Genomic DNA, 55,291 nt, shown 5'->3' with positions numbered 1-55,291 from the left:
AGCGGACCGGGCACGCCGCCGGCGATGTCCAGGATCAGCCGCGTCGCATACTCCACTGCAATGCGCGGCAGCTCCAGATCCACGCCACGCTCGAAGCGGTGGCCGGCGTCGGTATGCAGGCCGAGGCGGCGGCTGCGACCGATGATCGCCGACGGGACCCAGTGCGCGGCCTCGAGGAATACGTTGCGGGTGGCCTCGGTGACCTTGGTCGCCTCGCCGCCCATGATCCCGCCCAGCGCGACCGCACGCGCGGCGCGGCCGCCGTGGCTGTCGGCGACGACCAGGAAGTCGTCGTCCAGGGCCGCCTCGCGCCCGTCCAGCAGCCTGAGCTGCTCGCCCGCGCGCGCCTGGCGCACCACGACCGGGCCGGTCAGCGCGTCGCGGTCGAAGGCATGCATCGGCTGGCCCAGCTCCAGCATCACGTACTGGGTGACGTCGACCAGGAAACTGATCGGGCGCACGCCGGCACGGCGCAGGCGCTCGGCCATCCACACCGGGGTCGGCGCGGTGGCGTCCACGTTCTCGACCACGCGGCCGGCGAAGCGCGGCACTCGCCCGCCCGCTTCGAGCACGACGTCCATGGCGGCGTCGCCCTGCGCCGGCACCGGCGCCATGTCCAGCGGTGCGACCTCGCTGGCCAGCGCTGCGGCCACGTCATAGGCGATGCCGCGCACGCTGAAGCAGTCGGCGCGGTTGGGGGTCAGCTTGATCTCGATGCTGGCGTCGGGCAGGCCGAGGTAGTCGGCCAGCGGCGCGCCCACCGGCGCATCGGACGGCAGCTCGAGCAGGCCGGAGGCGTCGGCGTCCAGGCCCAGCTCCCTGGCCGAGCAGAGCATGCCGTTGGATTCCACCCCGCGCAGCCTGGCCGCCTTGATCGCGATGCCGCCCACGTTCGCGCCGACCGTGGCCAGCGGCGCGACCAGGCCCGCCCGCGCGTTCGGCGCGCCGCAGACGACCTGCAATGGCGCCTCGCCGCCGATGTCGACCTGGCAGACCTGCAGGCGGTCGGCTTCCGGGTGCTTCACCGCCTCGACGATGCGCGCCACCACCACGCCGGCCAGCCCATCGCCCAGCGCGGTCACTTCCTCGACCTCGAGCCCGATCGCGGTGAGCGTGGCGGCCAGCCCGTCGCGGTTGGCCGAGGTGGGCACGTGGCTGCGCAGCCAGTTCTCGGAGAATTTCATCTTGATCGCGTTCCGTGGGGCGGGCCTGGCCCGCCGTGAATGTCGAAGGGTCCGTCGTCGTAGCGGTCAGGCGAACTGCCGCAGGAACCGCACGTCGTTCTCGAAGAACGCGCGCAGGTCGTTGACCCCGTAGCGCAGCATCGCGAAACGCTCCACGCCCAGGCCGAAGGCGAAACCGGTGTAGCGCTCCGGGTCGATGCCGCAGTTGCGCAGCACGTTGGGGTGGACCATGCCGCAGCCGAGCACTTCCAGCCAGCGCACGCTGCCGTCCGGCTGCTGCCAGGCGATGTCGACTTCGGCGCCCGGCTCCACGAACGGGAAATAGCTCGGGCGGAAGCGCATCTGGAAGTCGCGCTCGAAGAAGGCGCGCACGAACTCGGCCAGGGTGCCCTTGAGGTCGGCGAAGGTCGCGTGCTCGTCGACCAGCAGGCCCTCGACCTGGTGGAACATCGGCGAGTGGGTCTGGTCGCTGTCGCTGCGGTAGACCTTGCCGGCGGCGATCATCCTCAGCGGCGGCGAATGCTCGCCCATGTAGCGCACCTGCACACCGGAGGTGTGCGTGCGCAGCAGGCGGCCGTCACCGAAGTAGAAGGTGTCGTGCATGGCGCGCGCCGGATGGTGCGGCGGGAAGTTCAATGCCTCGAAGTTGTGCCAGTCGTCCTCGATCTCCGGGCCGTCGGCCAGCTCGTAGCCGAGCCTGCCGAAGATTTCGGCGATCCGCTCCAGCGTGCGCGACACCGGGTGGATGCCGCCGCGTTGCCCGTCGCGGCCCGGCAGGGTCACGTCGATGGCCTCACCGGCCAGGCGCGCGTCGAGCGCGGCTTCCTCCAGCACCGCCCTGCGCGCGGACAGCGCCTGCCCGACCTCGTCGCGGATCCGGTTGATGGCTTCGCCGGCGGCCTTGCGCTGGTCGGCAGGCAGGGTGCCCAGCTGCTTGAGCTGGGCGGTGATGCTGCCCTGCTTGCCCAGCAGTCCCACGCGCAGGGCTTCCAGTGCGTCGGGCGACTGCGCGGCGGCGATGTCGGCCAGCGCGCGCGCGGCCAGGGATTCGATTTCGCTCATGGGGTTCCGGGTTCCGGCGTTCGGAAAAACAAATGGGGAAGGACTCGCGCCCTTCCCCACGTGTCGGACGGCGAGCCGTCCAGTGCCACTTTTACGGTGGAGAGGCGGCTCAGGCCGCCAGGGCACTCTTCGCCTTCTCGGCCAGCGCCGTAAACCCGGTCGCGTCGTGCACGGCGATGTCCGCCAGCACCTTGCGGTCCAGGGTGATGCCGGCCTTGAGCAGGCCGTTCATGAAGCGGCTGTAGCTCAGGCCGTTGCTGCGGGCAGCCGCGTTGATGCGGGTGATCCACAGCGAGCGGAAGTTGCGCTTCTTCTGCTTGCGGCCGATGTAGGCGTACTGCTGCGCCTTGATGACCGCCTGCTTGGCGACGCGGAAGACCTTGCGGCGGGCGTTGTAGTAGCCCTTGGCGAGGTCGAGGACCTTCTTGTGACGGCGGCGCGCCTGGACGCCACGCTTGACTCGTGCCATTGGTCAGTCCTCCTCAGAGATACGGCAGCATGCGGGTCAGGCGGCCGGCATCCTCGGCGCGGACGTGGTTCGTCTGCCGCAGGTTGCGCTTCCGCTTGGTCGCTTTCTTGGTGAGGATGTGGCTACGGTTGGCGTGGCCGGCCTTGAACTTGCCGGACGCGGTCTTGCGGAAACGCTTGGCCGCCGCCCGGTTGGTCTTGATCTTGGGCATTGCTGTGTCCTTGATGGGAACTGTCACTGGCGCGGGCGGTGGCGTGCCGGGGCACTGACCACGCTTTCCATCCATGCCCACACCGGTCGGTAAGTCGTTGATTCCCGAGGGGAATACGACGGGTCCTAGGGTCGTTGCCAACCCTCTCCGGCGAACCGGAGCCGCGCATTATGCCGGCCGCCGGATTTCTTTGCAAATCAGGAGGTTCCGCGAGGAGCCGCTCGGCGCAGGGCGGCACCGGAACGCCAGGGAAAAGTGCGCGCGCCGGGCTCCCGGGTGGGTGCGTAAGCGCAGGCCTCAACGCCTGACCGCCTGCCGGGTGCTGCGCGGACCAGGGCGACACGCCATCCCTGCTTGCGCTGCCCCGGAACGCGCATCGTGGCGCGCCGGCTCCTGGCGACCTTGCAGGCAAACTCCGAAACGGGAAGGGGCGCCCTCGGCGCCCCTTCTTCCGCTGCCATGGCGCCGGCGCGGTTACTTCTTCTTGGGCGCGATCATCATGACCATCTGCCGCCCTTCCAGGCGCGGGCGGGATTCGATGACGATATCGTCGCCCAGGTCGGCTTCGATCCGCGCGGCCATCTGCCGGCCCAGTTCCTGGTGGCTCATCTCGCGGCCACGGAAGCGGATGTTGACCTTGACCTTGTCGCCCTCCTCCAGGAAGCGGCGCATGTTGCGCAGCTTGATCTGGTAGTCGCCCTCGTCCGTGACCGGACGGAACTTGAGCTCCTTGATCTCGACCTGCTTGGTCTTCTTCTTGGCCTCGTTGGCCTTCTTCTGCAGTTCGAACTTGAACTTGCCGAAGTCCATGATCTTGCAGACCGGCGGATCGGCGTTGGGCTGGATCTCGACGAGGTCGAGCTCCTCGTCTTCGGCCATGCGCAGCGCTTCGTCGCGCGACAGCACGCCTATCATCTCGCCGTCGGACCCGATCACGCGCACGCGCGGGACGCGGATTTCGCCGTTCTTCCGGTTTTGTTTCTCTGGGGTACTGATGTTTCGGTCTCCAGGGGTGGAATGTGGGGAGGCCGGCGGCGGCCGGCCACTCCCTGTCTGGTATTACGCCAACTCTTGCGAACGCAGCGTCTCGGCGAACGCGGACACCGACATTGTGCCCAAATCTTCCCCGGAACGCGTGCGCACCGCCACGGCGCCGTTCTCCTTCTCGCGGTCCCCGACCACCAGCAGGTACGGCACCCGCTGCAGCGTGTGCTCGCGGATCTTAAAGCCGATCTTCTCGTTGCGCAAATCGGCCTCGACCCGGAAGCCTTGATTCGCAAGGGTTTTCTGGACTTCCGCCACGTATTCAGCCTGGGCGTCGGTGATGTTGGCCACGACCGCCTGGACCGGGGCCAGCCAGGCCGGGAAGGAACCGGCGTGGTGCTCGATCAGGATCCCGATGAAGCGCTCCATCGAACCGACGATGGCCCGGTGCAGCATGACCGGGTGCCGGCGCTGGCTGTTCTCGTCCACGTATTCGGCGCCGAGCCGGCCGGGCATCATGAAATCCACCTGCATGGTGCCCAGCTGCCAGGTCCGGCCGATGGCGTCCTTGAGGTGGTACTCGATCTTGGGCCCGTAGAAGGCGCCCTCGCCCGGCAGCTCCTGCCACTCCACGCCCGAGGCGCGCAGGGCCGAGCGCAGCGAATCCTCGGCCTTGTCCCAGGTCGCGTCGTCGCCCAGGCGCGAATCCGGGCGCAGGGCGATCTTGATCTGGATCTCCTGGAAGCCGAAATCGGCGTAGACCTTCAGCGCCTGCTCGTGGAAGGCGCGAACCTCGGCCTCGACCTGGTCCGGGGTGCAGAAGATGTGGCCGTCGTCCTGGGTGAAGCCGCGCACGCGCAGGATGCCGTGCAGCGCGCCCGAGGGCTCGTTGCGGTGGCAGGCGCCGAACTCGCCGTAGCGGATCGGCAGGTCGCGGTAGCTGTGCAGGCCCTGGTTGAACACCTGGACGTGGCCCGGGCAGTTCATCGGCTTGATCGCGTAGGTGCGCTTCTCCGATTCGGTGAAGAACATGTTGTCCTTGTAGTTGTCCCAGTGGCCGGACTTCTGCCACAGCGACACGTCCAGGATCTGCGGGCAACGCACCTCGCCGTAGCCGGTCTGGCGGTACACGCGGCGCATGTACTGCTCCACCACCTGCCACACCGACCAGCCCTTGGGATGCCAGAACACCAGGCCCGGCGCCTCCTCCTGCAGGTGGAACAGGTTCTGCTGCTTGCCGATGCGCCGGTGGTCGCGCTTCTCGGCCTCCTCGATCCGCTGGATGTAGGCCTTGAGCTGCTTCTCGTCGGCCCAGGCGGTGCCGTAGATGCGCTGCAGCTGCTCGTTCTTCGCATCGCCGCGCCAGTAGGCGCCGGAGATGCGGGTCAGCTTGAACGCCTTGAGGAAGCGCGTGTTGGGCACGTGCGGGCCGCGGCACATGTCCACGTACTCCTGGTGGTAGTACAGGCCCATCGCGGTCACGTCCTCCGGCATGTCCTCGATCAGGCGCAGCTTGTAGTCCTCGCCGCGCGCCTTGAAGACGTCCACGACCTCGGCGCGCGGGGTCATCTTCTTGATGACGTCGTAATCCTGCGCGATCAGCTCGCGCATGCGCGCTTCGATGGCGGCCATGTCGTCGGGGGTGAACGGCCGCTCGGAATAGATGTCGTAATAGAAGCCCTCGGCGATCACCGGGCCGATGACCATCTTGACGTCCGGGTACAGCTGCTTGACCGCGTGGCCGACCAGATGGGCGCAGGAGTGGCGGATGATCTCCACGCCCTCCTCGTCCTTGGGCGTGATGATGCGCAGGGTGGCGTCGCGGTCGATGAGGTCGCTGGCGTCGACCAGGCGGCCGTCGACCTGGCCGGCAACGGTGGCCTTGGCCAGGCCGGCGCCGATCGACTGGGCGACCTGCATGACGGAGACGGGGGCTTCGAATTCGCGGCGGCTGCCGTCGGGAAGGGTGATCGTGATCATGGGAGCGGGGAAAGTCTCTGTCGCGCCCGGCCGGAGCCGGCGCTGTTGCACTGGAAAGTCCGTCCATGGATGGCCGGGCTCTTGCCCATGGACGGGCATAAAAAAACGCCCACGAGGGCGCCGGCTGGAATCGCGGGGCCTCGGCGGCGAGCTAGTGGTGGGCGGTGGTAGTGCTCATGTCGCACGCTCGGCCGGCGTTTCCGCGGGCCACCCTGCAGTCCTGGCCTCCGGCACCGTGCCGGCGGCGATGCGGGGATTCTAGCCCAGCGACCGGCCGCCGGGGCAAACCCGGTCCGTGCGCATGGCATCATGGCCGCCTGCACCTCGCATTCCGGCCCGGAGGGGGCCCGGCATGACCATCAAGGGCAAGGCGACCTCGCTGGACATCGCCCACCTGGCCGGGGTTTCCCAGCCGACCGTATCGCGTGCGCTGCGCGGCAGCCCCTCCGTCAACCCGGAGACGCGCGATCGGATCCTGGCCATCGCCCGCGAGCTGAACTACAAGGTCGACAAGAACGCCTCCAACCTGCGCGCCCAGCAGTCCGGCACCCTGGCGCTGCTGTTCTTCGAGGACCCGACTCCGGACGACTCGCTGATCAACCCGTTCTTCCACTCGATGCTCGGCTCGATCACCCGCGCCTGCGCGCTGCGTGGATACGACCTGCTGGTGTCCTTCCAGCAGCTGTCGAACAACTGGCATGCCGACTTCGAGGACAGCCACAAGGCCGACGGCCTGATCCTGCTCGGCTACGGCGACTACCTGGAAGCCGAGTCCAAGCTGCAGCGGCTGGTCGCCCAGGGCACGCACTTCGTCCGCTGGGGCGCTGCCCTGCCCGGCGAACCCGGGATCTCGATCGGCTGCGACAACTTCCAGGGCGGGCATGACATCACCGCGCACCTGCTGGCCCGTGGCCGGCGCAGGATCGCCTTCCTGGGCCATGCCTCGGACCACTACCCGGAGTTCTTCGAACGCTGGCGCGGTTATGCGGCGGCACTGGCCGCGGCGGGCCTGGCCCCCGACCCCGCCCTGCAGGTCGACGCGATCACGACCGAGCAGTCCGGCCACGAGGCCGTGCGCGCGCTGCTGGCCTCGGGCGCACGCTTCGACGCGCTGTTCGCGGCCAGCGACCTGATCGCGCTCGGCGCGATGAACGGCCTGCGCGAACAAGGCCTGCACATGCCACAGGACGTGGCCGTGGCCGGCTTCGACGACATCGCCATGGCCAGCTTCGTGCAGCCGGGCCTGTCGACGGTGCAGCAGGACACCAAGCAGGCCGGCGAAGTGCTGGTGGACAGCCTGATCCGGCTGATCCAGGGCGAGGCGGTCGAAAGCCGGACCTTGCCGGTGAAGCTGGTCCTGCGCGGCTCCAGCTCCACCACCGCAGACTGACGCGCCGGCCCGTAGGGCGGGGCTTGCCCCGCTGCTCTGCGCCACGCGGGAAAGAGCAGCGGGGCAAGCCCCCCTCTACGCCACGGCGCGTCAGTCCGTCGCCATCCGTTTCGCCAGCTCGGCGCGCAGGTCCTTGCGGGTCAGCGGCTGGTCCAGGAAGAACACCCGCACGCCATGCGCCGGCACTTCGGCGCGCAGCTTGCGCCCGACGGTCACCGTCTCGCCGCTGAACCCATCGCGCCAGGTGCCCGGCTGCAGGTAGCGGGACACGGTGAACGACTGCGGCGCGTCGCCCTTGTTGAGCAGCACCAGCGCGGTCTGCGCCGTGCCGTCGTGCTGGTAGACGCGATAGAACGCGGCCCGGTCGCCGGCCAGCTCCACCGGCAGCTGCAGGCCGCGCTGCAGTGCCGGGGACTCGCGGCGCAGGGTCGCGATCCGCTTCAGCTCGCGGTGGATCGCGCTGGCCGGGGCGGCGTCGATCCGGTCCTGGCCAAAGTAGGCACGGTTGCCGCCATGCTCGGCCTGGCCGCGCATGAAGCCCGTTTCCGAACCGTAGTAGACCACCGGGATGCCGCGCGCGGTGAACAGCCAGTTGTGAGCGTCGATGAAGCCCGCGTCGGAGGCGTCGAGGCGGCGCATGTCGTGGTTGTCGTAGAAGGTCGCCAGGTCGTAGACGTTGGCGTACGGCCCATCCTCCAGCTGCAATGCGGGAACCATGCGCTCGAAGCCGGCGCCGGTGCGGCCGAACACCTCGTCCATCGCCTGCTTCATCGGGAAATCGAGCACGCTGATGCCGCCGTTCTCCGCCAGCGTGAACGGGGCGATCTTGGCCGCGTCGTAGTCGAAGGCCTCGCCGAACATGTACATGCCGGGGTGCCTGGCACGGATGCGGTCCGAGAATTCCTTCCAGAAGGACAGCGGCTGGTGGCGGATGGTGTCGATGCGCAGCGCGTCCACGCCCTGTCCGATCCACTGCAGGTAGGCGCCTACCAGGTAGTCCATCACCGCCGGGTTGCCGGCATCGAGATCGGACAGCTGGGCCAGGTCCGGCTTGTCGTTGTAGAACGCGTGCAAGGGATTGCGGGCCGGGTCGAGCCGGTCCGGCGGCAGGTTCTGGTGGTCGGCCACGAGCCTGCCGCCGGCATCGAACAGCTGGCCGAACTGCGGCTGGGCCACCGGCATGGTCCAGGCCGGCGAGCCGTGGTTGCCGACGATGTCCAGCACGGTCTTCAGGCCCTGCGCGCGCAGGCCGGCGGTCAACCCGGAAAAATCCAGGCCGGCGCTGGGCAGGTGCTCGTCCAGCCGGTAGAAGTTCACGCCCCAGTAGCCGTGGAAGCCGGTCTTGCCGCGGTCGGTCAGGAAGCCGTCGCAGGTGACCTCGTCGCCGCCGGTGAAGGCCTGGTCGGGGTTGTCGACGATCGGCGTGAGCCAGACCGCGGTGAAGCCCAGGTCGCGGATGTAGCCGGCGTTGTCGAGCAGGCCGCGGAAATCGCCGCCGAGGTAGCCGATGTTGCCGACCTGGCCGTCGCAGGGCGCCAGCGGAATATCGAAGGTCTTGTGCTCGCCGCCCTGGTCGCGCTGGTCATTGGACGGATCGCCGTTGACGAAGCGATCGGTCATCACGAAGTAGACCGCTTCCTGCGCGAACGGCTCCAGCGTGCCGTAGAACTCTTCCGCCGACGCAGGGCCGGCCAGCGCCAGGCCCAGGGTTATCGATGCCAGGACGGACGGACGGATCATGCGCGGGCCTCCTGTGCGGCCAATCGGGGGACGGCCAGCACGCACAGGCCGGCCAGTGCCAGGCTGGCCCCGCCCAGCACCAGCGCCCACAGCGGCTGGCCGCCGAACAGCGACTTGAGCAGGAAGCCGAGCAGGCTAGCGGCGACCAGCTGCGGGATGACGATGAAGAAATTGAAGATGCCCATGTACACGCCCATCTTGGTCGCCGGCACGCTGTCGGAGAGCATCGCGTAGGGCAGCGACAGGATCGAAGCCCAGGCGAAACCCACGCCGACCATCGACAGCAGCAGCCACTGCGGGTCGCGCACCAGCAGGAACGAGAGCAGGCCGGCGGCGCCCAGCCACAGGTTGACCAGGTGGGTCAGGCGCAGCCCCAGGGCGCGCACCATCCACGGGATCGCGATGGCCGCCAGGGCGGCGAACCCGTTGTAGGCGGCGAACAGGACGCCGACCCAGTTGGCGCCTTCGTTGTAGGCGGCCGAAGTCGGGTCGCTGCTGCCGAAGTGCGTGCCGGCCACCGCCGCGGTGGTGTAGATCCACATCGCGAACAACGCGAACCACGAGAAGAACTGCACGATCGCCAGCCGGCGCATGGTCCGCGGCATCGTCCGCAGGTCGCCGATGATCGCCGGCACCATGCTGCCCGGTCGCAGCACCCGCGAAACGAACAGCAGCACGCCGTAGGCGGCCGCCATGCCCGCCAGCACGTACAACATCCGGTCCCAGCCGCGGTGGGCGATCAGCGCGGCCAGCGCCAGCCCGGCCAGCAGCCAGGCGCTAGCTACTGTGGTCGGCGCCCTGGCCGCGGCATTGGGGGCAATGGGATCGGTCGCCGGCGTGTCGTCGAACGAGGCCAGCACCTCCGGCGGGTACTCGCGCGTGCGCAGCACGGTCCAGCCGATCGCGGCGAACAGCACCACGCCGCCGAAGTAGAAGGCGTAGCGAACGGTGTCGGGCACCTCGCCGGGACCGGCGGTGTTGGCGACGCCGGCCTTGGCCAGCAGCCACGGAAGCAGGCTGGCCACGATCGCGCCCACTCCGATGAAGAAGCTCTGCATCGCGTAGCCGCTGGCGCGCTGCGACGGCGGCAACTGGTCGCCGACGAAGGCGCGGAAAGGCTCCATCGAGATGTTGATCGACGCGTCCAGGATCCACAGGGTGCCGGCGGCGATCCACAGCGCCGGCGAGTTGGGCATCACGAAGAGCGCCAGCGTGGCCAGGATGGCACCGGCGAGGAAGTACGGGCGGCGCCGGCCCAGGCGGGTCCAGGTGCGGTCGGAGAAGTAGCCCACTACCGGCTGCACGAGGAGGCCGGTCAGCGGCGCGGCGATCCACAGGCCGGGCACCTGCTCCATGTCCGCGCCCAGGGTCTGGAAGATGCGGCTGACGTTGGCGTTCTGCAGGGCGAATCCGAACTGGATGCCGAGGAAGCCGAAACACATGTTCCAGATCTGCCAGAACGACAGGCGCGGTCTGCTTTCCATCAAGCGGTTCCCCCCTCCGGGAATCACGGATGCGATGTCATGCCACGCGCGGGATCACGCAACGGCGCGGCCATGGTAGAGGCGCGGCGGCGACGGCGCCCAGCCGGTGCATACGTATTCATGCCTTGGAGGGTGGCCGTGGCGCTGGCTCTGCGTGAATAGTGGACGACCGCGCGACGCGCGGCCCGCGCTGGCCGTGGGAAGAAACATGATGCCTGGGAGGGCAGGATGCGGCATCGGACACGCAACGGCGCAGGCCGTCGCGTTTCAGATCACGTCGGGCAGTTCGCACGGCGCTGGCTGGTGGCCCTGTGGCTGCCGGCGGGCGGCGTGGCCGCCGCCCCCGCCGCGCTGCCCCTGGCCGATTGCGATGCCGGCTTCCAGTCCGTCCTGGTCGCCGACCGCGATGCGCCGGTCGAAGCGCGGGGCATCTGGCTCGACCGGCGCACCCTGCGCTGGCCCGGCCCCGCTCCGGCCGGAACGGCAGTGGACAGGCCGGCCGGCGCCGGCGCTTCCACGCCGCGTTACGCCCTGTACTACGCCGACGGTGGCGGCATCCGTGCCGTCGGCGGGCGCGAAGTCGAAGGTGCCGACGGTGCGATTCCGCTGCACATCCTGGCCGACGACCGGTCGCTGCCGGACGGCGTCCGCCGGCGTTTCGCCCACCTCGCGCCCGGCCCGACGCTCACCCTGGACCTGGACGACGTCCGCCTGCGCGGCCTGCTTCGCCAGTCGCTGGTGCTCGTGCAACACGACCAGGCCGGTCGCGTGCTGCGCGCCACCGGGCTGCAGCTGCCCGGTGCGCTCGATGACCTGTACGCGGCGGCGGCCGACGAACCGGGGCTGGGCGCCCATCCCACCGCGACGGCGACGAGCTTCGCCCTGTGGGCCCCGACCGCCACGGCGGCCTCGGTATGCGTGTACGCGGACGACTCGCGGCAGGCGTGGAAGCGGGAACCGCTGCGCCTGGATCCTGCGACCGGGGTGTGGGCGGCGACGGTTCCGGCCGACCTGCGCGGCCGCTACTACACCTACCTGGTCGACGTGCACGTCCGCGGGACCGGGCTGGTCCGCAACCGGGTCACCGACCCGTACTCGGTGAGCCTGGGCACCGACTCGCGGCGCAGCTTCATCGCCGACCTGGACGATCCGGCGCTCAAGCCCGCCGGCTGGGACGCAGCCCCGCGCCCCGCGACGCTGCGCGCGCAGACGGACATGTCGATCTACGAGCTGCATGTGCGCGACTTCTCCATCGCCGATGCCACCGTGGAGCCCGCGCACCGCGGCAAGTACCTGGCCTTCACCGACGGCGGCAGCGCCGGGATGGCGCACCTGCACGCACTGGCGAAGGCCGGACTGACCGACCTGCACCTGCTGCCGGTGTACGACTTCGGCAGCGTGCCCGAAGCCGGCTGCGTCACCCCGCAGGTACCGCAGGCCGCGGCAGACAGCCCCTCGCAGCAGGCGACAGTGATGGCGCATGCGGCACAGGACTGCTTCAACTGGGGCTACGACCCGTTCCACTTCAACGCGCCGGAAGGCAGCTATGCGACCGACCCGGCCGACGGCGCCGCGCGCGTCCGCGAGTTCCGTGCGATGGTGATGGCGCTGCATGCGCTGGGCCTGCGCGTGGGCATGGACGTGGTCTACAACCACACCTTCGCCGCCGGGCAGGACGAACGCTCGGTGCTGGACCGGATCGTGCCCGGCTACTACCACCGCCTCGATGCGGACGGCCGGATCGAACGCAGCACGTGCTGCGAGAACACCGCCACCGAACACCGGATGATGGCGCGGCTGATGGTCGATTCGGCCGAACTGTGGGTGCGCCACTACCGGATCGATTCGTTCCGCTTCGACCTGATGGGCCACCAGCCGCGGGCGGCGATGGAAGCGCTGCAGCGCCGCGTCGACGCCGCGGCCGGGCGCCACGTGCAGCTGATCGGCGAAGGCTGGAACTTCGGCGAGGTCGCCGACGGCGCGCGCTTCGTCCAGGCCTCGCAGCTGTCCCTGGGCGGCAGCGGCATCGGCACGTTCTCCGACCGCGCCCGCGACGCGCTGCGCGGCGGTGGCCCGGGCGACAGCGGCGCCGACAAGGTCGCCCGCCAGGGCTACCTCAACGGCCTGGTCTACGCGCCCAACGAGCTGGCCGATCCCGCGCTCGGCCGCGCCGAGCTGCTGCGCAGCGCCGACCTGGTGCGCGTCGGCCTGGCCGGCACCCTGCGCGACTACGTGCTCACCACCGCCGACGGCAGCGCGCGCGCGCTCCACGAGATCGACTACAACGGCCAGCCGGCCGGCTATTCACATGCGCCCGGCGAAGTCGTCAACTACGTCGAGAACCACGACAACGAAACCCTGTTCGACCTCAACGCGTTCCGCCTTCCGCGCGATACCACCGCGCACGATCGCGCGCGGGTGCAGGTGCTGGGAATGGCGTTCACCGCGTTCAGCCAGGGCGTCGCCTACTTCCACGCGGGCATCGACACGCTGCGCTCCAAGTCGATGGACCGCAACAGCTTCGACTCCGGCGACTGGTTCAACCGCCTGGACTGGACCTATGGCGACAACCATTTCGGCACCGGCCTGCCGCCGGCCAGCGGCAACAAACCGAGCTGGCCCTGGATCGCACCCCGCCTGGCCGATGCGTCGATCCGGCCATCGCCCACGGACATCGCCTTCGCGCGCGACGCGCTGCGCGACCTGCTGCGGATCCGGGCTAGCTCGTCGCTGTTCCGCCTCGGCGAGGCGGCCGAGGTTTCCCGGCGCCTGACCTTCCCCAACACGGGACCGGCGCAGAATGCGCTGGTGATGGCGGGGCACCTCGAAGGCCGGGGCCTGGCCGGCGCCGGCTTCGAAGAGATCCTGTACCTGATCAACGTCTCGCCGCAGGCGCAGGTGCTCGACCTGCCCACCGAGCGCGGAAAGCGATACGCGCTGCATCCGGTGCTTCTATCCGCAGGCACGGCCGACACGCGCCCGCGCGATGAGGCCGGTTTCGATCCCGAGCGCGGCCGCTTCACCGTGCCGCCACGCACCGCCGTCGTCTACGTCCTGGAGTGAGGACCGCCATGAATTCCCTTCCTTCTTCCCTGCCCCCCTGCCGCTGGCGCGCGCTGCTGCCGGCCGTCGCGCTTGTGCTGTGCGCGCACGCCTCGGCCAAGGACCTGGCCCGCGTGGCATCGCCCGACGGTGCGCTGGTGGTGACCCTGGAGTCGCAGCACGAAGACCGCCTGGCCTACCGCCTCAAGCGCGACGGCAAGCCGGTGATCGCGCCGTCGCGGCTGGGCTTCCTGCTCGGCGACGGCCGCCTGGAGCGCAACCTGCAACTGACCGGCCAGTCCAGCCGCAGCTTCGACGAGACCTGGGAACAGCCCTGGGGCGAGCGGCGCCTGACCCGCAACCACTACAACGAGCTGCGTGCGAGCTTCGCCGAGAAGGCCTCCGGGGGCCGCAAGCAAGGCCGCCGCTTCGACGTGGTGTTCCGCGTCTACGACGACGGCCTCGGCTTCCGCTACGAATTCCCGAAGCAGGATGGCGGGAACGGCGAAGTGCGGATCCGCCAGGAACTGACCGAGTTCGCCGTCGCCCGCCCGGCCACCGCCTGGTGGATCCCCGCGTTCGAGTGGAACCGCGAGGAGTACCTGTACTCGCGCACGCCGCTGGCCGAAATCGGCGTGGCGCAGACCCCGCTCACCCTGCGCACCGACGATGGCCTGCACCTGTCGATCCATGAAGCGGCGCTGGTCGACTACGCCGGCATGAACCTGGCCAAGGGCGACGACGGCGTGCTGCGCGCCGCGTTGACCCCCGGCGGCGGCGCGCGCGGCACGGCGGTCGTGCGCGCCATGCCCTTCGCCACGCCGTGGCGCACGATCCAGGTCGGCGCGCGCGCCGCCGACCTGGCCGAATCCAGCCTCATCCTCAACCTCAACGAGCCCAACCGCCTGGGCGACGTCAGCTGGTTCACCCCCGCCAAGTACGTGGGGGTGTGGTGGTCGCTGCACCTGGAGCAGGAAACCTGGGGCACCGGCCCGAAACACGGCGCGACCACCGCCAACACGAAGCGATACATCGACTTCGCCGCCGCCAACGGCTTCCGCGGCGTGCTGGTGGAGGGCTGGAACCCGGGATGGGACGGCGACTGGTTCGCCAACGGCTGGGGCTTCGACTTCACCCGCCCCACCGCGGACTTCGACCTGGAGGGCCTGGCGGAATACGCCGCCGGCAAGGGCGTGCACCTGATCGGCCATCACGAAACCGCTTGCGCGGTGAGCCATTACGAGCGCCAGTTGCCCGCCGCGCTCGACCTGTACGCACGCAACGGCGTGGACGTGGTCAAGACCGGTTATGTCTGCGATGCCGGCGACATCCAGCGCCAGGACCAGGCCGGCGGACCGGTCTCGCGCGAATGGCACGAAGGCCAGTGGATGAGCAACCACCACCTGCGCGTGGTCGAGCAGGCGGCGCAGCGCCACATCGCGATCAATGCGCACGAACCGATCAAGGACACCGGCCTGCGCCGGACCTATCCGAACTGGGTGTCGCGCGAAGGCGCCCGCGGGATGGAGTTCAACGCCTGGGGCAACCCGCCCAACCCGCCGGAGCATGAGGCGACCCTGGCCTTTACCCGCATGTTGGCCGGGCCGATGGACTACACGCCCGGCATCGTCAGCCTCAAGGGCCGTGGCGGGCAGCAGATCCCGAGCACGCTGGCCAAGCAGCTGGCGCTGTATGTCGTGCTCTACAGCCCGATCCAGATGGCCGCCGACCTGCCCGAGCATTACGCCGAGCATCCGGACGCGCTGCAGTTCATCCGCGACGTCGCGGTGGACTGGGAGGAGAGCCAAGTGCTCAACGGCGAGGTCGGCGAGTATGTGACCTTCGCCCGCAAGGCGCGCGGGACCGAGGAGTGGTTCCTCGGCAGCGCCGGTGGCGAGCAGGCGCACGACCTCCGGGTCGAGCTCACCTTCCTCGATCCGGCGCGCCGCTATCGCGCCGAGATCTACCGCGACGGCGATCGCGCGCATTGGAAGACCGCGCCTTTCGACTTCGTCCGCGAAACCCGCGAGGTGACAAGCACCGACACCTTGCCCGTGCACCTGGCCGCTGGTGGAGGCCAGGCGATCCGCTTCGTCCCGATGGACTCGCCAGTTCGTTGAACCAGGATGCCGGCTCGCGACGCGCGCCGGCATCGCAATGACGCAAAGCAACATGCGCTACGCATGCCGCGGGGCGCTTCTTCGCGCACGCGCCACTGCCCTCGTCCGGCGAATAACGCAATGAATACGTATGCAGGCACCTTCCCGGCGCACCACGCGCCACTACCATAGCCTCGCACCGTAACGCCGCCATCCGCGCGCTTCGCGACAACAACAAACGGCACCGGCCGCACACCAACAACCCGAGATTTTCCGACATTACCTGGGAGGGGAAAATGTTGAACCTGCAGCGCAACCTGCTGAGCGTCGCGCTCGCGTCGGCGATCACGCTGACCGTCAGCGGCGTCCATGCACAGACCGTCGACAGCGACGAACAGAACACGCAAGCCGAGGCGACCGAGCTCGATACGATCGTCGTCACTGGCATCCGCGCCGGCATCGAGGGCGCGATCTCGACCAAGCGCGACGCCACCTCGATCGTCGAGGCGATCTCGGCCGAAGACATCGGCAAGCTGCCCGACGTAAGCATCGCCGAATCCATCGCGCGCCTGCCCGGCCTGGCCGCCCAGCGCGTGGCCGGCCGCGCCCAGGTGATCAGCGTCCGCGGCCTTTCCCCGGACTTCTCCACCACGCTGCTCAACGGCCGCGAGATGGTCAGCACCGGCGACAACCGCAGCGTCGAGTTCGACCAGTACCCGTCCGAGCTGGTCAACGGCGTCACCGTCTACAAGACCCCCGATGCGGCGCTGATCGGCCAGGGCCTGTCGGGCACCATCGACATGCAGACCATCCGCCCGCTGGCCTACGACGGCTCGGCGGTGATGGTCGGCGGCCGCTACAGCCGCAACTCGCTGGACTCCGCAGCCAATTCGGATGCCGACGGCCATCGCCTCAATGCCACCTACATCGGCAAGTTCGCCGACGACACCTTCGGCATCGCGATCGGCTACTCGCACATCAACGGCGCGATCCAGGAGAACCAGGTCGGCTGGTACGAGCCGTGGGAGGCGGTGGGCGACGGCTGGCGTCCGGGCGTGGACGCAGGCACGTACTACTCGAACGGTGTCAAGGCGCTGCGCCGTACCGGCTACGCCGAACGCGATGGCCTGATGGCCACCCTGCAGTTCCGTCCCTCCAACGCCTGGACCAGCACGCTGGACCTGTTCTATACCAAGGCCGAGCAGGAAGACACCGCCAACCAGTTCGAAGTCAACCTCAGCGGCTGGAATGGCGGCTACAGCCCGGGCCTGTTGCTGACGGACGTGACCACCAACGGCAACGGAACCTTCACCGGCGGCACGGCGAACAACGTCTATCCGCTGGTGCGCGGCATGTACAACAAGCGCGAAGACGAGATCAACGCGTTCGGCTGGCTCAACGAGTTCAACGTCGGCCAGGTCGCGGTCGTGGCGGACGTCGGTTACTCCAAGGCCACCCGTGACGAGCTCAACCTGGAAAACAACCTGCAGCTGTACCCGATGCCGCAACTGGACTCGGTGGACCTGGTGGTTAGAGGATCCGGCTTCTCGCAGCTGGCACCGGGACTGGATTACTCCAACCCGGCCGCGCTATACCTCAACAACACCATCTACGGCTCCGGCTACGGCAAGGTGCCCAGCGTCGAGGACGAGCTGAAGACCTTCAGGCTGGTCGGCACCATCCCGGCCGGCGGCTGGCTCTCGGGCGTCGACGTCGGCCTGAACTACGCCGACCGCCAGAAGGACAAGACCCAGCCGGAAGGCAACATCAACCTCGGCGCACAGGGCCCGATCGCCATCGGCGAGGACCTGCAGTACGGCCTGGTCAACCTCGGCTTCGCCGGCGTCGGCTACATCCCGTCCTGGAACGTGCCGGCCGCCGTGGCGCGCTACATGGACTTCCAGCCGGTCGACAACCTGTCGTACCTGATCCCCAAGGCGTGGACGGTCAACGAGGAGATCACCACCGGCTTCGTCCAGGCCGACATCGACACCGAGTGGGGCGGCGTGCCCGTCACCGGCAACGTCGGCGTGCAGGTCCAGCGCGTGGACCAGTCCTCCGACGCCAACTTCTGGGACGCCACCCAGCCGGCCGGCCAGGAGATCAGCCCGATCACCCTGGGCAAGACCTACACCGACGTGCTGCCGAGCATGAACCTGGCCTTCGCCTTCGAGCACGAGCAGATGCTGCGCGTGGCCCTGGCCAAGCAGACCGCGCGCCCGCGCGTGGACCAGATGCGCGCCTCGCTGGAGTTCGGCGTCAACACCGCCACCGGCCGCCCGGGCGGTTCCGGCGGCAACCCCGAGCTGGAGCCGTGGCGCGCCAATGCGTTCGACATCTCCTACGAGAAGTACTTCGGCACCAAGGCCTACGTGGCCGCCGCGTACTTCTACAAGGACCTGGAGAACTACATCTACACCCAGACCCGCGACGACTACGACTTCTCCGACCTGCTGGCCGACTACGTGCCGCCGCCGGGCACGATGCCGCCGGACAGCATCGGCGACTTCACCCAGCCGATGAACGGCGAGGGCGGCTCGCTGCAGGGCCTGGAGCTGACCGCGTCGATCCCGTTCGAGCTGTTCAGCACCGCGCTGACCGGTTTCGGCGTGGTCGCCAGCGCCAGCTTCTTCGACAGCAGCATCGAGATCCTGGATCCGGAAAGCGCGTCCAGCGTGGGCAGCGATCCGATCGCCCTGCCGGGCCTGTCGGACCGCGTCTACAACTGGACCCTGTACTACGAGCGCAACGGCTTCGAGGCCCGCATCAACCAGCGCCGTCGCTCGGACTTCATCGGCGAGATCGGCAACTTCAACGGCAACCGTTCGCTGCGCTACGTGGTCGGCGAGAACATCACCGACGCGCAGGTCAGCTACTCGTTCGGCAGCGGCAGCCTGGCCGGCATGACCCTGCTGCTGCAGGCCAGCAACCTGACCAACGAGGCCTACCAGACCTACGCCGGCAGCAAGGACCGTCCGCTCGAGTACATCGAGTGGGGCCGCACCATCACCTTCGGCGTGAACTACCGCTTCTGATGTCCCTCCCGCCCCGCCACGCCCGTGGCGGGGTTTCCGCCGCGCCACCACCCCGGTGGTGGCGCGGTGGCACTTTTCCGCATGCTCGGCCCGCCTGGAGCGCGGCCCGCTGGCCAGACCGGAACCGAACCCCATGAGTCATTCCCCCTGGTGGCGCGGCGCCGTCATCTACCAGATCTACCCGCGCAGCTTCCTGGACACCGACGGCGACGGCGTGGGCGACCTGCCCGGGATCGTCGAGCGGCTGGATTACGTGGCCTCGCTGGGCGTCGACGCGATCTGGATCTCGCCCTTCTTCAAGTCGCCGATGGCCGATTTCGGCTACGACATCGCCGACCAGCGCGCGGTCGACCCGATGTTCGGCACCCTGGACGACTTCGACCGGCTGCTGGCCAAGGCGCACTCGCTGGGCCTGAAGGTGATGATCGACCAGGTCTTCAGCCATACCTCGGACCAGCACGAATGGTTCCGCGAGAGCCGCCAGGACCGCGACAACCCCAAGGCCGACTGGTACGTGTGGGCCGACGCCCGCGAGGACGGCACCCCGCCGAACAACTGGATGTCGCTGTTCGGGGGCGTGGCCTGGCGCTGGGAGCCGCGGCGCTGCCAGTACTACCTGCACAACTTCCTGTCCTCGCAGCCGGACCTGAACTTCCACAACCCGCAGGTGCAGCAGGCCACCCTGGACTACGTCCAGTTCTGGCTGGACCGCGGCGTGGACGGGTTCCGCCTGGACTCGATCAACTTCTGCTTCCACGACGCGCAGCTGCGCGACAACCCGCCCAAGCCGGCGGACAAGCGCGTGGGCCGCGGCTTCAGCGCCGACAACCCGTACGCGTTCCAGTACCACTGGTACAACAACACCCAGCCGGAGAACATCGCCTTCCTCGAGCGCGTGCGCGCGCTGCTGGACCGTTACCCGGGTGCGGTGACCCTGGGCGAGATCTCCTCGGAGGACTCGCTGGCCACCACCGCCGAATACACTTCCGGCAACCGCCTGCACATGGGCTACAGCTTCGAGCTGCTGGTCGACGACTTCAGCGCCGGCTACATCCGCGACACGGTCTCGCGCCTGGAAGCGGCGATGACCGAAGGCTGGCCGTGCTGGGCGGTGTCCAACCACGACGTGCGCCGCGCGGTCTCGCGCTGGGGCGGCGACGCCCCCTCGCCGCAACTGGCGCGGATGCTGGTGGCGATGGTCTGCTCGCTGCGCGGTTCGGTCTGCCTCTACCAGGGCGAGGAACTGGGCCTGCCGGAAGCGGACGTGCCGTTCGAAGCGCTGCAGGACCCCTACGGCATCACTTTCTGGCCCAACTTCAAGGGACGCGACGGCTGCCGCACGCCGATGCCCTGGAGCGGCGGCGCCGATGCAGGCTTCAGCACGGGCCGACCCTGGCTGCCGGTGCCCGATGCCCACCGCGCACTGTCGGTGGCCGCGCAGGAGTCGGACCCCAACTCGGTGCTCAACGCGTTCCGCGCCTTCATGGCCTGGCGCAAGCAGCAGCCGGCGCTGGTGGCCGGCAGCATCGCGTTCCTGGACGCGCCCGAGCCCGTGCTCGCCTTCGTCCGCGAAGTCGACGGGCAGCGGCTGCTCGCCGCGTTCAACCTGTCGCCGGGCCAGGCCCGCTTCACCCTGCCGCCCGGCGGTTGGCGCCAGCAGCTGGGTCATGGCCTGCCCGCCGCGGAAGTGGACGGCGACGGCGTCGTCCTGCCAGCGCACGGCACCTTCTTCGCCACCGACGGCTGACGGCGCTGGCGTAACGGGAGCATGGGCCGCCACGCAGCGGCCTTCGCGGTCGTTTCACCACGACCGCGGCAGCGTGGGTGCCTCCCCCGCGATCCGCATGCATGCCGCCACCCCACGCGCCACGCACCGTCTACACCCTGCGCGCCTGCACGCAGCCGCGCAGCAGGCACGAGCGCGCCAGCCAGGACTGGGTGGCACGCAGGCTCGCCTCGCTGTGCGGCTGGGCCTACGGCGGTGCCTACGAAACCCGCAGCACCCCCGCCTGGCATCCCTACTTCGTGCCCGACGAGACCCTGGCCTTGGAGCAGGCGACGCGGCTGGGCATCCAGGGCGAGGACGACCTGTTCGGCGGCGTGGTACCCCATGCATTCGTCGCCAGCAAGGTGATCACGCATGGCGTGCCCGATACCGCCTCGCCGGTCCCCCGTGGCTGGAGCCACGCGCTGGCCAACCGGCTCGACGGGGCGGTCCTGCCCGGGTTCACCGCGTTCGACGCCACGGCGATCGCCACCGCCGGCCAGCAGTTGCTCGCGCACGGCGGCAGGGTGCGGGTGAAGGAAGCCCAGGCGCGTGGCGGCCACGGCCAGCACCTCGCCGCCGACGCCGGCTCCCTGCGACGGATCGCGGCCGAGCTGGATCCGGAGGCGCTGCACCGCCATGGGGTGGTCATCGAGCAGCACCTGGACGAGGCCACTACCTGCAGCGTCGGCGAGATCCGGGTTGCCGGAAGGCGCCTGGCCTACCTGGGCATCCAGCACGAGGTCACCGACCGCCATGGCCGCGCGGTGTACGGCGGGTCGTCGTTGCGCGTGCTCGAGGGCGGGATGGACTCGCTGGGCGCGCTGGCGCGCAACGACGGCGAGCGGGCCGCGATCGCGATGGCGCGTCGGTACGACGCGGCGGTCGAGGCCGCCTACCCCGGCTTCTTCGCCTCGCGGCGCAACTACGACGTGGTCGCCGGGTTGGATGCACGGGGCCAGCGGCGCTGTGGCGTGCTGGAGCAGTCGTGGCGGGTGGGTGGCGCGTCGCCTGCCGAGCTGGTTGCGCTGGCGGCGTTCCTGCAGCCGCACCGGCCGGCGGCGGTCGAGGCCACCTGCCGCGAATCGCACGATCCCGCCCATGTGCCGCCGACGGGCGCCGACACACTTTTCCACGATCCGGAGGCCGCCCACGGCCCGGTGATCAAGTACGCACGGGTGGAGGGCATCGATGGACATCCGGCTTGACGCGGTCGAGATCGGCATCGGCGGCGACCGGATCGGCGGGACCCTGCTGTCGCCGGCGCCGGTGCTGCCCGGGGTGCTGTTCGTGCACGGCTGGGGCGGCAGCCAGGAACACGACCTGGGCCGCGCCCGCCAGGCCGCCGGCATCGGTTGCCATTGCCTGACATTCGACCTGCGCGGCCATGAACGCACCGCCGAACAGTGGGAGACCGTCAGCCGCCCGCAGAACCTGGACGACCTGCTGGCAGCGTACGACTGGTTCGTCGCCCGGCCCGACGTGGACCCGGCCGCGATCGCCGTGGTCGGGATCAGCTACGGCGGCTACCTGGCCAGCCTGCTCACCGCGCTCAGGCCGGTGCACTGGCTCGCGCTGCGCTCGCCGGCGATCTACAAGGACGAAGGCTGGGAGCTGCCCAAGCGCAAGCTGCACGAAGATCCCGACCTGCCCGCGTTCCGCCGGCGCCCGCTGGCCTGGGGCGACAACCGCGCGCTCGCCGCCTGCCACGCGTTCGGCGGTGATGCGCTGCTGGTCGAGGCCGAGCACGACGAGATCGTCCCGCACCGGGTCATCGAGAACTACGCCACGGCGTTCGCCACTGCCAGTTCGCTCACCCGCCGGCGGATCGCCGGGGCCGACCACGCCTTTTCCGGCAAGGCCGAGCAGAAGGCCTACACCGACGTGCTGGTCGGCTGGCTCACCGAAATGGTGCGCTCGGCGCGCGAGAGGCAGGCCCACGACAAGGTGGCCGAACGCAAGCGGCTGCGTCGCGCGGGGGAAATCCAGGCGCGCGGGTGAGGGCCCGAACCGGGTGCCGGGGAGCGCCGCCGGCAACCGGCAGATCGCGTTTCCCGCGATTTTTACTGCATTTCCCCCTTGGCGCCGGGCCGCGCATGGCCTACATTCGCCTTGCCGACGCCGTCGGTGACCAAAACCACCCTATTTACGGAACAGGAAAGTTATGGCGAAGACCACCAAGAAGCCGGCCGCCAAGAAGGCCGCGCCGAAAGCGGCGAAGGCCGCCCCGAAGAAGGCGGCTCCGGCTGCCGCCAAGCCGCTCAAGGAAGTCCTGGGCAAGTCCGCGCTGGTGAAGCACCTGGCCGAGACCAGCGGCGTGGCCGCTAAGGACGTCAAGGCCGTGCTCGCTGCGGTCGAAGACGCCGTCTCCGGCGCGATCAGCAAGAAGGGCGCGGGCAGCTTCACCCTGCCGGGCCTGTTCAAGGTCACCTCGGTCAAGGTTCCGGCCAAGCCGAAGCGCAAGGGCATCAACCCGTTCACCAAGGAAGAGCAGTGGTTCGCCGCCAAGCCGGCTTCGGTGAAGGTGAAGGTGCGTCCGCTGAAGAAGCTCAAGGACGCCGCGGCCTGATTGGCGCGAGTTCCAAGATTTCCCGACGGGGCGGCAGCGATGCCGCCCCGTCCTGTTTTGCGGTCCGCTGATTCGACCGTTGCGCCAGGGTCCAACAGCATCCTGCCGCCCGGCACAAGCGCGCGCCGGTCCTGATCACCCGCCCTTGCCGCGCGACCGCGGAGACTGCGGGCGCATGCCTGCCACCGCGCCCAACCTGCCCCGCCGTTTCGCCCGCGCCCTGGCGCGCACGCTGCTCGGCCTGCTGTGGTTGGCCCTGCTCGCACTGGGCGCGCTGTGGGCCTGGCGACAGCCTTTCATGGAGCGGCCGCGCACGCTGTGGGAACTTTCGCGGATGCCGCCACCGGCGACCTTGCCGGTTCCCGTCCAGAGCGTGGCGCCGCGGCAGGTCGCCGACACGTTCGGCGCGCCACGCGGTGCCGACCGGCGCCACGAAGGGGTGGACATCTTCGCCCCCCGCGGCACGCCGGTGACCAGCACCACCCGTGGAGTCGTGGTGGCGATCAACGACCGCGGGCTTGGCGGCCGCCAGGTCTGGGTGCTGGGCCCGGCCGGGGAGCGCCACTACTACGCGCACCTGGACGACTGGGCCCCGGGGCTGGCCGAAGGCGATGTGGTCGAGGCCGGTGCAGCGCTGGGCACGGTGGGCAACAGCGGCAACGCGCGCGGGACACCACCGCACCTGCACTACGGCGTGTATGGAAGCGACGGCGCGCTGGACCCGCTACCGCGGATGCGCGCCGTGCGCTGAACGCCGGGCTTGCCACCATGGAACGGACCATCGTGGCCGCAGCCCTCGTTCGCGGCGCCGCGGGCGCCTACCTTGGCATGGCCCCACGCAAGAGGTCTGCCATGGCTCCCACCCCCCACCGCTACCGCGTCACCGTCACCCCGGTCGAGCGCGATGGCCTGCCCTGCCGCGGCCGCTGCAGCATCGAATTCGACCAGGCCTGCGGAGAGGACTGGATGCGCATGCTCGAGAACAGCCAGCGCCTGCCGGGCTTCAGCGGCGACGAACGCACCGCGCTGGTGGTCGGCCTGCGCCTGCTCGACAGCCTGGCACGCGAGCCGCGCCAGCGCGGCGAGGATCCGCTTGCCGGCCTGCGCGCACCGCTCGACGCCTTGCTGCGGAAGCTGGCCGCCGCGCCGCACTGACCGTCCGTAGCCCGACGCGCGGGCGCGACGGCGTCCGCCTGCAGGCTATCCTGCCGCAAATCCCCATCGGCGGAATTCCATGCGCTACCGGCTGCCTCTGCTCGCCCTGCTCGTCCTTCCACTGGCGCAGTGCTCCTGCCAGCGCGACGCCGACACCCCGCAGACCACGCAGGTGCCGGTCGACGCGACGCTGGTGGGCGCATCCCGGGACGAGCCCAACGCGCGCAACCGGGCGATCGCCGACGCATCCTCGACCGCCGCGCAGGCGGCAGCCGCCACCCTGCATGCGTACCTGGGCGCCCTTCCCGCTGCCGACCGGACCCGCGCCGATGCCTACTGGGCTGGAGGCGACCCCGGCCGGATGCCGGGGGACGCCGCGCTGCGCGCCATCCCAGGCCTGCGCAGCATGCGCATCCAGAACGCCCCACCGGTGGCGCTGGACCGCGAATCGCCTCCGCGCGCCTACGAGATCCCGGTCGACCTACGCCTGGATGCCGCATCGGGGCCGGCGCGGATGCGCGGCGCCTACCGGATGCGCTCGCGCATCGACGGCCAGGGCTGGGAGATCACTTCCGCGTCGCTGCACCCCGAGCTGGATTGATCGCTAATCCGCGATTCACTCCGACGCGGGAAGATGCAGGCATCGCCCTACCGCGGAAGCCCTACGATGCGACAATTCCACCTGATGCAGGCATGGGCCGTGCTCGCCCTCGGCGCATGCGCCGGCGCCTCGCTCGCCGCGCCGCAGATCGACGGTCGGCAGGTACGGGTACCGGCCGCCGACGCACAGCAGTTCCTGGCAGGTCAGCTCCCGCACCGGCAGGACATGCTGGGCGGGCTGGCCGAGGTGACCGTGAGCCGGCCGGAACTGGCCATACCCCCGGGCACGCGCATGCAGCTGGCGCTGGACGTGGCCGTGGCCATGGCCGGCGGCGCGCCGGTGCCGATGGGTCGGCTGGAGTTGACCAGCGCCCTGCGTTACGACCCGGCGCAGCGGGCTCTGTTCCTGGAGCAGCCGCGGATCGAGGACTTCCGTCCGTCCGGCGGCGGCCAGGGCCTGGACGAGGCGAGCCGCGGCCTGCTCAATGCCTGGCTGGTCGACTACGCGCGCAAGGAACCGGTCTATCGCATCGATCCGGCGCTGGCGGCGATGGTCGGCGGACTCGACGTGGCATCGGCCGGCGTCGAGAACGGCCAGCTGGTGGTGACCTTCAACCAGGATATCGGCGCGATGGCCGGCGCAATGGCGCCGGCGCAGGCCGACTGAACCGCCGGTGCGGCCTCAGCGCTTGGGCTGCAGCATCGTTCCGGTGCACTTGGGCGAGCCGCACAGGCACGCCCAGATCTTCTTCAGCCGCGGCGTGTGCCGTTCGGCCAGGGTGATGCCGTAGTTGTAGGACAGCTCTTCGCCGGGGCGGATGTCGCGGATCGCCTCGATGAAGACGCGGTCCTTGCGCGAATCGCCGCCCTCGTCCTCCTCGATCAATGCCTCGCAGTTCGGATCGCAGCTGTGGTTGATCCAGCGCGCGTCGTTGCCCTCGTAGCTGGCGTCGATGACCCAGTCGTCGTTGAGGGTGAACAGGAAGGTGTGGCCGCTGTCGACGTCGCCGCCGACGTCGTTGTCCACTTCCTCGTGGGTGCGCCGCCGGCCCTTGTACTCGATCACCCGTTCGCCCTTGCGGATCGGCGCCGCGGCGAACACGCCGTTGCCGTGGATGGGCGATTTCCTGGCGACGATCTTGCGGGGCATGCGGAGTCCGGTGGCGTGGGGTAGACGGGGATTCTCGCCGATGCGGCCCCTCAGCCCAAGCCCGCGCGTGGCGTGGCGGCCCCCGCGCCGCCGATCGCCGCACCTGCCGGTCGTCATTGCCCCCTTCGTCACGGGATGCCGCCAGGTTGGCCGCGGCCACGTGCGACCGTCGTTCTCACCCGGTCATCCACTCCACCACTGGACTTGCCTCCATGCGATCACCGCGCACCCGCCTTGCCGTTCCTGCCACGCTGCTGCCCGCCCTCTCCCTGCTGCTGGTCGCCTGCCAGCCGCAGGCCACCCAGGCACCGACCACTTCGCCAGCGGCTGCCGCGACGGCCGCCCCGGCGGCGGCGCCGGTCGACCTCGTCGCCCGCGGCGAATACCTGGTGCGCATCGCCGGGTGCAACGACTGCCATACCGCGGCCTACGCCGAAAACCAGGGCAAGGTGCCGAAGGAACAGTGGCTGACGGGTTCGCCGCTGGGCTTCCACGGCCCCTGGGGCACGACCTATGCGTCGAACCTGCGCCTGCGCATGCAAGACTTCAGCGAGGACGAGTGGCTGGCCTACAGCGCCAACCTGCGGACGCGGCCGATCATGCCGGACTTCGCCGTCCGCGACATGACCGAGGAAGACCGCCGTGCCCTGTACCGCTTCATCCGCGGGCTTGGCCCGGCCGGTTCACCGGCGCCGGTGGCGCTGCCCCCGGGCCAGACCCCTCCCTTGCCGCACATGGCCCTGGTGCTGCCACCTCCCCCGGCCGACGCGGCGGGCGCGCACGCACCCAACGCCCACTGAAGCCGGTCCCCGGCCGGGTTGGCCGGGCGGCGTCAAAAGCGTACAATTTCGGTACGCTTTAACGAACTCGCCCGCCATGCTCCGCGTCACCAAGCTGACCGACTACGCCACCGTGGTCCTGACCGTGCTCGCCGCACGCCAGGGCCAGGTACTGAGCGCGGCCGAACTGGCCGAGCACTCCGGGCTCGAGCAGCCCACCGTCAGCAAGCTGCTCAAGCCGCTGGCGCAGGCGGGCCTGGTCGCCAGCCAGCGCGGCGTGCACGGCGGCTACCGCCTCAGCCGCGACGCCGCCCAGATCAGCCTGATCGAGATCGTCGAGGCGATGGAAGGCCCGCTGGCGATGACCGAGTGCAGCCAGCACGAGAGCCATTGCGGCATCGCCCACCAGTGCGGCGTGCGCGCCAACTGGCGCCTGATCAACGACGTGGTCGCCGACGCCCTGCGCGGCGTCACCCTGGCGCAGATGCTGCGCCCGCCCTCCCCCGACACCCCGACCCGCCGGCGCGAGATCGCCGTGCGCGTCGCCAGCTGATTCGCAGGCAGCCCAATGGCCACCCAGACCGAAGCCCCCACCATCGACACCTCCGCCCCGGCGACCGGAACGCCGCCGCAGAACGCCGAGATCCTCGAGCGGCTGGGCCGGCGCTACGAAGCCGGTTTCGTCACCGAGATCGAATCGGACTCGCTGCCGCCCGGCCTGGACGAGGACACCATCCGCGCCCTGTCGGCCAAGAAGGACGAGCCGGAATGGATGACCCAGTGGCGCCTGGACGCCTACCGCCGCTGGCTGACCATGCCGGTGCCGCACTGGGCCAAGCTGAAGATCGCGCCGATCGACTTCCAGGCCATCAGCTACTACTCCGCGCCCAAGGGCCCCAAGTACGCCTCGCTGGACGAGGTCCCGCAGGAGCTGCTCGACACCTACGACAAGCTCGGCGTGCCGCTGCACGAGCGCGCCAAGCTGGCCGGCGTGGCGGTGGACGCGGTGTTCGACTCGGTCTCGGTGGGCACCACCTTCCGCAAGGAACTGGCCGAGAAGGGCATCATCTTCTGCTCGATGTCCGAGGCCATCCGCGAGCACCCCGAGCTGGTGAAGAAGTACCTGGGCAGCGTGGTCCCGCACGGCGACAACTACTTCGCCGCGCTGAACTCGGCCGTGTTCTCCGACGGCAGCTTCGTGTTCATCCCCAGGGGCGTGCGCAGCCCGATGGAGCTGAGCACCTACTTCCGGATCAACGCCGGCCATACCGGCCAGTTTGAGCGCACGCTGATCGTGGCCGAGGAAGGCAGCTACGTCTCCTACCTGGAAGGCTGCACCGCGCCGATGCGCGACGAAAACCAGCTGCATGCCGCGGTGGTCGAGCTGGTGGCGCTGGACGACGCCGAGATCAAGTATTCCACGGTCCAGAACTGGTACCCGGGCGACGAGGAAGGCCGCGGCGGCATCTACAACTTCGTCACCAAGCGCGCCGAATGCCGGGGTGCGCGCAGCAAGGTCACCTGGACCCAGGTCGAGACCGGCTCGGCGATCACCTGGAAGTACCCCTCCTGCGTGCTGCTGGGCGACGACTCCTCCGGCGAGTTCCATTCGGTGGCGCTGACCCACCACCGCCAGCAGGCCGACACCGGGACCAAGATGATCCATGTCGGCAAGCGCACCAAGTCCAAGATCGTCAGCAAGGGCATAAGCGCCGGCCGCGGCCAGAACACCTACCGCGGCCTGGTCAAGGTCGACCGCAATGCCGACGGCGCGCGCAACTACACCCAGTGCGACAGCCTGCTGATCGGCAAGCAGTGCGGTGCCCACACCTTCCCCTACATCGAGGTGAAGAACCCGGGCGCCACGGTCGAGCACGAGGCCACCACCTCCAAGATCAGCGACGACCAGCTGTTCTACTGCCGCTCGCGCGGCATCTCGTCCGAGGACGCGGTTTCGCTGATCGTCGACGGCTTCTGCAAGCAGGTCTTCCGCGAGCTCCCCATGGAATTCGCGGTCGAGGCCAAGAAGCTGCTGGAAGTCTCGCTTGAAGGCTCGGTGGGATGAATCTTCTTTCCCCGGCCATCGCACCGGCAGCACTGCTGGGCGCGCTTCTCCTGCCCGCCTGCCATGCGGGCGAGCCGGCGACGCTCGCGCAGGCCGCCAGCGCACACCACGAGAATGCCGCCGCGCCGGCCGTCGGCCCTGCGGCGGCGATGCCTTCGCCACGCGCAGCGCACTCGGCGACGCGACTGGTGGATGGGCGCGTGCTGCTGGCCGGCGGCTGCAAGGCCGACGGTTGCGAGGAAGGCATCGCCGGGGACGCGCTCCTGTTCGACCCCGCCAGCAGCCGCTTCCTCCCGGTCGGCGACCTGGTGCAGGCGCGCGTAGGCCATCGTGCAGTCGCTCTCGCCGACGGCTCCGTACTCCTGCTGGGCGGCTGGACCGACGACGGACCCACCGCCCTGGTGGAGCGCTACCTGCCGACCACCGGCCGCTTCGAGCCGCACGGCCGCATGCTCGAGGCACGCGACGGTTTCAGCGCGACCGCGCTGGCGGATGGCGGGATCCTGATAGCCGGCGGCTACACGGACGGCATGCGCCGCCTCGCTAGCGCCGAACGCTACGATTCCGCCACCGGCCGGTCGACGCCGCTGGGCGCCATGGCCACGCCGCGCATGTCCCACACCGCCACCCGCCTGGCCGACGGCCGCGTGCTGGTAGCGGGTGGCTCGCGCTCGGCCCGTGAAGTGCTCGACACGCTGGAGCTGTTCGATCCGGAGAGCGGAACGTTCGCCCCCGCCGGCACGCTCGCGACCGCACGGCACAAGCATGCGGCCCTCGCGCACGGCGATCGCGTGCTGCTGATCGGCGGCGCCGCGATCCCCGAAGAGAATGGCCATTTCCGCGACAGCGAGTGGTGGAGCCCGCAAGGCATCGTCCCCGGTCCCTCGATGGCCCTGGGCCGCTACAAGTTCCTGGACTCGGTGGTCGCGCTGCCTGACGGCCGTTCGCTCGTCGCCGGCGGCGGCATCCACGCCGAACTGCTCGACGCCGGGGCAACGGCGTTCCATCCCCTCGCCGGGCGCATCGAGGCCGCGCTCGCGTTCGCCAGCGCGACCCTGCTCGACGACGGCCGCGTCCTGGTCGTCGGAGGCTACGACCCCGACATCCGCGTCAGCCGACAGGCCTGGCTGGTTTCCGCCACGCCCGCTTCGCCAACCAACACTCCGGATTGAATTTCCCCATGCTGAAGATCCACAACCTCCACGCCAGCGTCGCCGGCAAGGAAATCCTCAAGGGCCTGTCGCTGGAGCTCAAGCCAGGCCAGGTGCACGCGATCATGGGCCCCAACGGCGCCGGCAAGTCGACCCTGGGCAACATCCTCGCCGGGCGCGAGGGCTACGACCTGACGGCCGGCTCGGTCGAGTTCGAGGGCAAGCCGCTGCTGGAGCTGGCGCCGGAAGAACGTGCCGCCCAAGGCGTGTTCCTGGCCTTCCAGTACCCGGTCGAAATCCCCGGCGTGAACAACACCTACTTCCTGCGCAGCGCGCTCAACGCCCAGCGCAAGGCGCGCGGCGAGGCCGAGCTGGACTCGATGCAGTTCCTCAAGCGCGTGCGCGAGAAGCTCGCCGTGCTGCACCTGAAGGACGAACTGCTGCATCGCGGCGTGAATGAAGGTTTCTCCGGCGGCGAGAAGAAGCGCAACGAGATCTTCCAGCTGGCCGTGCTCGAGCCGAAGCTGGCGATCCTGGACGAGACCGACTCGGGCCTGGACATCGACGCGCTCAAGACCGTGGCCGACGGCGTCAACGCGCTGCGCTCGCCGGACCGCTCGTTCCTGGTCATCACCCACTACCAGCGCCTGCTCGACTACATCAAGCCGGACGTGGTCCACGTGCTGGCCGACGGGCGCATCGTGGAGACCGGCGGCCCGGAGCTGGCGCTGGAGCTGGAACAGCACGGCTACGCCTGGCTGAAGGACCGCGTGCCGCCGGAGAAGGTGGCCTGATGGGCGCCCTGCTCGACTCATTTGGCCAGTCCTTCGCAACAGCCCGCACATCCATGTCCGGACTTGCCAGGGAACTGCTGCCGGCACGGCAGGCGTTCATGGACGCGCTGCTCGCCGACGGCCTGCCCGGCCCGCGCGAGGAAGCGTGGAAGTACACCCCGCTGCGCGCGCTCGAACGCCGCGCATTCGCCGCGGCCGACGCCGTGCCGCCGGCGATCGACGCCAGCGTGCTGGCCGGCATCCCGGCGCCGCGGCTGGTCTTCGTCAACGGCCGCCACGTGCCCGCGCACAGCGACCTGGCCGGCCTGCCGGACGGGGTAGTGCTCGAGCCGCTGTCGCGCACGCTCGCCGAGGGCGAACCGCGCGACTTCAACTTCATCCTGCGCCGCTACGACCAGCGCAGCGAGGCCTTCGCCCGCGCCAACGCCGCCCTGGCCGACGAAGGCGTGGTCCTGCGCGTGGACGCCGGCGTGCAGGTCGATGCACCCGTGCACCTGGTGTTCGTAAGCACCCAGCAGGCCGGCGACCGCGCCTGGCACCTGCGCCACTTCGTCGACGTGCGCAACGAGGCGCGCCTGGACATTGTCGAGCACCAACTCGGCGTGGCCGACCATGGGCACCTGGCCAATGAGGTGCTGCAGCTGCACCTGGGCCAGCACGGCGTGGTCCGCCATGCCCGCATCCAGTCCGACGCCGCGCGCGCAACCCGCTTCGCCCGCACCGACGCGGTGCTGGCGCGCGAAGCGCGATACCAGCGTTTCGACCTGGAGCTGGGCGCGGCGCTGGGCCGCAACGAACTCAACGTGCGCCTGGAGGGCGATGGCGCACGCCTGACCGCCAACGGCGTGCTGCTGGGCGACGGCCGGCGCCACGTCGACACCCGGCTGGGCATCGAGCACATCGCCCGCGATACGGCCTGCGAGCTGGTGTGGCGCGGGATTGCCGATGGCCGCAGCCGGGTCGTCTTCCACGGCGGCATCGGCATCCGTGCCGGCGCGGACGGCACCGATGCCTCGCTGTCCAACAAGAACCTGCTACTGTCGGCCGACGCCGAGATCGACACCCAGCCGGTGCTGGTGATCGACGCGGACGAGGTCAAGGCGGCGCACGGCGCCACCGTCGGCCAGCTCGACCCGACCGCGTTGTTCTACCTGCGCTCGCGCGGCATTCCCGACGCCCAGGCGCGGCGGCTGCTCACCGTGGCCTTCTGCCGCGAGCCGCTGCTGTCGCTCGAGGACGACGGCCTGCGCCGGTTCCTGCTCGACCGCCTGGATGCCGCGCTGGCCGCATCGCTGGGCACCGACCCCGCCGTCGACGGAGCGCAGGCATGAGCCTGCAGCCTGCCGCGGTGCACGATGCGGCCCTGGCCAGCCATGATGGCGGCGTGGACTGGGCGCGCGTGCGCGCCGACTTCCCCCTGCTGATGCGCGAGGTGCACGGCAAGCCGCTGGTGTACTTCGACAATGCCAACACCGGGCAGAAGCCCTTGCCCGTGATCGCCTCGCAGGACGAGTTCTACCGTCGCCAGAACGCCAACGTCAGCCGTGCGGTGCATGCGCTGGGCACCGAGGCGACCGAGGCCTACGAAGGCGCACGCGGCAAGCTGGCCCGCTTCCTCAACGTGCGCGCCGACGACCTGGTGCTGTGCAGCGGCACCACCTTCGCGATCAACCTGGTCGCCTATTCGTGGGCGCTGCCGCAGCTCAAGGCCGGTGACACGATCCTGGTGTCGCGGATGGAGCACCACGCCAACATCGTGCCCTGGCAGCTGGTCGCCCAGCGCACCGGCGCCACCGTCAGGGTCGCCGAGATCCTGCCCGACGGCAGCCTGGACCTGGACGGCCTGCACAAGGCGATGACCCCGGACGTCAAGCTGCTGGCGATCACGCACGTCTCCAACGTACTGGGCACGGTCAATCCGGTGCGGGAGATCTGCCGCGAGGCGCGCAGGCGCGGCATCGTGACGGTGGTCGACGGCTCTCAGGCCGCCCCGCACCTGAAGCTGGACGTGCCGGCGATCGGCTGCGACTTCTACGCCATCACCGGCCACAAGATGTGCGGCCCGACCGGCACCGGCGCGCTCTGGGCCCGGCGCGAGCACCTGCTGGCCATGCCGCCGTTCATCGGCGGCGGCGAGATGATCCGCGAGGTCAGCTTCGACGGCACGGTCTTCAACGATCCTCCGCACAAGTTCGAGGCCGGCACGCCGAACATCGCCGGCTTCATCGGCCTGGGCGCCGCGGTCGACTACCTCGAATCGATCGGCATGGAGCACGTTGCCGCGCGCGAAGCCGATCTGCTGGCCCATGCCACCGAGGTGCTGCAGGCCATCCCCGGGATGCGCATCTTCGGCACCTCGCCGGGCAAGGCCGCGGTGATCTCGTTCCTGGTCGAAGGCGCCCACGCGCACGACCTGGCCACCCTGCTGGACCTGGAAGGCATTGCCGTGCGCTCGGGCCAGCACTGCGCCCATCCGCTGCTGCAGTACTTCGGGGTGGCCGCCACGCTGCGCGCGTCGCTGGCCTTCTACAACACCCACGAAGAGATCGAGCGCTTCGCCGCCGCGCTGGAAAAGACCCGCCGGCTGCTGGTGGCGTAGAGCGGGGCTTCCCCGCTTCCGCGCATCGCTTCGTGAGGAGCGGGATCACAAGCCCGCAGCGGGTCAAGCCCCGCTCTACGAAAGCACGGCGCAGCGGGACCAGCCGTTCCACGAACGCACGGCGCAGCGGGGCGGGCCCTACTCCACGCACGTACGGCGCAGCGGGCCAGGCGCCGTTTTACAATGTCGGGCATGGACTCCCTCACTTTCCGCGCGGCCACGCACGCCGACATCCCCGCCCTGGTCGAGCTGGTCACCTCCGCCTACCGCGGCGACGCCAGCCGCGCCGGCTGGACCACCGAAGCGGACATGCTGGACGGCCAGCGCATCGATCCCGACGGCTTGCGCCGCGACATCGACCGCCCACGTAGTGTCGTCCTCCTCGCCGAGCGCGACGGCGTGCTGCTGGCTTGCGCGCACGTGGCCGAGGAAGACGGCGCCGGCTACTTCGGCATGTTTTCCGTGCGCCCCGACCTGCAGGGCGGCGGTGTGGGCAAGGCGGTCCTGGCCGAGGCCGAGCGCATCGCCCGCGGCTGGCGGCTGCCGGCCATGCGCATGACCGTGATCGACATCCGCGACGAGCTGATCGCCTTCTACGAGCGGCGCGGCTACGCGCGCACCGGCATCCACAAGCCGTTTCCCTACGGCGACGAGCGCTTCGGCATCCCCCTGCGGGAGGACCTGCGCTTCGAGGTGCTGCACAAGGAGCTGGGTGCGGGAGCGGACGCATGAACGATGCATGGACCTTCGTCTGTACCACGGGCGAGTTGCTGCCCGGCGAAATGAGGCCGGTCTTCGACGAGGTGACGGGCACGCCGATCCTGGTCCTCAACCTGGACGGCGACCTGTACGCGCTGGAAGACCGCTGCAGCCACGAGGACTTCGAACTGTCGTCGGGCGTCCTGGACGCGGCCGAGGGCAGCGTCGAGTGCGTACTGCATGGCGCCCGCTTCGACGTGCGCGATGGCCGCGCCCTCTGCGCGCCAGCCTATTCGCCGGTGCCCAAGTTCCCGGTCAAGACCGAGGACGGCGGCATCTGGACCCGCGACGACCGCGGCTGAGCGGTCCGTCGATCGCGGATTCGACACGGCCGCATCCGGTAGCCGGGGCTGCGGGCTGCGGGCTGCGGGCTGCGGGCTGCGGGCTGCGGGCTGCGGGCTACCAAAGAGAATAATTCTCATTTAAGATGGCCGCGTCGTTTCCGGCCTTCGTCCCATGCACGCTTCCGTCCCCACCGCCGTGTCCCCGAGGGTTGCGCTGCTGAGCGCCCTGCCCTGCCCAGCCACCCCGCGCGGCGCTGGAGACCGAACCTGCCGGCGGCCCATCGCCAGGGGTGCGTGCCCATGACGGGGCACGCAGACGCCTCCTGCCGGCTTTGCCCCGCAAACGGGCACAGCGTGGGCCCGCGGCCCCGGGCCCACGCACCTCCCGTCCCCTGCTGATCCAAGCCAGGCGTCGCCGCGGTACCGCGGCCCCCCAGCCATCGCGCTCCCGCATCGCGGCCGCATCCGTCGCGGCCGACGGCGGCGCACGCCTTGTTGTCCCGTTGTCCTCCTTCCGCAGCCGCCGCCAGCCGGATCCCACTCCTCCTGACGACCACCACCCATGACTCCTTCATTCTCCCCGCTTTCCTCCGCCGTGCTGCTGGCCCTGGCTGCCCCTGCGATCGCGCACGCCGACGACGCCGGCACGCCTGCCAGGGACGTTACCGAACTGGACGGCCTGGAAGTCCAGGGCGACCGCGTCGAACGCGCCTCCTCACCCAAGTACACCGCGCCATTGCTGGACACCCCGCAGACGATCACCGTGGTGACCCGTGAAGTGATGGACCAGCAGGGGCTGATCGGCCTGCGCGACATCCTCAGCACCCTGCCGGGCATCACTTTCGGCGCCGGCGAAGGCGGCGGCGGCTACGGGGACAGCGTGAACCTGCGCGGCTTCAGCGCCAGCAACGACATCACCGTCGATGGCGTTCGCGACAGCGCGCAGTACACGCGCAGCGACAACTTCAACCTGGAGTCCATCGAGCTGGTCAACGGCGCCAACTCGGCCTATTCCGGGGCCGGCTCGGTCGGCGGCACGATCAACCTGGCCAGCAAGGTGGCGCGCGAAGGCGACCTCACCAGCATCACCGTGGGCGCGGGCACCGACAGCTTCGGTCGCGCCACCGTGGACAGCAACTTCGACCTGGGCGATGGCCAGGCCTTGCGCGTGAATGCGATGGCCCACCGCAACGATGTGCCCGACCGCGACGTGGAAGAATACGAACGCTGGGGCATCGCGCCATCGCTGGCGATCGGCCTGGGCACCGACACCCGGCTGTCGGTGAGCTACCTGCACCAGCAGGACGACAACATCCCCGAGTACGGCGTGCCGTACTTCGCCGCCTACGGCGGCCTGCTGCCGGGCGTGGACCGCGAAAGCTACTTCGGCTACCGCAACATGGATACCCAGCAGGTCGAAGTCGACATGCTGACCGGCATTTTCGAGCACGACTTCAACGAGGCCATCTCGATCCGCAACCTGGCGCGTGTCCAGCGGGTGGACCAGTACACCGTGGTCAACCCAACCCAGGGCACCTGGTGCCTGGACGCCGGGGTCAACCCGGCCACTGGTGAAGCCTGCACCAGCCCGGGGACCTACCAGCCCAGCGGTCCGCGCGGCACCACCCGCGATACCCGCAACGGGCTGGCGTACAACCAGACCGATCTCACCTCGCGCTTCGCCACCGGAAGCGTCGGCCATTCGCTGGTCGCCGGCATATCGCTGCTGCACGAAACCTACGACCTGGAAAGCGGCAACAGCCAGCGCAACGCCGACGGCACGCCCCCGCTGTATCCGTTGCTGGACCTGCACGCCCCCGACAGCATCTACACGGGCCCCATCAACTACGTCCGCTCGGGACGCAACGCCGGCACCCTCGACAACCAGGCCCTGTACCTGTTCGACACAATGGAGTTCAGTCCGCGGTGGCAGCTGGGCCTGGGCGCCCGCTACGAGCGCAACGACGGCAGCACCCGCGTGCGCGCCTTCGACGCCGCCGGCAACGTCACCAGCGATGCCACCTTCGACAACTCCGAAAACCTGTTCTCCTACCGTGCCGGGCTGGTCTACAAGCCGGCCCAGAACGGCAGCGTGTACCTGTCGTACTCCGACTCCAGGACGCCCTCCAAGGCATCGGTCAACGGTTCGTGCACGGTGCAGACCTGCGAGGTGGATCCGGAAACGGCGGTGAACGTCGAACTGGGCACCAAGTGGAACGTGCTGGACGACAGGCTCGCGCTGACCGCCGCCGCGTTCCGCAACGAGCGGCAGAACTACAAGGTCGCCGACACGGGAAACCCGGACAATCCCAGCGGCATGCAGCAGCTGGACGGCCAGGCGCGCGTGGACGGAGTGATCCTCGGCGCGGCCGGCCGGATCACCAGCGCGTGGTCGGTGTTCGCCAACTATGCGTTCCTGGACAGCGAAGTGCTGCAGAGCGTGTCCGACTTCGTGAAGGAATCCACCGGCATCGATGCGCAGGCGGGCAACCCGCTGGCCAACGTGCCCGAACATTCCGGCAGCGTGTGGACGACCTACGCCCTGGCCGACTGGACCGTGGGCTACGGCGTGAACTACCAGGGCAGCTTCTACCTGGCCAGCCTGGACGACGCGCCGCAGGCGAGAAGCTACACGATGCACCGGGCCATGGTCGGCTACCAGTTCAACGACGGCTTCGCCCTGCAGCTCAACGTCGACAACCTGTTCGACAAGCAGTATTTCACCCGCATCCGCAACAACGGCTGGGCCACGCCGGGCGCGGCGCGTTCGGTGGTGCTGACCGCGACCGTCCGCTTCTGATGCGACTTCACCCCGCCCCGTCGACGCGGGGCGGGGCCTTCCGCGAGAATCGCCATGCTCCTGTCCATTCCCGATGTCCTGACCCCCGAGCAGGTCCTCCACTGCCGCCGGCGCCTGCAGCAGGCGGGCTGGGCCGATGGCCGGATCACCGCCGGCCACCAGTCGGCCAAGGCCAAGGACAACCTGCAACTGCCCGAGGACAGTGAGGCCGCACGCGAACTCGGCGCGCTGGTGCGCGACGCCGCGCAGGCCAATTCCACGTTCTTCTCGGCCGCCTTGCCGCAGCGGATCTACCCGCCGCTGTTCAACTGCTACCGCGATGGCCAGTCGTTCGGCTTCCACGTCGACAACGCCGTACGCTACGACCGCAGCGGCGGCAGCGCCCGGCCCGTGCGCACCGACCTGTCCGCGACCCTGTTCCTCAGCGACCCGCAGGACTACGACGGCGGCGAACTGGTCATCGAGGATACTTACGGGACGCAGCAGGTGAAGCTGCCGGCCGGCCACCTGGTGCTCTACCCGGGCACCAGCCTGCACCGGGTCACGCCGGTCACCCGCGGTGCACGACTGGCCTCGTTCTTCTGGATCCAGAGCATGCTGCGCGAGGACAGCCAGCGCAGGCTGATGTTCGAGCTGGACGTGTCGATCCGGCGCCTGACCCGCGACCTGCCCGAACACCCGTCGCTGGTGCAGCTCACCGGCATCTACCACAACCTGCTGCGGCGCTGGGCCGATGTCTGAGATGGCGACCGCCGGCATGCGACAGCTGCGCGAGGCGGCCCTGGCGGGGCAGCGCGAGGCGCAACTGCTGCTGGCGCAGGCGTCGATGGAGGGCCGCGGTCTGCAGGCCGATCCAGACGAGGCGTTCCACTGGTACAGCGTGGCCGCCAACCTGGGCGAGCCGATGGCGATGAACATGCTGGGCCGCTGCCACGAGCTCGGCCTGGGCACGCCCGTCGACATGGCGCTGGCGGCGGTGTGGTACCGCAAGGCCGCCGAAGCCGGGCTCGACTGGGGCATGTACAACCTCGCCCACCTGCTGGCGTCGGGCAATGGCGTGGCTGCCGACCGCGGGGCGGCCTACCGCTGGTACCGGCGCGCAGCCCGGCACGGCCATGCGCGTGCGATGAACTTCGTCGGGCGCTTCCACGAGAACGGCTGGGCAGTGCGGCGCGATCCCGTGCAGGCGATGGCGTGGTACCAGCGCGCCGCATGCGCGGGCGATTGCCTTGCCCAGGCCAATCTCGCCTCGATGCTGGCCGAGATGGGCCAGCTCGACGAGGCCGCGCGTTGGCTGCGGCGCGCGCTGGACACGGGCACGCCGCCGGTCGTGGCGCGGCTTCGACGGGCGCTCGCCGACAGCCCGCATGACCGCCTGCGTCGTCTGGTAGATCCGCCTCCGGTTCCGGCCGACCCGCCGACCGACGGCCGGGCGCCGGCAGCGCCGCGCGAAAGCCGGAACCGTTCCAGTCGATGACACACTTTCCCGATCCGAGCCCCGCCCCTTCCGTGACCGCAAGCCCCGCACTCCACGATCGAGTCTCCGCCCAGCAGCGCCGCGGCTTCTGGCTGCGCCAGCTGCACCAGTGGCACTGGATCAGCTCGGCGGTCTGCCTGGTCGGGATGCTGCTGTTCACCGCCACCGGGATCACGCTCAACCACGCGGCCAGGATCGAGGCCCAGCCGCGGGTGGACAACCGCACCGCGCAGTTGCCCGCGCCGCTGCTTGCCCAGCTGGCCGCCTTGCCCGAGGAAGGCAACGCACCGCTGCCGGCGCCGGTCGCCGGCTGGCTGGGTGACACGCTGGAGATTTCGCTGGGCCGTCGCCCGGCCGAATGGTCGCCGGAGGAAGCCTACGTCTCGATGCCTTCGCCCGGCGCCGACGCGTGGCTGAGCATCGACCGGCAGACCGGCGCGGTGGAGTTCGAGCGCACCGGGCGCGGCGTGGTCTCGTACCTCAACGACCTGCACAAGGGCCGCAATGCGGGCCCGGCGTGGGGCTGGTTCATCGACGTGTTCGCCATCGCCTGCCTGGTGTTCTGCATCACCGGGCTGTTCCTCCTGCACCTCCACGCGCGCCAGCGCCGCCTGACCTGGCCGCTGGTCGGCCTGGGCCTGGTCGTGCCGCTGGTGCTGATCCTGCTGTTCATCCACTGACGCCTTCATCCCCTCACGAGGTCCGTTCCATGCGCGCCAAGCTGTTCATCGCGGTCAGCGGCCTGCTGACGCTGCCGGCCTACGCGGCCGAACTCGACATCAACGTCGAGATCCCCAAGCTCAACGTGGCCGAGTACCACCGCCCCTACGTGGCGATCTGGATCGAGGGCGCCGACCAGAAGGTCGCCACCAACCTGGCGGTCTGGTACCAGATGCGGGACACCGCCGAAGGCCACGGCACCAAGTGGCTGCCGGACCTGCGCCAGTGGTGGCGCAAGTCGGGCCGCTCGCTGCAGGTGCCGGTCGATGGCGTGACCGGCCCGACCCGTCCGGTCGGCAAGCACGAGGTGACCTTCGCCGCCAGCCAGCCGCAGCTCAAGGACCTGGCGCCGGGCGAATACACCCTGGTGGTGGAAGCGGCGCGCGAAGTTGGCGGCCGCGAGCTGGTGAAGATCCCCTTCTCCTGGCCGGCCAGGGCCGCGCAGACGGGCAAGGCGCAAGGCAGCACCGAACTGGGCGCGGTCACCCTGGCCGTCAAGCCCTGACGTACCCCAGACCCCTTCCCCACGACAGCAACCGCTGCGTCAACTCCCGGAGATCCCGATGAAGCGTTCCCTGATCCTCGCCGTCGCCATCGCCTCGCTGGCCGTTCCGTTCGGCGCCGCCGCGCATAAAGCCTGGCTGCGTCCTTCGCAGACCGTGCTGGCCGGCAACGACCCGTGGATCACGGTCGATGCGGCCGTGTCCAACGACCTGTTCTACTTCAACCACGTGCCGCTGCGCCTGGACAACCTGGTGGTCACCGCGCCGGACGGCAGCAGGGTCCAGCCGCAGAACCTGGCCACCGGCAAGTACCGCAACGTGTTCGACCTGCAGCTTGCGCAGCAGGGCACCTACCGCATCGCCGTGGTCAACAGCGGCCTGTCCGGCAGCTGGGAAGAGAACGGCAAGCCCAGGCGCTGGCGCGGCACGCCAGCGACCTTCGCCACCGAGGTACCGAAGGACGCGAAGAACCTGCAGGTCTCGCAGAGCGTCGCTCGCATTGAAACCTTCGTCACCAACGGGTCGCCCAATGACACCGCGCTCAAGACCAGCGGCGAGGGCCTGGAGCTGGTGCCGTTGACCCATCCGAACGACTTGTTCGCCGGCGAAGCGACCAGGTTCCGCGTGCTGGTGGACGGCAAGCCGGCGCAGGGCATCGAGTTCGAGATCGTTCGCGGCGAAACGCGCTATCGCAATGCCCAGGAAGCGATCAAGGCGATCACCGACGCCGATGGCGAGTTCAGCGTGACCTGGCCGCAAGCGGGCATGTACTGGCTCGAGGCGACCAAGCAGGACGACAAGACCAGCCTGCCCCAGGCCAGGCAGCGTCGGCTCAGCTACGTGGCCACGCTCGAAGTGCTGCCGCAGTAACCGGAACGGTCCGCGCGATGGAACAGGCGACCGACGGCAGCCTCGCCAGCCTTGGCGGCGAGACCATGGGGACGCGCTGGAGCGTGCGCCTGGGCGCACGCACCGGCACCGACCTGCACGCCCTGCATGCCGGCATCCAGCAGCAGCTGGACCACGTGGTGGCACAGATGAGCACCTGGGAGCCGGATTCGGACATCAGCCGCTATCGACGGGCCGCACCCGGCCACTGGTTTGCGCTGCCGGCGGCATTCGCGGCCGTGCTCGACTGTGCGATCGAGGTGGCCGACGCCAGCGATGGCGCCTTCGATCCGACGATCGGTCCGCTGGTGGACCTGTGGGGCTTCGGCAGCGCCGGCACGCCACGTCGCGTGCCGTCGGACGAAGAGGTCGAGCGTGAACTGGGGCGCGGCGGCTGGCGTCGGCTGCAGCGCCGCGACCGAGGCCGCGAGCTGTTGCAGCCCGGCGGCCTGCAGCTGGACCTGTCGGCCATCGCCAAGGGCTACGGCGCCGACCAGGTCGCCGCACACCTGCGCGCGCGCGGGGTCGCAGCGGCGCTGGTGGAAGTGGGCGGCGAGATCCGCGCCTATGGCCGCAAGCCCGATGGCGGGCCCTGGCGCGTGCTGGTCGAGTCGGCGGCGGACGAGCAGGCGCCGGTCGACGAACTGCCCGCGCGCGTGGTGGTGCTGCAGGATGCGGCGGTAGCGACCTCCGGCGACCGCTGGCACCGATTCGAGCACCGGGGCCGGCGCTACACGCACACCCTGGATCCACGCACCGGCGTGCCGGTCGGCGACGCGGCCGCCTCGGTCACCGTGATCGCCGCCGATGCCATGCATGCCGATGCCTGGGCCACGGCGCTGACCGTCATGGGTGCGAAGACCGGGCTGGAGTTCGCGCGCCGGCATGCATTGGCGGCGCGATTCGTAACCCGCGATGGCGATCGCCTGCGCGAAGCGATGACCGCGCCGTTCGAGGCGCACCTGGCCCGATGAACGCGCTCGACACCACCGATGGACGCCGCCTGCCATGGTCGCTGCTCGGCAACCTGGCGCTGCTCGCGTTGCTGGCGCTGTGCATGCTGGCGTTGCTGGCCCTGCACGACGACGCGTGGTGGATGTCCGCTCCGCGTCCGCTGCGCTGGTGGCTCGCTGGCGGGGTGGCGGCCGCCTATGCCGGATTCTGCGTCGCCCAGCTGTGGCCGCGACGACCGGCCCATGCCAAGGCAACGGCGGCATCGGCCAACGGCACGCCGCCGCTGCTGGTGGCCTGGGCCAGCCAGACCGGCTTCGCGCGACTGCTGGCCGAGCGCACCGCGGCGATGCTGCACGCAGGCGGCGTGCCGGTACTGGCGCTGCCGCTGGACGAAGTGGACGCAGCGCTGCTGACACGCACGCGACGCGCGTTGTTCGTCGCCAGCACCACCGGCGAGGGCGATCCGCCCGATCACGCGCTCGCCTTCCTGCGCCGCACGATGGCGCAGTGCCCGGCGCTGGGCGGGCTGGACTTCGCCCTGCTGGCGCTGGGCGACCGCGAGTACCGCGACTTCTGCGCGTTCGGCCGCCAGCTCGACGAGTGGCTGCGCGCCCGGGGCGCGCGTCCGCTGTTCGACCGCGTCGAGGTCGACAATGCGGACGCGGCCACGCTGCGGCACTGGCAGTACGAGGTCGGCCGTTTCGGCGGACTGTCCGACCTGCCGGACTGGACGCCACCGGCGTACGAACCGTGGCGGCTGCATTCGCGCCGTCAGGTCAATGCCGGCAGTCCCGGCGGCGCCGCGTTCGACCTGCAACTGGTGCCGGCCGCCGGTGCGTTGCCGAGCTGGCAGGCCGGCGACATCGCCGAGGTCGGACCGCGCAACGCGCGCGAACGCGTGCAGGCGCTGCTCCAGGCACTACGACTTCCGGGCGACGCCCCCGTCGATGCCGGCAACGGCACCGAAGCGCTGGCGGCCTGCCTGATGCGCATGCAGCTCCCCGCCGCCGATGCCGTCAGCGACGTGGATGCGCAGGCGCTGGTTTCCGGCCTGCGTCCACTGCCGCATCGCGAATACTCCATCGCCTCCATCCCTGCGGAAGGCCATCTCCGCCTGCTGGTCCGGCGGATGACCCGTCCCGACGGCAGCGCGGGGCTGGGCAGCGGATGGCTTTGCGACCTCGCAGCCCCCGGTGGGACGATCGACGTGCGCCTGCGCCGCAATCCCGGCTTCCATCCCCCGCCGGACGATCTGCCGCTGATCCTGATCGGCAACGGCACCGGAATGGCCGGGCTGCGCGCGCACCTGCAGGCACGGGTGGCGGCCGGCGCACGCGCGAACTGGCTGCTGTTCGGGGAGCGCAGCCCGGCGCATGACCTGTTCTTCGCCGACGACATCCGGCGGTGGCAGGCGCAAGGATGGCTGCCACGCCTGGACCTGGCCTTCTCCCGCGCCCCCGCGGCGCCTTGCTATGTCCAGGACCGCCTGCGGTCCGCGGCCGCGGACCTGCGCGACTGGGTCGGTCGCGGAGCGTCGGTGCTGGTCTGCGGCAACGCGGTGGGCATGGCGCCAGGGGTGGATGCGGCGCTGGGCGGGGTGCTGGGCACGGAACTCCGGGAAGCCCTTCGCGCCGAAGGTCGCTACCGGCGCGACATCTACTAGGCGGGCAGCGGGCGCCCGCCACCTGCCCCGGTCGCAGGCCACTGGACCTGCACCAGCAACAGCTCGCCCGCGCCATCGATCGGATGGCGCCACCGCCCCGTCGCGGGTGGCGGCAGCCAGGCGCTGTCGCCAGCGGCCAGCAGCGTTCCGTCCTGCCCGTCCGCGCCGCCTATGCGGGCGCTACCCGCCAGCACGTGCACGGCCCAGCCGGTCTGTCCGTCGCCAAAGCACCACATGTCGCCGACCAGTGGCCGATGGAACAGGTGGGCGGCGAGCGAGCCGGGGCGCCACATCAGGTTGAAGACCTGCACGGGCCCGTCCAGCGGCACGCCGGTCACCGCGCGCGATCCGGCGAACCGGATCCGCTGGTGGGGTGGCAGCAGCTCCGCCACCTGGCCATCGTCGAACTGCAGCCGCAAGCCGTTGCCATGCAGCAGCACCTGTTCGCGCTCGACACCGGGAAATGGCGAAAAATCGGCCGCCGCGTCCAGCTCCGCAATGGACAGACGCAAGGCCCAGTCCGCGCCAGCGGGCAAGGCGAGGATTTCCCGGGTCCACCCGCGACCATTGCGCCAGCGTTCGCGACGGTAGCCGGTGGCAGGAAGGGTCAGCACGCTGCGTCCACTCATGCCCGCATTCTGCCCCAGCGCGCCGCCCCGCCGTAAAGGCATCGCCCGGCTGCACGTCCTGTGCACCGCCGGGCGACACTGGGCACGTCCCTGTCGGCCTCCTGCCTGTCTGCGCCGCCGTCCTGGCGACACGCACCGGCACCGCTTCCTGCGGGACCGGCGCTCCTGCGGCTTCCTGCCCGCGCACCCCGCGGGTGCGCTATCCACATCGGCTTCCCTGCCGTGGGACGCTGGTCTTGTTACGCAGGTGGCAGCCGCGAGCGGCCACCTGCTCAGCGGCGCGCGACGGGCTTGGGCGTGCCGCCAGCCACCGGCTTCGCCGGGGCGGCGCCGGGCTTGGCCGCCTTGGCCGGGGCCCCGACCGCAATCAGGTCGCGGTTGCGCTCCACGGTCTTCAGGCCGATCCCCTTCACCAGGGCCAGCTCGTCGGCGCTCTTGAACGGACCGTTGGCGTTGCGGTGCTCGACGATCGCCTGGGCCTTGGCGGGTCCGATCCCGACCAGCGAGGCCTCCAGCTGGGCGGCATCGGCGCGGTTGATGTCGACCTTGTCGGCGGCGAACGCGCTGCCGGCCAGCAACAGCATCGACAGCAGCAGCGACTTGAACACGAGGAAGAACGGATTCATGGCAACACTCCTTGTTGGAAGACGGATGGCCGCCGCGGAGATCCACCCGCGGGCGGCGCAGCCAGTGTTCCCCGCCGGCAGGTGCGCACCCATCGCCGCAACACCCGCGCAGGGCCGGAGGCCCCCTCGTTCACCTGTAGGAAATTCCCGGGCGCAGGCAGCGGCGTAGAATGGATGCTTCCCTGCTTCCTCCGGATCCGCCATGCCCGCCACCGCCCGGCTCGACCACGCCGCTGCCGAGAACTTCATCGCCCGCAAATGGGATGCCGATATCGTCCCGCAGCTGGTGGACTACATCCGCATCCCCAACAAGTCGCCGATGTTCGACAAGGACTGGCAGGCGAACGGGCACATGGATGCCGCGGTCGCCCTGATGGAGGCGTGGGCCAGGGCGCAGTCGATCCCGGGCCTGCAGGTCGAGGTAGTGCGCCTGGAAGGCCGCACGCCGCTGATCTATGCCGAAGTGCCCGCCAGCGGCGACCAGTCCGGCGACGATACCGTCCTGCTGTACGGACACCTGGACAAGCAGCCGGAAATGACCGGCTGGGACCCCGACCTGGGCCCGTGGATCCCGGTGCTCAAGGGTGACCGGCTCTACGGCCGCGGCGGCGCGGACGACGGCTATGCGATCTTCGGTTCGCTGGCCGCGATCCAGGCGCTGCAGGAACAGGGCGTGCCGCACGCGCGCTGCGTGCTGCTGATCGAGGCCTGCGAGGAATCGGGCAGCTACGACCTGCCCGCCTACGTCGACCACCTGGCATCGCGCATCGGCAAGCCGTCGCTGGTGGTGTGCCTGGATTCGGGCTGCGGCAACTACGAACAGCTGTGGTGCACCACCTCGCTGCGCGGCCTGGCCGGCGGCAACCTGACGGTGAAGGTGCTCAGCGAGGGCGTCCATTCGGGCGACGCCTCCGGCATCGTCCCATCCAGCTTCCGCCTGCTGCGGCAGCTGCTGTCGCGGCTGGAGGACGAGGCCACCGGCCGGATCAAGGTCGAGGGCCTGTACGTCGAGGTGCCGGCCGAGCGCCAGGAGCAGGCGGGGAAGGTCGCCGGCGTGCTGGGGGACGAGGTTTTCAGCAAGTTCCCGTTCCTCGAGGGCATGACCCCGATGTCGGACGACCTGACCGAGCTGGTGCTCAACCGCACCTGGCGCCCGGCGCTGTCGGTGACCGGCGTGGACGGCATGCCGCCGCTGTCGTCGGCCGGCAACGTGCTGCGTCCGCACACCTCGGTGAAGCTATCGCTGCGACTGCCGCCGACGCTGGACGGCAAGCGCGCCGGCGACCTGCTCAAGGAGGTGCTGCTGGCCGATCCGCCGAATGGGGCGACGGTCGAGCTGGACCTGGAGAAGGCCTCCACCGGCTGGAACGCACCGGCACAGTCGCCATGGCTGACCGCCGCGATCGAGGCGGCCTCGCAGGCCGCCTTCGGCAAGCCGGCGATGTACATGGGCGAAGGCGGCACGATCCCGTTCATGGGCATGCTCGGCGAGAAGTTCCCGGGCGCGCAGTTCATGATCACCGGCGTGCTCGGCCCGCATTCCAACGCCCACGGCCCCAACGAGTTCCTGCACATCCCGATGGGCAAGCGCGTCACCCAGTGTGTCTCGCACGTGATCGCCGAGCACTACCAGGCCAGCGTCCGCGGCGAGACCACCGGCGTCGGCGCGGTGGCCGGCGGCCAGGCGCACGGCGACCACGGCTGCTGCTGAGCTCGCCGGCGCCGTGAAGCAGTCCAGGAAGCGCCGGGGGCGACCCGGGGCTTTCCTTTCCACGGCCCGGGAGCGCCGAAGTGCAGCGTCGTCCGCGCAGGGATAAGCTGGGCGCGCCCCCGCGCAACCAACCGGAGCTTCCCGCATGGAACAGATCTTTGGTGGTGGCATCATCTGGACGGTCTTCATCGGCCTGGTCGCCGGCCTGCTGGCGCGCGCCCTCAAGCCGGGCGACGACAAGCTGAGCCTGCTGTGGACCATCGTGCTGGGCATCGCCGGCGCACTGCTGGCCTGGTTCATCGGCGGTGCGGTCGGCTGGTACGCGCCCGGCGAGCCGGCCGGCTTCATCGCCTCGGTGGTCGGCGCGATCGTGCTGCTGTTCCTGTACGGCATGCTGCGCAAGAAGAAGGGCTGACGCCCGCACCACGGCCCAGCCGACCTGGAGAGACCCCGCCCGGCGGGGTCTTTCCGTTTCCGCCGGCCCCGGGTCGGCCGCACCGGACGCACTCGCCTGCCGCCATGCGCCGCGATTACCCTGTGCACCTGTTCCCGACCGATGCACCCATGTCCTCCACCGACCGCGCCGACCAGCGCCTGGCCTGGACCCGCCAGGCCCTGTCCGATCCCACGCTGGAGCTGGAGGTGGCCTCGGCGGACGCCAGCTTCCGCAGTTACTGGCGCACGTCCAGCGGCGGCTCGAGCTGGATCGTCATGGATGCCCCGCCCGGCCGCGAGGACATCGGCCCGTGGCTGGACATCGGCGCGCGCCTGGCGCAGGCCGGCCTGCACACCCCGGCGGTGCGGGCGAGCGATGTCGAGCAGGGCTTCGTGCTGATGGAAGACCTGGGCGATCGCCTGTACCTGCCCGAGCTGGATGCCGGCAGCGCCGACGCGCTGTACGCGCCGGCGATCGACGCGATCCTGTCGATGCAGACCCAGGTGTCCCCCGAGGGCCTGCCCGCGTTCGACGAACCGTGGATGGTGATGGAACTGGAGCTGATGCCCGAATGGTTCCTGCGCCGCCACCTGGGCTTCCTGCCCGAATGCGAGGACTGGGATCCGATCGAGTCCGCGTTCCGTGCCATCCTCAATGCCGCACATGCGCAGCCGCAGTGCTTCATGCACCGCGACTTCCATTCGCGCAACCTGCTGGTCGTGGCCGACAACATGCCCGGGGTGATCGATTTCCAGGGCGCGATGCGCGGCCCGCTCGCCTACGACCTGGCCTCGCTGCTGCGCGACTGCTACATCGCCTGGCCCGCGGAGCGGGTGGCGGCCTGGTGCGAGGACTACCGTCGGCGCGCGGTGGCGCTTGGCCTGACCGACGCCGGACAGGACGAGTTCGCGCGCTGGTTCGACATGGTCGGCCTGCAGCGGCACATCAAGGTGCTCGGCATCTTCTGCCGGCTCGCCTACCGCGACGGCAAGCCGGGCTACCTGGCCGACCTGCCCCTGGTGTGGCAATACGTGCGGGACGTCGGCAACCGCCACCAGGAGATCCGGCCGATGATCGGACTGCTCGAGCGCGCCATTGGCGGCCTCGACGTCACCCGGCCGCGCGGGGATTGACATGCGCGCCCTGGTCTTCGCCGCCGGCCTGGGCGAGCGCATGCGCCCGCTCACCGACCACACGCCCAAGCCGTTGCTGGAAGCTGGCGGCAAGCCGCTGGTCGCCTGGCACCTGGAGAAACTCGCCGCGATGGGCGTGACCGAGGTCGTGGTCAACACCTCGTGGCTGGCGCACCGCTTCCCGGAGGTGCTCGGCGATGGCTCGCGCTGGGGCATGCGCCTCCACTACAGCTACGAAGGCCCGGCACCGCTGGAAACCGGCGGCGGCATGCTGCATGCGCTGCCATTGCTGGGCGAGGCGCCCTTCCTCGCCGTCAACGGCGACATCTGGACGGACTGCGACTTCGCCGCGCTGCCGCGCGAGCCGCGTGGCGATGCGCACCTGGTGCTGGTCGACAACCCTGCGCACCATCCTTTGGGCGACTTCTCCCTGGAGGCGAGCGGTGGCGTCTCCGCCGTCGGCGCGGCGCGCCTTACCTACTCGGGCATCGGCGTCTACCGCGCCGGCGTGCTCCTGGACTGGCGCGATACCGTGGAGGGCGAGCCGGGCGCGCCGCCGCGCTTCCGTCTCGCGCCGCTGCTGCGCAGGGCCATGGCCCGGGGCGCGGTGACCGGCGAGCACCATGCAGGCCAGTGGACCGACGTCGGCACGCCCGAACGCCTGGCCGAGCTGGACCGCCAGCTGCGCGCGATGCCGGGCTGAGTGCGACGGAACCGCCGTCCCGCCCGTACCACCTGTCAATGGACGAAGCCGCGAAGGACGAAACCACCGAACCGGCGTTGCTGCGCCGCGCCCGTCGCGGCGACGAAACCGCGTTCGAAGCGCTGTACCACGGCCATGCGCGCGCCATCCATGCCCTGGCCTTCCGCCTGACAGGCGACGCGGCCGCAGCGGAAGACATCGTCCAGGACACCTTCCTGCGCATGTTCGGCTTCCTGTCGGGCCTGCGCGAAGACACCCCGCTGCGTCCGTGGCTCAAGCGCGTGGCCGCCAACCTGGCGATCGACCGCCTGCGCCGCGGCCGCCACCACGCCGACGACGATGCGTTGTTGCACGCCCCGGACGACGGGCCGTCGCCGGCGACGGTGGCCGAAGCCGATGGGCTGTTGCGACGGTTGCCACCCGTCGCACGTACCTTGGTCTGGCTGCACGAGATGGAAGGCTGGTCGCACGAGGAGCTGGCGCACCGCTTCGGACGCAGTCCCAGCTGGTCCAAATCGATCCTCTCGCGCTCGTTGTCGCGGCTGCGCGGACACCTGGAACCGGGAGCAGGCAATGAACGATCCTGACCAACTCCAGCGCCTGCTGGAAAGCATGCCCGAAGCGCCCGTCCCGGATTCGCTGTGGCCACGGGTCCGCGAGCAGCGTCGCCGGCAGTTGCGCCGGCGACGCATCGGCACCGGCCTGGCTTCGACCGCGCTGGCGGCATTGCTGCTGGTGTCCGCCTGGCCGGACCGGCCCACGCGGTCGCCCGATCCGGCCGCGCACCCGCCCGTCCTTGCCGGGCACGGCACCGACGAGCGGGTGCGCGCGCTCGACCAGGCGCTGCAGACGGCCTACGAGCGTGGTGCCAGCGACGACGAAGTGGCACCCCTGTGGGAGGCGCGCCGTGCCCTGCTCGTTCAGCACCACGCGCCGCGCGACGGCGCCTCGAACGTCAACGACATCTGAAACGGAGATCACCATGCGCCAGGGCCCTCGCCGGCGGCTTCTGCGGATCACCCTGGCCTTGGCGCTGGGAGTGGCCGGGCCTGTCCACGCGCAGGCAGGCATCGTGCCGGCGCTGGCGCCTGCGCTCGATCCGGACACGCCCGGCGCCGACGAGGCCTGCGGCATCGTCGGCGCCGGCACGGCCGCCACGCCCGAGAGCATGGACATCTATCCCGGCCACATCATGCAGATCAACGGCGAACGGCCGCGCATGGTACGAGAGGGCTACCGCCTGCAGCCGGGCAAGCACCTGCTGGTCGTGGCCGAGGCGATCCCGCGCGCCCACCTGGGCACCGCGCAACAGGCCCAGATCGACAAGATGCGGCGGCGCAAGGATTTCACCGGCTACTTCAAGCCCCTGCTGGTGGATGTGCGCGCCGACACGCTGCAACGCGTAGGCGTCCGCCTGCACCGCGACCACCTGGACACCGGCTCCATCCGCGACAACGCGTACTGGGAGCCGGTGGTCTGGGAAGAAGTGCCGCGCGAATGCCGCTGAGGGGAAACGCGATGACCAGCCAACCCTCCTCGCGGCCGTGCCCGCTTCCCCGCCGCAAGACCGGCGAAGACCGGATGCGATGGCACGCAGGCCTGTCCAGGGCCTGCCTGCTGGCCCTGCTGTGCGGGTGCGGCATGGTCGCCGGCCAGGCGGTGGCGCAGACGGCACGCCAGGCGACTGCCGCCGCGTTCGACCTCGGCGCGGTGATCGACGTACGTCGGTCCGATCCCGCCGGCCTGCGGGTGCTGGCGGTTACCCCGGGCGCTGCGGCCGAACGCGCGGGATTGCGCGCGGGAGACCGGCTGCAATCGATCAACGGGCAGGCACTGGCCGGCGTGGCGCGGCCGGCCGAGGCGTTGAGCCGTGCACTCGCTGCCGGCAATGGCGGCCTGGACGTGGAACTGGTGCGCGGCGGCCAGCCGATGCGGATCACCGGCACGGCGGACCCGCGCCGCGCGCCGGCCGGTACCCGCTGCGGCAAGGTCGTCGCCACGATCGAGGGCCTGCCGGCGAGCAGCGACGTACGCGCGCTGGACATCACCCAGATCGAGGGCCGCAGCGTGCCGCTGCCCGGCGGACAGCGCCATGCCGTGCCGGCCGGCACCCGCGCGATCATCACCCGCGAGCGCGTCCCGCAGCCGGCGACGCGTCCGTTGTCCACCTACCAGTCGAAGGCCTTCGTGCTGGAGATCGAACCGGACACGACCTACTACGTCGGCGCAAAGCCCGTCGCCGGCGCGGGATGGGTTCCGTTCGTATGGCAATCGCTCAAGGAAGCATGCCCTTGACCCGGCCCCTGCACCCGAACCACGTGCCCGGCGACACTTCACACCGGCTTAAGGCGAACAACGCTCCGATCGCCGGCACGCATGAACTGTCCGATGCCTCTGTCGGCCCATTCCACCGATCCGGAGACGACCATGAAACGCTTCGCGGTATTGTCGGTGCTGTTCCTCGCCTGCGCGGCCAGTGCCAACCCCAGTCCGCCTGCTGCCCCGCCCTCGGCCGCCCAGGCCACGCCGGCACCCAATCCGCCCGCGGTTTCGGCCGATCCGGCCAGCGTTTGCGGTTACGTCACCGACGGGCAGGGCGAAACGCCCACCAGCCAGGACATCTTCCCCGTCGATATCACCCAGATCGACGGGAAGAGCACGCCACTGCGGCCGGAGAACCGCTACCGCACCAAGCCGGGCACGCGCGTGCTCACGCTCAGCGATGCGATTCCACCGCATGACCTGCCCGCCGCGGCCATCGCGCAGATCGAGAAGATGAAGCGCCTCAAGGAGCAGCGCGCCTACAAGAAGCTTGAGGTGGAGGTGAAGCCGGGCGTGATCTATGCGGTCGGCGCACGCCTGCTGCGCGACAGGCTCGACGTCGACAGCATCCACGACAACGCCTACTGGGAGCCGGTGGTATGGGACCAGCGGGCGCAGCCGTGCAAGTGAACGGCCGCCGCTGACGGCCGTTCCGGCGCGTTCCAGCTTGCTGGTTCGCATTGCCTGCCCCGCGCGTGCCCGATCGGGCGATGCGCACGAAACGGAGAAAAGCCCCATGTTGCGTCCCATCCTGATCGCTTCGCTGCTGCTGGCGGGTCATGCCCATGCCAGCGGAAACCCGCCTGCGCCGGCAGTCGGTGCCGCGGGCAGTACATGTGGCTACGTCACCGACCAGCGCGCCACCATCCCCAAGAGCCAGGACATCTTCCCGGTCGAGATCACCCGCATCGATGGACGCAGCACGCCCCTGGATTCGCGCAACCGCCATTCGGTGCAGCCGGGAGAGCGCGTGCTCACCGTCACCGACCACATCGACCCGCACCGGCTGCCCGGTGCGGCGGTCTCGCAGATCGCGAAGATGAAGCGCCTCGAGCTGCAGCGTGCGTACAAGCCGTTCACGGTCAAGGTGGAGCCTGGCGTGAGCTATGCGGTCGGCGCGCGGCTGCTGCGCGACCGCCTCGATGTGCAAAGCATCCGTGACAACGCCTACTGGGAACCCGTGGTCTGGGAGGAGCGCGCCGAACCCTGCCCCTGAGCGGCGGCAGGACAGTCGCCTGCGGACGGGCCGAGCAGGCCCGCCGCATTGGCCCCAAGGCCTATTTCCCGCATCCCGTTTTCAGGCGAAATTGCGCCGTCTGGCGCGGATGGACGACGCCGCGCCCACGCTGCTGGACCATCCGTCCGGAGAACGACCATGTTGCGCATGCCCCTGTTGGCGACCGTCCTGCTCGCCTCCACCGCCTTCGCCGGTCCACAGGCCGCCACGACGGCCAGCGCGCCGCCAGCCAGCCCCGCCGCGGCCGCGCCGCCGGAGGTTCCTTCCGATCCGTCCAGCACGTGCGCCTATGTCACGGTGAGCCAGGGCGAGATCCCCGAAAGCCGCGACATCTTCGACGCCACGATCACCCAGATCGACGGCAAGAGCACGCCGTCGGGCCGCCGGAACCGGTACCCGGTCGAACCCGGGGCGCACGTGCTGACCATCGCCGACCGGATCGACCCCAAGCGCGTGCCGGCCGCGGCGAACGCGCAGATTTCGAAGATGAAGCGGCTCGAGCAGCAGCGCGCGTACAAGAAGGTCGAGCTCGACGTGCAACCCGGTGTCAGCTACGCGATCGGGGCGAAGCTGCTGCGCGACCGGCTCGACGCCGACAGCATCCGCGACAACGCCTACTGGGAGCCGGTGGTCTGGGACATGCGCCCCGAACACTGCCCGTGATGCCATCGCCGCATGCCCGCACCGCCGGGCTCAGGCGGCGCCGGACAGCATCCGGCGCAGGAACGGCACGGTGACGCGGCGCTGCGCGGCCAGCGATTCGCGGTCGATGCGATCGAGCAGGGCAAGCAGCTGGACCAGGTCGCGACCGGTGCGCGTGAGCAGCCAGTCGATCGCGGCCTCTTCCAGTACCAGGCCGCGCCGAAGCGCGCGGTCGCGCAGGACCCTGCGGCGGCCGTCGTCGTCCAGCGGCCCGAGTACGACGCGCGCGCACTGCCCCAGCCGCGAGCGCAGGTCGGGCAGCGCCAGCGGCAACGCCGCCGGCGGCGCGGCCGCCAGGTAGACCACGCCGCGCCCGGCGGCACGCGCACGGTTGTGGAAGTCGAACAGCGCCACCTCGTCGGTGCGGTCGCCGGCAACGGCGTCGAGGCCGTCCAGCGCGACCACGTCGGCGCGATCGAGCGCCTCGAGCGCATCGCCCAGGCGCCCGGCGGCGGCACGCAGCGGCAGGTAGGCGGCGCGACGACCGGCCTGCTCGGCTTCGGCGCACACCGCCAGGCCCAGGTGGGTCTTGCCGGTGCCCGGGCCCCCTTCGACGTAGAGCCAGTCCGCGCCCGCCTCGCGCGCCAGCGCGCGCAGCTGGGCGATCGCGCCGGGCGGGGCGTCGACGAAGCTTTCCAGCCGCTGGTCGGGTGGATAGCGCAACGACAGCGGCAGCTGGGGCGTGGCCCCGGGGGTCCCGCTCACGACTGTTCCGGTTCCCGCCGCGCGGCCTCGGCGACCGACCCCGGATCGACGTAGGAGTCGAGCACGATCGGCACGTGTTCGCCCGCGTACAGCTCGCTCTCGCGGTAGCGTTCCTTCGCGAACCGCAGCAGCACGTTGGCCACCGCCGCCACCGGCAGCGCCAGCAGCATGCCGAGGAAGCCGAACAGCTGGCCGCCGGCCATGATCGCGAAGATCACCGCCATCGGGTGCAGGCCGATCTTGTCGCCGACAATGCGCGGGGTCAGCACGTAGCTCTCGAGCATCTGGCCGACGGTGAACACCACGCCGACCAGGACCAGCAACTGCAGGTCGAATCCCTGCGACTGGACCAGCGCGGCCACGACGGCCAGGACCACGCCGGTGGTTGCGCCCAGGTACGGGATGAAGCTGATCAATCCGGCGACCAAGCCGATCAGCAGGCCCAGCTTGAGCCCGACCAGCGACAGGCCGGCCGCGTAGATCACGCCCAGCGCGATCATCACCACGAACTGGCCGCGCAGGAACGCGCCGAGCACGTCGTTGGACTCGCGCGCCAGCCGGGTCACGGTGCCGATGTGGTCGCGCGGGATCAGCGCGGCCACGCGGTCCACCAGCATGTCCCAGTCGCGCAGGAAGTAGAAGGTCAGGATCGGCAGCAGCACGATGTTGGCGACCCAGGCCAGCATCGCCACGCCCGAGCGCGAGACGTAGCCGAACACGGCCGCGGCGACCCCGCCGGCCTGTGCCCAGTGGCTCTTTACCCACTCGGTGATGCGCTCGCTGTCGAGCCAGCCGATCAGGTCCAGCCCGGTCTTCTGCTCCAGCCACGGCAGCGCGGTCTGCAGGATCCAGTCGCGGTACTCGGGCGCCGCTTCGATCAGGGTCACGACCTGCCGCTCCAGCAGCGGCACCAGGATCAGCAGCGCCAGCACCACCACCAGCACCATCGCGCCGAACACCAGGGCGACGGCCAGGTTGCGCGACAGGCCGCGGCGCTGCAGGCGGTCGACCAGCGGGTCGCCGAGCCAGCCCAGCAGGGCGCCGAGCACGAACGGCGTGAGGATCGGCGCCAGCATCCATACCAGCCACACCGCCACCGACACCACCGCCAGCCACCTCAGCTGGCGCAGGAATCGCGCGATCTCGTACTCCGGCGCCTCGTTCATCGGATCCTGCCCATCGAAACGTCATTCATCGAATGCGGTACTCCATCGGTACGCCTTCCACCGCCACCACCGGCGCGTCGGCACCGAGCATGCGCTGGAACCCGGCCATGCCGGTGAGCAGGTCCAGGTCGAACTCCACGCGCTGGCCGTCGGCGCGGGCCGGGGCGATCCGCCGCACCACCGGCATCTTCTGCAGCATCGCCGACACGCGCAGGTAGTCCTCGGCGTTGCGCAGGCCGGTGAAGGCCACCCGGTAGGTGCCGGCGGGTTCGGACGGGGGCACCTTGGCGTAGCGCTGCACCAGCGCGTCGGCCGCCACGTCGGCGCCGCTGGCGATGGCCCGCCGCGCATCGCCGTCGCTGACCGAGCGGGTCGCCAGCACGCGCCCGGAGTCGACGAAGGTCCAGTCGGCGGTCCAGCCCGCGCCGCTGCGGTAGAGCTTGCCGATCAGCTGCATCGGCGGGCTGTAGCGGGCCGAGGCGCGGGCCACGGCGGCGGGATCGTTGCGCCAGATCGCGCCGACGGCGGCCTGCTCGGCCGCGCCGCCGGACGGCAGGCCGAGGCGG

Annotated in this window: 54 protein-coding genes (2 of these 54 only partly in view); 40 read left to right on the top strand and 14 right to left on the bottom strand. The window is 70.2% G+C overall.

Going from position 1 to position 55,291, the window contains the following annotated elements; all coding sequences use genetic code 11:
* From pheT to thrS, 6 genes are all read right to left on the bottom strand, one after another.
* Positions 1-1,184: the 5' end (the start) of a phenylalanine--tRNA ligase subunit beta gene (gene pheT, locus ABKA19_RS13665; protein WP_353689360.1), read on the bottom strand. It extends 1,246 nt beyond the left edge of the window; the window shows 1,184 of its 2,430 coding nt (coding positions 1-1,184); it begins with the start codon at positions 1,182-1,184; its stop codon lies off the left edge, out of view.
* A 66-nt stretch (positions 1,185-1,250) separates the two neighbouring features.
* Positions 1,251-2,246 carry a phenylalanine--tRNA ligase subunit alpha gene (locus ABKA19_RS13660; protein ID WP_353689359.1) on the bottom strand — a complete coding sequence of 332 codons (996 nt, stop codon included), beginning with the start codon at positions 2,244-2,246 and terminating at the stop codon, positions 1,251-1,253.
* A 109-nt stretch (positions 2,247-2,355) separates the two neighbouring features.
* On the bottom strand, positions 2,356-2,715 hold the full coding sequence (gene rplT / locus ABKA19_RS13655) for a 50S ribosomal protein L20 (protein WP_353689358.1): 360 nt from the start codon (positions 2,713-2,715) through the stop codon (positions 2,356-2,358).
* Between the two features lie 13 nt (positions 2,716-2,728).
* Complete coding sequence (rpmI, locus tag ABKA19_RS13650; protein WP_024868243.1) at positions 2,729-2,926, bottom strand: 50S ribosomal protein L35; 198 nt, start codon at positions 2,924-2,926, stop codon at positions 2,729-2,731.
* A 474-nt stretch (positions 2,927-3,400) separates the two neighbouring features.
* The gene (gene infC, locus ABKA19_RS13645; protein ID WP_162378439.1) at positions 3,401-3,922 is read right to left on the bottom strand and encodes a translation initiation factor IF-3; all 522 of its coding nucleotides are present in this window, start codon (positions 3,920-3,922) and stop codon (positions 3,401-3,403) included.
* Between the two features lie 63 nt (positions 3,923-3,985).
* Complete coding sequence (thrS, locus tag ABKA19_RS13640; RefSeq protein ID WP_162378421.1) at positions 3,986-5,890, bottom strand: threonine--tRNA ligase; 1,905 nt, start codon at positions 5,888-5,890, stop codon at positions 3,986-3,988.
* 352 nt (positions 5,891-6,242) lie between these two features.
* Between thrS and ABKA19_RS13635 the strand changes: the two genes are divergently transcribed.
* Positions 6,243-7,280: a LacI family DNA-binding transcriptional regulator gene (locus ABKA19_RS13635; RefSeq protein WP_353689357.1), complete on the top strand. Its 1,038-nt coding sequence runs from the start codon at positions 6,243-6,245 to the stop codon at positions 7,278-7,280.
* A 90-nt stretch (positions 7,281-7,370) separates the two neighbouring features.
* Here ABKA19_RS13635 and ABKA19_RS13630 read toward each other — a convergent pair whose 3' ends face one another.
* Together ABKA19_RS13630 and ABKA19_RS13625 are read right to left on the bottom strand one after the other, a co-directional pair.
* Positions 7,371-9,020 carry an alpha-amylase family glycosyl hydrolase gene (locus ABKA19_RS13630; RefSeq protein ID WP_353689356.1) on the bottom strand — a complete coding sequence of 550 codons (1,650 nt, stop codon included), beginning with the start codon at positions 9,018-9,020 and terminating at the stop codon, positions 7,371-7,373.
* Positions 9,017-10,504 (bottom strand): MFS transporter, encoded by a 1,488-nt coding sequence (locus ABKA19_RS13625; protein ID WP_353689355.1) that lies wholly within the window; start codon positions 10,502-10,504, stop codon positions 9,017-9,019. Before ABKA19_RS13625 ends, ABKA19_RS13630 begins: the two co-directional genes overlap by 4 nt.
* Positions 10,505-10,807: 303 nt before the next feature.
* Between ABKA19_RS13625 and ABKA19_RS13620 the strand changes: the two genes are divergently transcribed.
* From ABKA19_RS13620 to ABKA19_RS13570, 11 genes are all read left to right on the top strand, one after another.
* Entirely contained in the window at positions 10,808-13,567 is a 2,760-nt protein-coding gene (locus ABKA19_RS13620; RefSeq protein ID WP_353689354.1) for an alpha-1,6-glucosidase domain-containing protein, read from the top strand.
* Between the two features lie 8 nt (positions 13,568-13,575).
* Positions 13,576-15,666, top strand: coding sequence for a glycoside hydrolase family 97 protein (locus ABKA19_RS13615; protein ID WP_353689353.1), 2,091 nt, complete (start codon positions 13,576-13,578; stop codon positions 15,664-15,666).
* A gap of 275 nt (positions 15,667-15,941) precedes the next feature.
* Positions 15,942-18,680 carry a TonB-dependent receptor gene (locus ABKA19_RS13610; protein ID WP_353689352.1) on the top strand — a complete coding sequence of 913 codons (2,739 nt, stop codon included), beginning with the start codon at positions 15,942-15,944 and terminating at the stop codon, positions 18,678-18,680.
* A gap of 133 nt (positions 18,681-18,813) precedes the next feature.
* Positions 18,814-20,427, top strand: coding sequence for an alpha-glucosidase (locus ABKA19_RS13605; protein ID WP_353689351.1), 1,614 nt, complete (start codon positions 18,814-18,816; stop codon positions 20,425-20,427).
* A gap of 101 nt (positions 20,428-20,528) precedes the next feature.
* Positions 20,529-21,653 (top strand): DUF3182 family protein, encoded by a 1,125-nt coding sequence (locus ABKA19_RS13600; RefSeq protein ID WP_353689350.1) that lies wholly within the window; start codon positions 20,529-20,531, stop codon positions 21,651-21,653.
* Positions 21,637-22,446 (top strand): alpha/beta hydrolase family protein, encoded by an 810-nt coding sequence (locus tag ABKA19_RS13595; RefSeq protein WP_353689349.1) that lies wholly within the window; start codon positions 21,637-21,639, stop codon positions 22,444-22,446. The genes ABKA19_RS13600 and ABKA19_RS13595 overlap by 17 nt, the downstream gene beginning before the upstream one ends.
* A gap of 163 nt (positions 22,447-22,609) precedes the next feature.
* Entirely contained in the window at positions 22,610-23,014 is a 405-nt protein-coding gene (locus ABKA19_RS13590) for an HU family DNA-binding protein (protein ID WP_162378431.1), read from the top strand.
* 175 nt (positions 23,015-23,189) lie between these two features.
* Entirely contained in the window at positions 23,190-23,765 is a 576-nt protein-coding gene (locus ABKA19_RS13585; RefSeq protein WP_353689348.1) for a M23 family metallopeptidase, read from the top strand.
* A gap of 101 nt (positions 23,766-23,866) precedes the next feature.
* Positions 23,867-24,169, top strand: a complete 303-nt coding sequence (locus ABKA19_RS13580; RefSeq protein ID WP_162378433.1) for a DUF3861 family protein — start codon at positions 23,867-23,869, stop codon at positions 24,167-24,169.
* 79 nt (positions 24,170-24,248) lie between these two features.
* A complete protein-coding gene (locus ABKA19_RS13575; protein ID WP_353689347.1) occupies positions 24,249-24,770 on the top strand; it encodes a hypothetical protein in 522 nt (173 codons plus the stop codon).
* A gap of 66 nt (positions 24,771-24,836) precedes the next feature.
* Complete coding sequence (locus ABKA19_RS13570; protein WP_353689346.1) at positions 24,837-25,436, top strand: YceB family lipoprotein; 600 nt, start codon at positions 24,837-24,839, stop codon at positions 25,434-25,436.
* Between the two features lie 15 nt (positions 25,437-25,451).
* Here the strand turns inward: ABKA19_RS13570 and ABKA19_RS13565 are convergent, their stop codons facing one another.
* A complete protein-coding gene (locus ABKA19_RS13565; RefSeq protein ID WP_162378435.1) occupies positions 25,452-25,919 on the bottom strand; it encodes an SET domain-containing protein in 468 nt (155 codons plus the stop codon).
* Positions 25,920-26,131: 212 nt separating this feature from the next.
* On the opposite strand from ABKA19_RS13565, the gene ABKA19_RS13560 reads away from it, so the two are divergent.
* From ABKA19_RS13560 to ABKA19_RS13480, 17 genes are all read left to right on the top strand, one after another.
* Positions 26,132-26,719, top strand: a complete 588-nt coding sequence (locus ABKA19_RS13560; RefSeq protein ID WP_353689345.1) for a hypothetical protein — start codon at positions 26,132-26,134, stop codon at positions 26,717-26,719.
* A 76-nt stretch (positions 26,720-26,795) separates the two neighbouring features.
* A complete protein-coding gene (locus ABKA19_RS13555) occupies positions 26,796-27,251 on the top strand; it encodes an SUF system Fe-S cluster assembly regulator (protein WP_353689344.1) in 456 nt (151 codons plus the stop codon).
* A gap of 15 nt (positions 27,252-27,266) precedes the next feature.
* The gene (gene sufB, locus ABKA19_RS13550; RefSeq protein WP_353689343.1) at positions 27,267-28,763 is read left to right on the top strand and encodes a Fe-S cluster assembly protein SufB; all 1,497 of its coding nucleotides are present in this window, start codon (positions 27,267-27,269) and stop codon (positions 28,761-28,763) included.
* Positions 28,760-29,935, top strand: a complete 1,176-nt coding sequence (locus tag ABKA19_RS13545) for a Kelch repeat-containing protein (protein WP_353689342.1) — start codon at positions 28,760-28,762, stop codon at positions 29,933-29,935. Before sufB ends, ABKA19_RS13545 begins: the two co-directional genes overlap by 4 nt.
* An 8-nt stretch (positions 29,936-29,943) precedes the next feature.
* Positions 29,944-30,708: a Fe-S cluster assembly ATPase SufC gene (gene sufC, locus ABKA19_RS13540; protein ID WP_353689341.1), complete on the top strand. Its 765-nt coding sequence runs from the start codon at positions 29,944-29,946 to the stop codon at positions 30,706-30,708.
* Positions 30,708-32,039, top strand: coding sequence for a Fe-S cluster assembly protein SufD (gene sufD, locus ABKA19_RS13535; RefSeq protein ID WP_502945789.1), 1,332 nt, complete (start codon positions 30,708-30,710; stop codon positions 32,037-32,039). The genes sufC and sufD overlap by 1 nt, the downstream gene beginning before the upstream one ends.
* Complete coding sequence (locus ABKA19_RS13530) at positions 32,036-33,307, top strand: cysteine desulfurase (RefSeq protein ID WP_353689339.1); 1,272 nt, start codon at positions 32,036-32,038, stop codon at positions 33,305-33,307. The genes sufD and ABKA19_RS13530 overlap by 4 nt, the downstream gene beginning before the upstream one ends.
* Before the next feature lie 192 nt (positions 33,308-33,499).
* A complete protein-coding gene (locus ABKA19_RS13525; RefSeq protein WP_353689338.1) occupies positions 33,500-34,039 on the top strand; it encodes a GNAT family N-acetyltransferase in 540 nt (179 codons plus the stop codon).
* A complete protein-coding gene (locus tag ABKA19_RS13520; RefSeq protein ID WP_353689337.1) occupies positions 34,036-34,368 on the top strand; it encodes a non-heme iron oxygenase ferredoxin subunit in 333 nt (110 codons plus the stop codon). The genes ABKA19_RS13525 and ABKA19_RS13520 overlap by 4 nt, the downstream gene beginning before the upstream one ends.
* Before the next feature lie 544 nt (positions 34,369-34,912).
* On the top strand, positions 34,913-37,150 hold the full coding sequence (locus tag ABKA19_RS13515) for a TonB-dependent receptor (protein ID WP_353689336.1): 2,238 nt from the start codon (positions 34,913-34,915) through the stop codon (positions 37,148-37,150).
* Between the two features lie 54 nt (positions 37,151-37,204).
* A complete protein-coding gene (locus tag ABKA19_RS13510) occupies positions 37,205-37,891 on the top strand; it encodes a Fe2+-dependent dioxygenase (protein WP_353689335.1) in 687 nt (228 codons plus the stop codon).
* Positions 37,884-38,627: a tetratricopeptide repeat protein gene (locus ABKA19_RS13505; RefSeq protein ID WP_353689334.1), complete on the top strand. Its 744-nt coding sequence runs from the start codon at positions 37,884-37,886 to the stop codon at positions 38,625-38,627. The genes ABKA19_RS13510 and ABKA19_RS13505 overlap by 8 nt, the downstream gene beginning before the upstream one ends.
* 32 nt (positions 38,628-38,659) lie before the next feature.
* A complete protein-coding gene (locus ABKA19_RS13500) occupies positions 38,660-39,307 on the top strand; it encodes a PepSY-associated TM helix domain-containing protein (RefSeq protein ID WP_502945788.1) in 648 nt (215 codons plus the stop codon).
* Positions 39,308-39,336: 29 nt separating this feature from the next.
* Entirely contained in the window at positions 39,337-39,852 is a 516-nt protein-coding gene (locus ABKA19_RS13495) for a DUF2271 domain-containing protein (RefSeq protein ID WP_353689332.1), read from the top strand.
* Positions 39,853-39,910: 58 nt separating this feature from the next.
* Positions 39,911-40,720, top strand: a complete 810-nt coding sequence (locus tag ABKA19_RS13490; protein ID WP_353689331.1) for a DUF4198 domain-containing protein — start codon at positions 39,911-39,913, stop codon at positions 40,718-40,720.
* Positions 40,721-40,737: 17 nt separating this feature from the next.
* Positions 40,738-41,712: an FAD:protein FMN transferase gene (locus ABKA19_RS13485; protein ID WP_353689330.1), complete on the top strand. Its 975-nt coding sequence runs from the start codon at positions 40,738-40,740 to the stop codon at positions 41,710-41,712.
* Positions 41,709-43,355 carry a sulfite reductase subunit alpha gene (locus ABKA19_RS13480; protein WP_353689329.1) on the top strand — a complete coding sequence of 549 codons (1,647 nt, stop codon included), beginning with the start codon at positions 41,709-41,711 and terminating at the stop codon, positions 43,353-43,355. Before ABKA19_RS13485 ends, ABKA19_RS13480 begins: the two co-directional genes overlap by 4 nt.
* Here the strand turns inward: ABKA19_RS13480 and ABKA19_RS13475 are convergent.
* Positions 43,352-43,984 (bottom strand): HutD family protein, encoded by a 633-nt coding sequence (locus ABKA19_RS13475; RefSeq protein WP_353689328.1) that lies wholly within the window; start codon positions 43,982-43,984, stop codon positions 43,352-43,354. The genes ABKA19_RS13480 and ABKA19_RS13475 overlap by 4 nt on opposite strands.
* A gap of 272 nt (positions 43,985-44,256) precedes the next feature.
* The gene (locus ABKA19_RS13470; protein WP_353689327.1) at positions 44,257-44,610 is read right to left on the bottom strand and encodes a ComEA family DNA-binding protein; all 354 of its coding nucleotides are present in this window, start codon (positions 44,608-44,610) and stop codon (positions 44,257-44,259) included.
* Between the two features lie 202 nt (positions 44,611-44,812).
* On the opposite strand from ABKA19_RS13470, the gene ABKA19_RS13465 reads away from it, so the two are divergent.
* The 11 genes from ABKA19_RS13465 to ABKA19_RS13415 all read left to right on the top strand — a co-directional run bounded on the left by ABKA19_RS13465 (position 44,813) and on the right by ABKA19_RS13415 (position 52,815).
* On the top strand, positions 44,813-46,321 hold the full coding sequence (locus tag ABKA19_RS13465) for a M20 family metallopeptidase (RefSeq protein WP_353689326.1): 1,509 nt from the start codon (positions 44,813-44,815) through the stop codon (positions 46,319-46,321).
* Positions 46,322-46,466: 145 nt separating this feature from the next.
* A complete protein-coding gene (locus ABKA19_RS13460) occupies positions 46,467-46,736 on the top strand; it encodes a GlsB/YeaQ/YmgE family stress response membrane protein (RefSeq protein WP_353689325.1) in 270 nt (89 codons plus the stop codon).
* Between the two features lie 149 nt (positions 46,737-46,885).
* On the top strand, positions 46,886-47,890 hold the full coding sequence (locus ABKA19_RS13455) for an aminoglycoside phosphotransferase family protein (RefSeq protein ID WP_353689324.1): 1,005 nt from the start codon (positions 46,886-46,888) through the stop codon (positions 47,888-47,890).
* A gap of 1 nt (position 47,891) precedes the next feature.
* Positions 47,892-48,593 (top strand): N-acetylmuramate alpha-1-phosphate uridylyltransferase MurU, encoded by a 702-nt coding sequence (gene murU / locus ABKA19_RS13450; RefSeq protein ID WP_353689323.1) that lies wholly within the window; start codon positions 47,892-47,894, stop codon positions 48,591-48,593.
* Positions 48,594-48,631: 38 nt separating this feature from the next.
* On the top strand, positions 48,632-49,180 hold the full coding sequence (locus ABKA19_RS13445) for an RNA polymerase sigma factor (protein ID WP_353689322.1): 549 nt from the start codon (positions 48,632-48,634) through the stop codon (positions 49,178-49,180).
* Positions 49,167-49,562 carry a hypothetical protein gene (locus tag ABKA19_RS13440; protein ID WP_353689321.1) on the top strand — a complete coding sequence of 132 codons (396 nt, stop codon included), beginning with the start codon at positions 49,167-49,169 and terminating at the stop codon, positions 49,560-49,562. The genes ABKA19_RS13445 and ABKA19_RS13440 overlap by 14 nt, the downstream gene beginning before the upstream one ends.
* Positions 49,563-49,575: 13 nt before the next feature.
* The gene (locus ABKA19_RS13435; protein WP_353689320.1) at positions 49,576-50,100 is read left to right on the top strand and encodes a hypothetical protein; all 525 of its coding nucleotides are present in this window, start codon (positions 49,576-49,578) and stop codon (positions 50,098-50,100) included.
* Positions 50,101-50,174: 74 nt separating this feature from the next.
* Complete coding sequence (locus ABKA19_RS13430) at positions 50,175-50,888, top strand: PDZ domain-containing protein (protein ID WP_353689319.1); 714 nt, start codon at positions 50,175-50,177, stop codon at positions 50,886-50,888.
* Between the two features lie 132 nt (positions 50,889-51,020).
* Positions 51,021-51,545, top strand: coding sequence for a hypothetical protein (locus ABKA19_RS13425; protein WP_353689318.1), 525 nt, complete (start codon positions 51,021-51,023; stop codon positions 51,543-51,545).
* A gap of 106 nt (positions 51,546-51,651) precedes the next feature.
* Positions 51,652-52,131 (top strand): hypothetical protein, encoded by a 480-nt coding sequence (locus ABKA19_RS13420; RefSeq protein WP_353689317.1) that lies wholly within the window; start codon positions 51,652-51,654, stop codon positions 52,129-52,131.
* Between the two features lie 159 nt (positions 52,132-52,290).
* Positions 52,291-52,815 carry a hypothetical protein gene (locus ABKA19_RS13415; RefSeq protein ID WP_353689316.1) on the top strand — a complete coding sequence of 175 codons (525 nt, stop codon included), beginning with the start codon at positions 52,291-52,293 and terminating at the stop codon, positions 52,813-52,815.
* A 30-nt stretch (positions 52,816-52,845) separates the two neighbouring features.
* Here the strand turns inward: ABKA19_RS13415 and hda are convergent, their stop codons facing one another.
* The 3 genes in view from hda to ABKA19_RS13400 are tightly spaced (at most 25 nt apart) and all read right to left on the bottom strand, a layout consistent with a single transcriptional unit that may run on beyond the window.
* Positions 52,846-53,559, bottom strand: a complete 714-nt coding sequence (hda, locus tag ABKA19_RS13410) for a DnaA regulatory inactivator Hda (protein WP_353689315.1) — start codon at positions 53,557-53,559, stop codon at positions 52,846-52,848.
* The gene (locus ABKA19_RS13405; protein WP_353689314.1) at positions 53,556-54,725 is read right to left on the bottom strand and encodes an AI-2E family transporter; all 1,170 of its coding nucleotides are present in this window, start codon (positions 54,723-54,725) and stop codon (positions 53,556-53,558) included. The genes hda and ABKA19_RS13405 overlap by 4 nt, the downstream gene beginning before the upstream one ends.
* A 25-nt stretch (positions 54,726-54,750) precedes the next feature.
* Positions 54,751-55,291, bottom strand: partial view of a DUF2066 domain-containing protein gene (locus ABKA19_RS13400; protein WP_162377583.1) — the final stretch only. 557 nt of this gene lie beyond the right edge of the window; the window shows 541 of its 1,098 coding nt (coding positions 558-1,098); the start codon falls outside the window, past its right edge — the gene reads right to left on this strand; its stop codon occupies positions 54,751-54,753.

The sequence above is a fragment of the Pseudoxanthomonas sp. Soil82 genome (assembly GCF_040446535.1).
In the GTDB taxonomy this organism is placed as follows: Bacteria; Pseudomonadota; Gammaproteobacteria; order Xanthomonadales; family Xanthomonadaceae; genus Pseudoxanthomonas; species Pseudoxanthomonas kaohsiungensis.
The sequence above is the reverse complement of the archived record's forward strand: the minus strand, read 5'-3'. Positions and strand labels throughout refer to the sequence as shown.

What these genes read in the sequence shown, in the direction of transcription:
- ABKA19_RS13455 (WP_353689324.1), top strand. Translation starts at nt 46,886, where the DNA reads ATGTCCTCCACCGACCGCGCCGACCAGCGCCTGGCCTGGACCCGCCAG.
- ABKA19_RS13485 (WP_353689330.1), top strand. Translation starts at nt 40,738, where the DNA reads ATGGAACAGGCGACCGACGGCAGCCTCGCCAGCCTTGGCGGCGAGACC.
- ABKA19_RS13590 (WP_162378431.1), top strand. Translation starts at nt 22,610, where the DNA reads ATGGCGAAGACCACCAAGAAGCCGGCCGCCAAGAAGGCCGCGCCGAAA.
- ABKA19_RS13625 (WP_353689355.1), bottom strand. Translation starts at nt 10,504, where the DNA reads ATGGAAAGCAGACCGCGCCTGTCGTTCTGGCAGATCTGGAACATGTGT.
- ABKA19_RS13495 (WP_353689332.1), top strand. Translation starts at nt 39,337, where the DNA reads ATGCGCGCCAAGCTGTTCATCGCGGTCAGCGGCCTGCTGACGCTGCCG.
- sufD (WP_502945789.1), top strand. Translation starts at nt 30,708, where the DNA reads ATGGGCGCCCTGCTCGACTCATTTGGCCAGTCCTTCGCAACAGCCCGC.
- ABKA19_RS13565 (WP_162378435.1), bottom strand. Translation starts at nt 25,919, where the DNA reads ATGCCCCGCAAGATCGTCGCCAGGAAATCGCCCATCCACGGCAACGGC.
- ABKA19_RS13575 (WP_353689347.1), top strand. Translation starts at nt 24,249, where the DNA reads ATGCGCTACCGGCTGCCTCTGCTCGCCCTGCTCGTCCTTCCACTGGCG.
- ABKA19_RS13530 (WP_353689339.1), top strand. Translation starts at nt 32,036, where the DNA reads ATGAGCCTGCAGCCTGCCGCGGTGCACGATGCGGCCCTGGCCAGCCAT.
- ABKA19_RS13505 (WP_353689334.1), top strand. Translation starts at nt 37,884, where the DNA reads ATGTCTGAGATGGCGACCGCCGGCATGCGACAGCTGCGCGAGGCGGCC.
- ABKA19_RS13560 (WP_353689345.1), top strand. Translation starts at nt 26,132, where the DNA reads ATGCGATCACCGCGCACCCGCCTTGCCGTTCCTGCCACGCTGCTGCCC.
- ABKA19_RS13460 (WP_353689325.1), top strand. Translation starts at nt 46,467, where the DNA reads ATGGAACAGATCTTTGGTGGTGGCATCATCTGGACGGTCTTCATCGGC.
- ABKA19_RS13415 (WP_353689316.1), top strand. Translation starts at nt 52,291, where the DNA reads ATGTTGCGCATGCCCCTGTTGGCGACCGTCCTGCTCGCCTCCACCGCC.
- ABKA19_RS13430 (WP_353689319.1), top strand. Translation starts at nt 50,175, where the DNA reads ATGCGATGGCACGCAGGCCTGTCCAGGGCCTGCCTGCTGGCCCTGCTG.
- rplT (WP_353689358.1), bottom strand. Translation starts at nt 2,715, where the DNA reads ATGGCACGAGTCAAGCGTGGCGTCCAGGCGCGCCGCCGTCACAAGAAG.
- ABKA19_RS13605 (WP_353689351.1), top strand. Translation starts at nt 18,814, where the DNA reads ATGAGTCATTCCCCCTGGTGGCGCGGCGCCGTCATCTACCAGATCTAC.
- ABKA19_RS13405 (WP_353689314.1), bottom strand. Translation starts at nt 54,725, where the DNA reads ATGAACGAGGCGCCGGAGTACGAGATCGCGCGATTCCTGCGCCAGCTG.
- ABKA19_RS13515 (WP_353689336.1), top strand. Translation starts at nt 34,913, where the DNA reads ATGACTCCTTCATTCTCCCCGCTTTCCTCCGCCGTGCTGCTGGCCCTG.
- ABKA19_RS13610 (WP_353689352.1), top strand. Translation starts at nt 15,942, where the DNA reads ATGTTGAACCTGCAGCGCAACCTGCTGAGCGTCGCGCTCGCGTCGGCG.
- ABKA19_RS13490 (WP_353689331.1), top strand. Translation starts at nt 39,911, where the DNA reads ATGAAGCGTTCCCTGATCCTCGCCGTCGCCATCGCCTCGCTGGCCGTT.
- ABKA19_RS13465 (WP_353689326.1), top strand. Translation starts at nt 44,813, where the DNA reads ATGCCCGCCACCGCCCGGCTCGACCACGCCGCTGCCGAGAACTTCATC.
- ABKA19_RS13510 (WP_353689335.1), top strand. Translation starts at nt 37,205, where the DNA reads ATGCTCCTGTCCATTCCCGATGTCCTGACCCCCGAGCAGGTCCTCCAC.
- ABKA19_RS13595 (WP_353689349.1), top strand. Translation starts at nt 21,637, where the DNA reads ATGGACATCCGGCTTGACGCGGTCGAGATCGGCATCGGCGGCGACCGG.
- ABKA19_RS13420 (WP_353689317.1), top strand. Translation starts at nt 51,652, where the DNA reads ATGTTGCGTCCCATCCTGATCGCTTCGCTGCTGCTGGCGGGTCATGCC.
- ABKA19_RS13580 (WP_162378433.1), top strand. Translation starts at nt 23,867, where the DNA reads ATGGCTCCCACCCCCCACCGCTACCGCGTCACCGTCACCCCGGTCGAG.
- ABKA19_RS13660 (WP_353689359.1), bottom strand. Translation starts at nt 2,246, where the DNA reads ATGAGCGAAATCGAATCCCTGGCCGCGCGCGCGCTGGCCGACATCGCC.
- ABKA19_RS13615 (WP_353689353.1), top strand. Translation starts at nt 13,576, where the DNA reads ATGAATTCCCTTCCTTCTTCCCTGCCCCCCTGCCGCTGGCGCGCGCTG.
- ABKA19_RS13570 (WP_353689346.1), top strand. Translation starts at nt 24,837, where the DNA reads ATGCGACAATTCCACCTGATGCAGGCATGGGCCGTGCTCGCCCTCGGC.
- ABKA19_RS13630 (WP_353689356.1), bottom strand. Translation starts at nt 9,020, where the DNA reads ATGATCCGTCCGTCCGTCCTGGCATCGATAACCCTGGGCCTGGCGCTG.
- sufB (WP_353689343.1), top strand. Translation starts at nt 27,267, where the DNA reads ATGGCCACCCAGACCGAAGCCCCCACCATCGACACCTCCGCCCCGGCG.
- thrS (WP_162378421.1), bottom strand. Translation starts at nt 5,890, where the DNA reads ATGATCACGATCACCCTTCCCGACGGCAGCCGCCGCGAATTCGAAGCC.
- ABKA19_RS13470 (WP_353689327.1), bottom strand. Translation starts at nt 44,610, where the DNA reads ATGAATCCGTTCTTCCTCGTGTTCAAGTCGCTGCTGCTGTCGATGCTG.
- ABKA19_RS13425 (WP_353689318.1), top strand. Translation starts at nt 51,021, where the DNA reads ATGAAACGCTTCGCGGTATTGTCGGTGCTGTTCCTCGCCTGCGCGGCC.
- murU (WP_353689323.1), top strand. Translation starts at nt 47,892, where the DNA reads ATGCGCGCCCTGGTCTTCGCCGCCGGCCTGGGCGAGCGCATGCGCCCG.
- ABKA19_RS13440 (WP_353689321.1), top strand. Translation starts at nt 49,167, where the DNA reads ATGAACGATCCTGACCAACTCCAGCGCCTGCTGGAAAGCATGCCCGAA.
- ABKA19_RS13445 (WP_353689322.1), top strand. Translation starts at nt 48,632, where the DNA reads ATGGACGAAGCCGCGAAGGACGAAACCACCGAACCGGCGTTGCTGCGC.
- ABKA19_RS13585 (WP_353689348.1), top strand. Translation starts at nt 23,190, where the DNA reads ATGCCTGCCACCGCGCCCAACCTGCCCCGCCGTTTCGCCCGCGCCCTG.
- sufC (WP_353689341.1), top strand. Translation starts at nt 29,944, where the DNA reads ATGCTGAAGATCCACAACCTCCACGCCAGCGTCGCCGGCAAGGAAATC.
- ABKA19_RS13545 (WP_353689342.1), top strand. Translation starts at nt 28,760, where the DNA reads ATGAATCTTCTTTCCCCGGCCATCGCACCGGCAGCACTGCTGGGCGCG.
- ABKA19_RS13555 (WP_353689344.1), top strand. Translation starts at nt 26,796, where the DNA reads ATGCTCCGCGTCACCAAGCTGACCGACTACGCCACCGTGGTCCTGACC.
- ABKA19_RS13480 (WP_353689329.1), top strand. Translation starts at nt 41,709, where the DNA reads ATGAACGCGCTCGACACCACCGATGGACGCCGCCTGCCATGGTCGCTG.
- ABKA19_RS13600 (WP_353689350.1), top strand. Translation starts at nt 20,529, where the DNA reads ATGCCGCCACCCCACGCGCCACGCACCGTCTACACCCTGCGCGCCTGC.
- ABKA19_RS13525 (WP_353689338.1), top strand. Translation starts at nt 33,500, where the DNA reads ATGGACTCCCTCACTTTCCGCGCGGCCACGCACGCCGACATCCCCGCC.
- ABKA19_RS13475 (WP_353689328.1), bottom strand. Translation starts at nt 43,984, where the DNA reads ATGAGTGGACGCAGCGTGCTGACCCTTCCTGCCACCGGCTACCGTCGC.
- rpmI (WP_024868243.1), bottom strand. Translation starts at nt 2,926, where the DNA reads ATGCCCAAGATCAAGACCAACCGGGCGGCGGCCAAGCGTTTCCGCAAG.
- ABKA19_RS13635 (WP_353689357.1), top strand. Translation starts at nt 6,243, where the DNA reads ATGACCATCAAGGGCAAGGCGACCTCGCTGGACATCGCCCACCTGGCC.
- ABKA19_RS13520 (WP_353689337.1), top strand. Translation starts at nt 34,036, where the DNA reads ATGAACGATGCATGGACCTTCGTCTGTACCACGGGCGAGTTGCTGCCC.
- ABKA19_RS13435 (WP_353689320.1), top strand. Translation starts at nt 49,576, where the DNA reads ATGCGCCAGGGCCCTCGCCGGCGGCTTCTGCGGATCACCCTGGCCTTG.